Annotated in this window: 41 protein-coding genes and 1 tRNA gene; 30 read left to right on the top strand and 12 right to left on the bottom strand. The window is 73.7% G+C overall.

The annotated features are described in order from the left end of the window. Positions 1 to 77: 77 nt before the first annotated feature. Positions 78 to 305 carry a DUF3107 domain-containing protein gene (locus ACZ6NC_RS37590; RefSeq protein WP_465738383.1) on the bottom strand — a complete coding sequence of 76 codons (228 nt, stop codon included), beginning with the start codon at positions 303 to 305 and terminating at the stop codon, positions 78 to 80. Positions 306 to 436: 131 nt separating this feature from the next. Continuing rightward, positions 437 to 1,099 (bottom strand): TetR/AcrR family transcriptional regulator, encoded by a 663-nt coding sequence (locus ACZ6NC_RS37585; RefSeq protein ID WP_396320713.1) that lies wholly within the window; start codon positions 1,097 to 1,099, stop codon positions 437 to 439. Between the two features lie 222 nt (positions 1,100 to 1,321). Between ACZ6NC_RS37585 and ACZ6NC_RS37580 the strand changes: the two genes are divergently transcribed. The 5 genes from ACZ6NC_RS37580 to moeZ all read left to right on the top strand — a co-directional run bounded on the left by ACZ6NC_RS37580 (position 1,322) and on the right by moeZ (position 7,988). After that, positions 1,322 to 2,251, top strand: a complete 930-nt coding sequence (locus tag ACZ6NC_RS37580; RefSeq protein WP_465738382.1) for an alpha/beta fold hydrolase — start codon at positions 1,322 to 1,324, stop codon at positions 2,249 to 2,251. A gap of 436 nt (positions 2,252 to 2,687) precedes the next feature. Next, positions 2,688 to 4,265: a DUF3492 domain-containing protein gene (locus ACZ6NC_RS37575; RefSeq protein WP_465738381.1), complete on the top strand. Its 1,578-nt coding sequence runs from the start codon at positions 2,688 to 2,690 to the stop codon at positions 4,263 to 4,265. Between the two features lie 116 nt (positions 4,266 to 4,381). After that, complete coding sequence (locus ACZ6NC_RS37570) at positions 4,382 to 5,461, top strand: hypothetical protein (RefSeq protein WP_465738380.1); 1,080 nt, start codon at positions 4,382 to 4,384, stop codon at positions 5,459 to 5,461. 84 nt (positions 5,462 to 5,545) lie between these two features. After that, entirely contained in the window at positions 5,546 to 6,547 is a 1,002-nt protein-coding gene (locus ACZ6NC_RS37565; RefSeq protein WP_465738379.1) for an NAD-dependent epimerase/dehydratase family protein, read from the top strand. A 262-nt stretch (positions 6,548 to 6,809) separates the two neighbouring features. Further along, positions 6,810 to 7,988 carry an adenylyltransferase/sulfurtransferase MoeZ gene (gene moeZ, locus ACZ6NC_RS37560; RefSeq protein ID WP_465738378.1) on the top strand — a complete coding sequence of 393 codons (1,179 nt, stop codon included), beginning with the start codon at positions 6,810 to 6,812 and terminating at the stop codon, positions 7,986 to 7,988. A gap of 76 nt (positions 7,989 to 8,064) precedes the next feature. Here moeZ and ACZ6NC_RS37555 read toward each other — a convergent pair whose 3' ends face one another. Further along, positions 8,065 to 10,821, bottom strand: a complete 2,757-nt coding sequence (locus ACZ6NC_RS37555; protein WP_465738377.1) for a flippase-like domain-containing protein — start codon at positions 10,819 to 10,821, stop codon at positions 8,065 to 8,067. Positions 10,822 to 10,955: 134 nt separating this feature from the next. Here ACZ6NC_RS37555 and ACZ6NC_RS37550 point away from each other — a divergent pair, with 134 nt between their 5' ends. The 4 genes from ACZ6NC_RS37550 (at position 10,956) to ACZ6NC_RS37535 (ending at position 19,498) form a co-directional block, all read left to right on the top strand. Next, entirely contained in the window at positions 10,956 to 11,312 is a 357-nt protein-coding gene (locus ACZ6NC_RS37550; RefSeq protein WP_465738376.1) for an MGMT family protein, read from the top strand. 112 nt (positions 11,313 to 11,424) lie between these two features. Beyond that, complete coding sequence (locus tag ACZ6NC_RS37545; RefSeq protein WP_465738375.1) at positions 11,425 to 14,799, top strand: ATP-dependent helicase; 3,375 nt, start codon at positions 11,425 to 11,427, stop codon at positions 14,797 to 14,799. Between the two features lie 74 nt (positions 14,800 to 14,873). Beyond that, positions 14,874 to 18,095: a UvrD-helicase domain-containing protein gene (locus tag ACZ6NC_RS37540; RefSeq protein ID WP_465738374.1), complete on the top strand. Its 3,222-nt coding sequence runs from the start codon at positions 14,874 to 14,876 to the stop codon at positions 18,093 to 18,095. Positions 18,096 to 18,286: 191 nt separating this feature from the next. Next, the gene (locus tag ACZ6NC_RS37535; RefSeq protein ID WP_465738373.1) at positions 18,287 to 19,498 is read left to right on the top strand and encodes a PP2C family protein-serine/threonine phosphatase; all 1,212 of its coding nucleotides are present in this window, start codon (positions 18,287 to 18,289) and stop codon (positions 19,496 to 19,498) included. 12 nt (positions 19,499 to 19,510) lie between these two features. On the opposite strand, the gene ACZ6NC_RS37530 is transcribed toward ACZ6NC_RS37535, so the two are convergent. Then, positions 19,511 to 20,482, bottom strand: a complete 972-nt coding sequence (locus tag ACZ6NC_RS37530) for an endonuclease/exonuclease/phosphatase family protein (protein ID WP_465738372.1) — start codon at positions 20,480 to 20,482, stop codon at positions 19,511 to 19,513. 78 nt (positions 20,483 to 20,560) lie between these two features. On the opposite strand from ACZ6NC_RS37530, the gene ACZ6NC_RS37525 reads away from it, so the two are divergent. The 6 genes from ACZ6NC_RS37525 (at position 20,561) to ACZ6NC_RS37500 (ending at position 28,651) form a co-directional block, all read left to right on the top strand. Further along, on the top strand, positions 20,561 to 21,214 hold the full coding sequence (locus tag ACZ6NC_RS37525; protein ID WP_465738371.1) for a PadR family transcriptional regulator: 654 nt from the start codon (positions 20,561 to 20,563) through the stop codon (positions 21,212 to 21,214). A gap of 74 nt (positions 21,215 to 21,288) precedes the next feature. After that, positions 21,289 to 22,062 (top strand): ABC transporter ATP-binding protein, encoded by a 774-nt coding sequence (locus ACZ6NC_RS37520; RefSeq protein WP_465738370.1) that lies wholly within the window; start codon positions 21,289 to 21,291, stop codon positions 22,060 to 22,062. Further along, positions 22,059 to 24,944, top strand: coding sequence for an FtsX-like permease family protein (locus ACZ6NC_RS37515; protein ID WP_465738369.1), 2,886 nt, complete (start codon positions 22,059 to 22,061; stop codon positions 24,942 to 24,944). The genes ACZ6NC_RS37520 and ACZ6NC_RS37515 overlap by 4 nt, the downstream gene beginning before the upstream one ends. Before the next feature lie 133 nt (positions 24,945 to 25,077). After that, a complete protein-coding gene (locus ACZ6NC_RS37510) occupies positions 25,078 to 26,490 on the top strand; it encodes a dipeptidase (RefSeq protein ID WP_465738368.1) in 1,413 nt (470 codons plus the stop codon). A 69-nt stretch (positions 26,491 to 26,559) separates the two neighbouring features. Beyond that, positions 26,560 to 27,501: an NAD(+) diphosphatase gene (gene nudC, locus ACZ6NC_RS37505; RefSeq protein WP_465738367.1), complete on the top strand. Its 942-nt coding sequence runs from the start codon at positions 26,560 to 26,562 to the stop codon at positions 27,499 to 27,501. A gap of 289 nt (positions 27,502 to 27,790) precedes the next feature. Then, positions 27,791 to 28,651 (top strand): GntR family transcriptional regulator, encoded by an 861-nt coding sequence (locus ACZ6NC_RS37500; RefSeq protein ID WP_465738366.1) that lies wholly within the window; start codon positions 27,791 to 27,793, stop codon positions 28,649 to 28,651. 64 nt (positions 28,652 to 28,715) lie between these two features. Here ACZ6NC_RS37500 and ACZ6NC_RS37495 read toward each other — a convergent pair whose 3' ends face one another. Continuing rightward, positions 28,716 to 28,973: a mycoredoxin gene (locus tag ACZ6NC_RS37495; protein WP_465738365.1), complete on the bottom strand. Its 258-nt coding sequence runs from the start codon at positions 28,971 to 28,973 to the stop codon at positions 28,716 to 28,718. Between the two features lie 191 nt (positions 28,974 to 29,164). Between ACZ6NC_RS37495 and ACZ6NC_RS37490 the strand changes: the two genes are divergently transcribed. The 4 genes from ACZ6NC_RS37490 (at position 29,165) to ACZ6NC_RS37475 (ending at position 33,115) form a co-directional block, all read left to right on the top strand. Then, positions 29,165 to 31,411: an ATP-dependent DNA helicase UvrD2 gene (locus ACZ6NC_RS37490; protein WP_465738364.1), complete on the top strand. Its 2,247-nt coding sequence runs from the start codon at positions 29,165 to 29,167 to the stop codon at positions 31,409 to 31,411. Between the two features lie 293 nt (positions 31,412 to 31,704). Beyond that, on the top strand, positions 31,705 to 32,184 hold the full coding sequence (locus ACZ6NC_RS37485) for a hypothetical protein (RefSeq protein ID WP_465738363.1): 480 nt from the start codon (positions 31,705 to 31,707) through the stop codon (positions 32,182 to 32,184). Between the two features lie 167 nt (positions 32,185 to 32,351). Beyond that, the gene (locus tag ACZ6NC_RS37480; RefSeq protein WP_465738362.1) at positions 32,352 to 32,720 is read left to right on the top strand and encodes a WhiB family transcriptional regulator; all 369 of its coding nucleotides are present in this window, start codon (positions 32,352 to 32,354) and stop codon (positions 32,718 to 32,720) included. Further along, positions 32,717 to 33,115: a hypothetical protein gene (locus ACZ6NC_RS37475; protein ID WP_465738361.1), complete on the top strand. Its 399-nt coding sequence runs from the start codon at positions 32,717 to 32,719 to the stop codon at positions 33,113 to 33,115. The genes ACZ6NC_RS37480 and ACZ6NC_RS37475 overlap by 4 nt, the downstream gene beginning before the upstream one ends. 85 nt (positions 33,116 to 33,200) lie before the next feature. Here ACZ6NC_RS37475 and ACZ6NC_RS37470 read toward each other — a convergent pair whose 3' ends face one another. Further along, positions 33,201 to 34,607 (bottom strand): ABC1 kinase family protein, encoded by a 1,407-nt coding sequence (locus tag ACZ6NC_RS37470; protein WP_465738359.1) that lies wholly within the window; start codon positions 34,605 to 34,607, stop codon positions 33,201 to 33,203. A 391-nt stretch (positions 34,608 to 34,998) separates the two neighbouring features. Here ACZ6NC_RS37470 and ACZ6NC_RS37465 point away from each other — a divergent pair, with 391 nt between their 5' ends. After that, a complete protein-coding gene (locus ACZ6NC_RS37465) occupies positions 34,999 to 35,595 on the top strand; it encodes a dihydrofolate reductase family protein (protein ID WP_465738358.1) in 597 nt (198 codons plus the stop codon). 133 nt (positions 35,596 to 35,728) lie between these two features. On the opposite strand, the gene ACZ6NC_RS37460 is transcribed toward ACZ6NC_RS37465, so the two are convergent. Further along, positions 35,729 to 36,124, bottom strand: coding sequence for a MerR family transcriptional regulator (locus ACZ6NC_RS37460; protein WP_465738357.1), 396 nt, complete (start codon positions 36,122 to 36,124; stop codon positions 35,729 to 35,731). A 94-nt stretch (positions 36,125 to 36,218) separates the two neighbouring features. On the opposite strand from ACZ6NC_RS37460, the gene ACZ6NC_RS37455 reads away from it, so the two are divergent. Next, positions 36,219 to 36,959 carry an SDR family NAD(P)-dependent oxidoreductase gene (locus tag ACZ6NC_RS37455; RefSeq protein ID WP_465738356.1) on the top strand — a complete coding sequence of 247 codons (741 nt, stop codon included), beginning with the start codon at positions 36,219 to 36,221 and terminating at the stop codon, positions 36,957 to 36,959. An 84-nt stretch (positions 36,960 to 37,043) separates the two neighbouring features. Here ACZ6NC_RS37455 and ACZ6NC_RS37450 read toward each other — a convergent pair whose 3' ends face one another. Further along, complete coding sequence (locus ACZ6NC_RS37450; protein ID WP_465738355.1) at positions 37,044 to 38,132, bottom strand: ThiF family adenylyltransferase; 1,089 nt, start codon at positions 38,130 to 38,132, stop codon at positions 37,044 to 37,046. A gap of 412 nt (positions 38,133 to 38,544) precedes the next feature. On the opposite strand from ACZ6NC_RS37450, the gene ACZ6NC_RS37445 reads away from it, so the two are divergent. Then, positions 38,545 to 39,138 (top strand): M48 metallopeptidase family protein, encoded by a 594-nt coding sequence (locus ACZ6NC_RS37445; RefSeq protein WP_465738354.1) that lies wholly within the window; start codon positions 38,545 to 38,547, stop codon positions 39,136 to 39,138. Positions 39,139 to 39,324: 186 nt separating this feature from the next. On the opposite strand, the gene ACZ6NC_RS37440 is transcribed toward ACZ6NC_RS37445, so the two are convergent. Both ACZ6NC_RS37440 and ACZ6NC_RS37435 read right to left on the bottom strand, forming a co-directional pair. Next, complete coding sequence (locus tag ACZ6NC_RS37440) at positions 39,325 to 39,912, bottom strand: NUDIX hydrolase (RefSeq protein WP_465738353.1); 588 nt, start codon at positions 39,910 to 39,912, stop codon at positions 39,325 to 39,327. Continuing rightward, positions 39,909 to 41,504, bottom strand: coding sequence for a zinc-dependent metalloprotease (locus tag ACZ6NC_RS37435; RefSeq protein WP_465738352.1), 1,596 nt, complete (start codon positions 41,502 to 41,504; stop codon positions 39,909 to 39,911). Before ACZ6NC_RS37435 ends, ACZ6NC_RS37440 begins: the two co-directional genes overlap by 4 nt. A gap of 209 nt (positions 41,505 to 41,713) precedes the next feature. On the opposite strand from ACZ6NC_RS37435, the gene ACZ6NC_RS37430 reads away from it, so the two are divergent. From ACZ6NC_RS37430 to ACZ6NC_RS37415, 4 genes are all read left to right on the top strand, one after another. Beyond that, positions 41,714 to 42,862 (top strand): NAD-dependent epimerase/dehydratase family protein, encoded by a 1,149-nt coding sequence (locus tag ACZ6NC_RS37430; RefSeq protein WP_465738351.1) that lies wholly within the window; start codon positions 41,714 to 41,716, stop codon positions 42,860 to 42,862. 192 nt (positions 42,863 to 43,054) lie between these two features. After that, positions 43,055 to 43,495, top strand: coding sequence for a molybdenum cofactor biosynthesis protein MoaE (locus ACZ6NC_RS37425; RefSeq protein WP_465738350.1), 441 nt, complete (start codon positions 43,055 to 43,057; stop codon positions 43,493 to 43,495). A 186-nt stretch (positions 43,496 to 43,681) separates the two neighbouring features. Then, the gene (locus tag ACZ6NC_RS37420; protein ID WP_465738349.1) at positions 43,682 to 43,870 is read left to right on the top strand and encodes a hypothetical protein; all 189 of its coding nucleotides are present in this window, start codon (positions 43,682 to 43,684) and stop codon (positions 43,868 to 43,870) included. 42 nt (positions 43,871 to 43,912) lie between these two features. Further along, positions 43,913 to 44,995, top strand: a complete 1,083-nt coding sequence (locus ACZ6NC_RS37415) for a YlbL family protein (RefSeq protein ID WP_465738348.1) — start codon at positions 43,913 to 43,915, stop codon at positions 44,993 to 44,995. Positions 44,996 to 45,035: 40 nt separating this feature from the next. Here ACZ6NC_RS37415 and ACZ6NC_RS37410 read toward each other — a convergent pair whose 3' ends face one another. Then, complete coding sequence (locus ACZ6NC_RS37410) at positions 45,036 to 45,599, bottom strand: PPA1309 family protein (protein ID WP_465738347.1); 564 nt, start codon at positions 45,597 to 45,599, stop codon at positions 45,036 to 45,038. Between the two features lie 211 nt (positions 45,600 to 45,810). Here ACZ6NC_RS37410 and ACZ6NC_RS37405 point away from each other — a divergent pair, with 211 nt between their 5' ends. The 3 genes from ACZ6NC_RS37405 to ACZ6NC_RS37395 all read left to right on the top strand — a co-directional run bounded on the left by ACZ6NC_RS37405 (position 45,811) and on the right by ACZ6NC_RS37395 (position 51,262). After that, positions 45,811 to 48,789 (top strand): UPF0182 family membrane protein, encoded by a 2,979-nt coding sequence (locus tag ACZ6NC_RS37405; RefSeq protein WP_465738346.1) that lies wholly within the window; start codon positions 45,811 to 45,813, stop codon positions 48,787 to 48,789. A 56-nt stretch (positions 48,790 to 48,845) separates the two neighbouring features. After that, positions 48,846 to 48,919 (top strand) — tRNA-Met (locus ACZ6NC_RS37400). A 357-nt stretch (positions 48,920 to 49,276) separates the two neighbouring features. Further along, positions 49,277 to 51,262 (top strand): tetratricopeptide repeat protein, encoded by a 1,986-nt coding sequence (locus tag ACZ6NC_RS37395; protein ID WP_465738345.1) that lies wholly within the window; start codon positions 49,277 to 49,279, stop codon positions 51,260 to 51,262. Positions 51,263 to 51,299: 37 nt separating this feature from the next. Here ACZ6NC_RS37395 and ACZ6NC_RS37390 read toward each other — a convergent pair whose 3' ends face one another. Beyond that, entirely contained in the window at positions 51,300 to 51,719 is a 420-nt protein-coding gene (locus ACZ6NC_RS37390) for a Fur family transcriptional regulator (protein WP_465738344.1), read from the bottom strand. Positions 51,720 to 51,825: 106 nt separating this feature from the next. Between ACZ6NC_RS37390 and ACZ6NC_RS37385 the strand changes: the two genes are divergently transcribed. Beyond that, a complete protein-coding gene (locus tag ACZ6NC_RS37385) occupies positions 51,826 to 53,304 on the top strand; it encodes a catalase (RefSeq protein WP_465738343.1) in 1,479 nt (492 codons plus the stop codon). The last annotated feature ends 89 nt before the right edge of the window (positions 53,305 to 53,393 follow it).

Genomic DNA, 53,393 nt, shown 5'->3' with positions numbered 1-53,393 from the left:
CCCCCCCCACCCCCCCCCCACCCCCCCCCCCCCCCCCCCCCCCCCTCCCCCCCCCCCCCCCCCCCCCCCGGTACAGCTCAGAGCGTGCCGAACCCGACCTTGCGGGCGGCCGGCTCGCCGATCTCCACGTACGCCAGGCGCTCGGCCGGGACGATGACGCGGCGGCCGTGCTCGTCGGTCAGCGCGAAGAGCTTCGAGGTGCCCTCCAGCGCCTTGGCGATCGCGCTCTCGACCTCATCGGCAGTCTGCGAGCTCTCGATCACGATCTCGCGCGGCGCGTTCTGCACGCCGATCTTGACCTCCACGGCTTCCGTCCCTCCGGGGTTGCAGCCATCCACGCGCGGTTCCGGACCGCCTGGGACAGGCGATCGCGGCGACCGCGCCGTACGGCTTCACCATAGAGCACCGGATCAAGGCCGAGGCGAAGGTCGGTGGATCACTGCTCGGCGGCGGAGCCCTCGGCCTGCTCGGAGCCGGGGTGCATCGGGAAGCCCTTCAGGCCGCGCCAGGCCAGGCTGGCGACCAGCCGCACGGCCTCGTCGCGCGGGATCTCCAGCCCCTGGGAGAGCCAGTAGCGGGCGGTGATCTGGGCCAGGCCGCAGACGCCGGCGGCGAGCAGCTTGGACTCGGCCTCGGGGAGGTCGGTGTCCTCCTGGATGACCTTGCTGACCAGCGTCGCGCTGGCCTCCGAGGCCCGCTCGACGCGCTCGCGCACGGCCGGCTCGTTGGTCAGGTCCGACTCGAAGACCAGCCGGAAGGCGCCGGACTCGCTGGAGACGTAGTTGAAGTACGCCTCCATCGTCGCGGCGACCCGCAGCTTGTTGTCGGTGGTCGTCGACAGGGCGTCGCGGGTCGACTCGACCAGGGCGTCGCAGTGCTTGTCCAGCAGCGCCAGGTACAGCTCCAGCTTTCCGGGGAAGTGCTGGTACAGCACCGGCTTGCTGACCCCGGCGCGATCGGCGATGTCGTCCATGGCGGCCGCGTGGTAACCCTGCGCGACGAACACCTCCTGGGCGGCACCGAGCAGTTGTTCACGGCGGGCGCTTCGCGGCAGGCGGGCACCGCGCGGGCGCTCCTGCGCCTCCTGGATGGCCGTCACGGCGCTCCTCACTTCACGGGTTGTTCGGGGCTGGCAAGATGACCGATTCTACTTTTCGGTAACCGCGTTCGCGCTTGGCGAGCGTAAGAAAAGCACCGAGCCCCCTTGTCAGGAGCCCACAATACGGCGCTGACCATGGGCAACGGCAGTGGTGTGACAAGAGCTGAGACGATCGGTCCCGCCCGGGGCCCTGCCGCCGGTGGCTCATTACCATCGTCCACCATGAGCAGCGCTGAGCAGCAGATACGCACAGAGGCGGGGGAGCCCGCACCGTTCCGTACGGTCGAGGTGCCCGGTGTGGCGCTGGCGGTCCACCGGCCTGCCGCGGACGCGGCCACGGCCGACGGGCGGGAACCGGCCCTCTTCGTGCACGGGCTCGGCGGCTCGGCCGGCAACTGGACGGCGCTGATGGCCCGGCTCTCCGGCCTGGTCGACGGCGAGGCCGTGGACCTGCCCGGCTTCGGCCACTCCGCGCCGCCCGCCGACGGCAACCTCACCGTCTCCGGGCACGTCCGCGCGGTGATCGGCTACCTGGAGGCGGCCGGGCGCGGCCCGGTGCACCTCTTCGGCAACTCGCTCGGCGGCGCCGTCTCCGTCCGGCTCGCCGCGCTCCGGCCGGACCTGGTGCGCAGCCTCACCCTGATCTCGCCGGCGCTGCCCGAGCTGCCGCCGCAGCGCACCGCCTGGCCGACCGGCCTGCTCGCGGTGCCCGGCGTCCCCGCGCTGCTGCGCCGGCTGCCGGCGAACGGGCGGAGCGCCGAGGACGCGACCGAGGGGCTGCTGCGGCTGATCTACGGCGACCCGCAGGGCCTGTCGCCGGCCACCCGGGCCGAGGCGGTGGCGGAGTACCGGCGGCGCAGCGAGGTGCCGCACGCGATGGAGGCGCTCATCGGCTCGGCGCGCGGGATCGTCTCCGCCTACACCGAGCGCGGGGACCAGGCGCTCTGGCGGCAGGCCGGGCAGGTGAAGGCGCCCACGCTGCTGGTGTACGGCCTGCGGGACAAGCTGGTCTCCTACCGCTCGGCGCGGCGGGCCTGCGACGCCTTCGCGGACGCCCGGCTGCTGGTGCTGCCGGAGTCCGGGCACGTGGCGATGATGGAGCACCCGGAGCAGGTGGCCCGGGCGGTGCGGGAGCTGCTCGCGCGGGCCTGACGGCCGGCGCGGAAGGCGGCGTGGGACGGACACGGGAAAAGGGCGGGGAAGCAGGGCGGCGTAGCAGGGCGCGGGCGAGGGCGCGGACCGGGCACATCGGTCCGCGCCACGGTCCGGCGCGCGGTAACGCCCCGGCAGGGGGCAAGGTCACGCCGGTTCACTCGTTCAGGTGGCAGCCAGGCATGTGACCGATGGATCGCCGGAGGCCGGTCCTACCTTTCTGCTGTCGGACCGAACACATGTGGGGGAGTCGCGGCCGCCGGAGCATCCGGAAGGCGGCCGCAAGCAGGGGTACCGGCGTGCGGCTCCGCGGTCCTCATGCCCATTCGAGTAGCAAGCCCTTGTCCTCGCCGCCCTGCCAAGGGGGGCGACCCCTTGCAAGGGGTAGCAAAGGAGGTCTCCCGTGCGCGTTGCCCTGCTCACCGAAGGTGTCCGCATGAGTCCGGAGCGTGTCACCCGTGACTGGTTCGACCGGCTGGTCGAAGGCCTGCCGGAGCACGACTTCGAGTTGTACGCGCTGGCGGGCTCGGGGGTCGGGGCCAGCTCCCGGGGCCGCTGGCTCGGGGTGCACGAACTGGCCCTCTGGGGTCGTCGGCCGGGCGGGCGGATGCCGGGGGCACTGCGCAGACGGCAGTACGGGCGGGCATACGAGGCGCTGGTCCGGGCGCTGGTCATGCCGGGGGAGCGGGCCGCGTTCGGCGCCGGGCTCTACCGGCTGGCGGCGCTCGCCCGGGAGGACGGCGCGCTGCCCGCGTTTCTCGCCTCGGCACAGGCCCGGCACACGCTGGAGCGGATATGGCGCTCCCCGGGCGCCGACACCTCGGCCGGGGAGCCGCTGGTCTGCGACGTGCTGGTCGCGGCGGACCTGCTGGAGCAGTGCCTGCGTCCGCTCTCCGCGCCCTGGTACGGCGCCGGACCGGGCGGCCTCGGCGGTGCCGATCTCTGCCACGTGGTCGGCGGCGGTCCGGCCGCGCTGCCCGCGCTGGTGGCCAAGCAGTTGCACGGGGTGCCGCTCGTCGTCACCGAGCACGGCCTGCACCTGCGTGAGCAGTACCTCGGCTACCGCGAGGCGCCGTACCGGTGGCCGGTCCGGGCGCTGCTGCTCTCCTTCTTCCGGGCGCTCACCGAGGAGACGTACCGGCAGGCCGCGATACTGACCCCCGGCAGCGCCCACGACCAGCAGTGGCAGTGGCGCTGCGGGGCCGACCCGGTGCGGACCAGGGTGGTCCACGAGGGCACTCCGGCGGTTTCCCGGGCGGCGGCCGGCCCGGAGCCGTCCGCGCCGACCCTGGTCTGGGCGGGCGCGCTGGAACCGGGCCGGGACACCGAGCTGATGCTGCACGCCTTCGCGCGGGTCCGGGCCGAGCTGCCCGCGGCGCGGCTGGTGGTCCACGGCGAGGAGGCCGTCCGCGGCTACCGGGCGCACTGCGAGGCGGTGGCCGGGCGGCTGGGGGTGGCCGGAGCGGTGGAGTTCGCCGGGCGGCCGGAGTCGACCGCGCGGGCCTGGGAGGGCGCCACGGTGGTGGTGTTCTCGGCGCTCTCCCAACGCAGCCCCCGGCTGCTGGCCGACGCGATGCTGAGCGGCCGGGCGGTGGTCTCGACCGACGTCGGGGTCGCCCGGGAGGTGGTCGGGCCGACCGGGCTGCTCGTCCCGCCGCGTGACCCGCAGGCGCTGGCCGGCGCCTGCCTGGCGCTGCTGCGTGACGAGGAGCGGCGGGCGCGGCTCGGGCTGGCCGGGCGGCTGCGGGCGCAGGAACGCTTCGCCGTCGAGCCGGTGATCGGGGCGTTCCGGGAGATCTACCTGGAGCTGGTCTCCCAGTGGCCGGCCTTCCCGGCCGCGGCCGGCGGTGGGGTGGGCGTGCAGCCGCGCCCGTTCGCCCGGCCCGCCGAGTACTGGCTGGCGGACCGCCGGGGCGAGGGCCCGGGCGCGGAGGGCGCAGAAGGCGCGGAGACGGGCGGGGACGGTCCGGATGCGGCGGCCGACCGGCCGGGCGCCCTCGCGGAGGCGGTCTGATGGCGGGCGGCGGCCCGGCGGCCGGGGTGTCCGGGGCCACCGGGATGTCCGGAGCTTCCGTGGCGCCCGGGGGGCCCGCGGCGCCGGGGCTCTCCGGTGATCCGGTCCGGGAGGTGATGGCGGAGCACCGGGAGCTCTGCGAGCAGGCCGTCGACCCGCTGGACCTCGCCGTCCGGCTGGAGGAGGCCGGTCTGGGCCAGGAGGCGGCCGCGCGCTGCCGGCACGCGGACCTGTTCGGGCTCGCCGAGGAGCTGTACGCCCGGGTGCCGCGCCGCGCGCCCGCGGCCTCGGCGGCCGACGAGGCGGGCGAGGGCCGGCCGCAGCCGCGGCCGCGGCGGCGCGGCGCGGCGTTGCGGACGTCGGTGCTGGCGGCACTACCGGTCGCCGCGGCCGCCGCACTCGGTGGCCGGTGGCCGGCGCTGCTCCCGGCGGCCGTCCCGCTCGCGCTCCTGCAGGCGGGATCGGCGGCGTCGGCGCCGGCATCCGCGGCGCCCGGCCCGTCCACCGCCGGCGATCCCGGACTCGGCCCGTCCACCGCCCCCTGGCCGGGCGCACCGCACCCGGCCAGGGGGCGGCGGTGGCGGCCGGACGCCCTGGGCCACGGGGCCGGGGTGGCCGGGCTGCTGCTGCTCCCGCTCGCCGGGGCGACCGGCGGTGCCGGGGACGGCCGGGTGACGGCCGCGCTGGTGCTGGCGGCGGCGCTGTCGGCCGGGTCGGCCGAGTGGGCCGCGCGCTGGTTCCGGCACATCGGCCGCGGTCATCTGCGGACGGCGGGCACGCTCGCCGAGTTCCGCGCCAGGATGCGGCCGGTGCTGCCGGTGGCCGTGGTCCTGCACCTGGCCGTGCTGGCGGTGCTCAGCTTCGCCGCGCTCGCCGTGCTGACCGCCGTCGCCCCGCGCCCCGGGCCGGGCCACGGCGGCGGGCTGCTGCACCTGGCGGCCGAGCGCGCCGATCCCGTCCAGTGGGCGGCGCAGGGCGTGCTGGGCCTGCTGCTGGTGCTGCCCGCGCTGCTGGCGCGCTGCGGCCGCGGCGGCGTTGCCGCGCTGGGCGCGCTCGCCGGGTCGGCGGCCGCCGCCGTCCCGCTCGCGCTGGGCCGGTCCGCGCCGGCGGCCGGGCTGCTCGGCGGCGGGGCCGTCGCGCTGGCGCTGGTGGCGTACGCGTGGCCGGTGCTCGGCCGGGCCGGTGCGCACCGCTGACTCTTCCTGCTCGTCAACACTCTGTCCGTCAACACTCTGTCCGCCAGGTCGTCCCCGACCTCGCTTCGTGGAAGGACACCCCCGATGAGGGTGCTGCTGCTGGGCGCCGACGGCTTCATCGGCCGCCGGGTCACCGATCGTCTGCTCGTGGACCAGGAGTTGCAGGTGACGGTGCTCGGTCGGCGCGACTCGGCCGACATCCGCTTCGACCTGACCGCCGGCAGCCCGGGCGCGCTGGCCCGGTTCCTGGACGCGGTCGCGCCCCAGGTGGTGATCAACTGCGCGGGCGCCACCTACGGCAGCTCCCGCACCCTGATCCGGGCCAACACGCTGGCCGTCGCCACCGTCTGCGAGGCGATCCGGCGCAGCCGCGAGCCGGCCCGGCTGGTGCACGTCGGGTCGGCGGCCGAGTACGGGCCGGTGCCGGGCGGGGTGCCGGTGTCGGAGAGTGCCGAGCCGCGCCCGGTCGGCCCGTACGGCGTGTCCAAGCTCGCCGGGACGGAGCTGGTGCTGGCCTCGGGGCTGGACGCGGCGGTGCTGCGGGTGTTCGACGTGGTGGGCCCGGGGGCGCCGACGGCCTCGCTGTTCGGGCGGCTCGCCGAGGGGCTGCGGCGTGCCCTGGAGCGGGACGAGCCGCAGGTGCGGATGCCGGACCTGTCCGGATACCGGGATTTCGTGGACGTCCGGGACGTCGCCCGGGCGATCCAGGCGGCGGCGGTCTCGGCGGCCACCGGGGTGATCAACATCGGCAGCGGGCACGCCGTCCGGGCCCGGGAGGCGGCCCAGCTGCTGGTGCGGGCGTCCGGGTTCGAGGGGGCGATCGTGGAGGAGAACCGGCAGGTCCTGCTGCCCGCGCAGGTGGGCGGGCCGGTCGAGCACGCCGTCCCGCACCTGGGCCAGCACCACCTGCCGGGGCACCGCTCGCCGGAGCCGCGGCCGGCCGAGGGGCGGGGCCCGTCGGGCGAGCCGGTGCCGTGGCGGCAGGCGGACGTGCGGACCGCCCGGGACCGTCTCGGCTGGCGGACACAGGTACCGCTGGAGGAGTCGCTGGGGGACGTCTGGCTGGAGACGGCCTGCCGGGTCTGAGCCCCGGCGGCCGTCGCCGCCCGGCTCGGCCGGGGGCGCGACGGCCCAGTGGTGGCGGGCCGCAGCGCCTCTGACCGGCCCGGGAACGGCGCGACCGGCCGGTCCCAGCATCCGACGCAGCCCGTCTCGCCAGTCGGACGGGCTGTCTCGGAATACCGGGGCGGCATGACACTGTTGGCGTAGCAGAGCCACCTCGGTGGCGGAGCAACAAGCCACAAGAGGTTGGCCCTGGCCACCTGAACTGACGACCATCGGAGTCCCCGTGTCGCTGCCACCCCTGGTCGAGCCGGCCGCCGAGCTCACCGTTGACGAGGTTCGCAGGTACTCCCGCCACCTGATCATCCCCGACGTGGGCATGGCCGGGCAGAAGCGGCTGAAGAACGCCAAGGTGCTCTGTGTCGGCGCCGGCGGCCTCGGCTCGCCCGCGCTGATGTACCTGGCCGCGGCGGGCGTCGGCACGCTCGGCATCGTCGAGTTCGACGTGGTGGACGAGTCCAACCTGCAGCGTCAGATCATCCACGGCCAGTCCGACATCGGCCGCTCCAAGGGCGAGTCGGCGCGGGACTCCGTCAAGGAGATCAACCCCTACGTCAACGTGATCCTCCACGAGGAGCGCCTCGACAACGACAACGTGATGGAGATCTTCTCCGGCTACGACCTGATCGTGGACGGCACCGACAACTTCGCCACCCGCTACCTGGTGAACGACGCCGCGGTGCTGCTCGGCAAGCCGTACGTGTGGGGCTCGATCTACCGCTTCGACGGCCAGGCCAGCGTCTTCTGGGCCGAGCACGGCCCCTGCTACCGCTGCCTTTACCCGGAGGCCCCGCCGGCGGGCATGGTCCCGTCCTGCGCCGAGGGCGGCGTGCTGGGCGTGCTCTGCGCGTCCATCGGTTCGATCCAGGTCACCGAGGCGATCAAGCTGCTGGCCGGCGTCGGCGAGCCGCTGGTCGGCCGGCTGATGATCTACGACGCCCTGGAGATGAACTACCGCCAGGTGAAGGTCCGCAAGGACCCGAACTGCGCGCTCTGCGGCGAGAACCCGACGGTCACCGAGCTGATCGACTACGAGGCCTTCTGCGGCGTCGTGTCGGAGGAGGCGCAGGCCGCCGCCGCCGGCTCGACGATCACCTCGAAGCAGCTCAAGCAGTGGCAGGACGACAAGGAGGACATCTTCCTGATCGACGTCCGCGAGCCCGGCGAGTACGAGATCGTCAACATCCCCGGCGCGGTGCTGATCCCGAAGAACGAGTTCCTGATGGGCGACGCCCTGGAGTCGCTGCCGCAGGACAAGAAGATCGTGCTGCACTGCAAGTCGGGCGTGCGCTCGGCCGAGGTGCTGGCCGTGGTGAAGTCGGCCGGCTTCGCCAACGCCGTCCACCTGGGCGGCGGCGTGCTCGGCTGGGTCAACCAGATCGAGCCGCACAAGCCGGTGTACTGAGGACCGAGCCGGTCCGCCAAGGCCTGGTACGCAGGAAGGGCCCGCTTCGGCGGGCCCTTCCTCGCGTTTCCGGCGGCTAGAGCGCGCCCTTGCGCTGGAGCACGTTGTAGGAGATCCAGCCGGGCAGCACCGGCAGCCAGAAGGTGAGCGCCCGGTAGAGGAAGACCGCCGGGGTGGCGACCGCCGGGGGCACGTCGGCGACGGTGAGCGCACCGATCAGGGCGACCTCGACCGGGCCGATGCCGCCGGGGGTGGGGATTGCGGAACCGGCCGCGTTGGCGGTCAGGAAGACCACCGCGACCGCCGAGAAGCTGATCGAGCCGCCGAAGGCCTGCACGGAGGCGTCCAGGCAGGCGGTGAACGAGAGGGTCAGCAGCAGGATGCCGCCGAAGCCGGTGACCAGCTTGCTGGGCGTCTGCATCAGGTCGAGCATCCGCGGCACCACGCCGAAGAACAGCGAGCGCAGCCGGTTCAGCACGAACCGCCGCAGCGGGGCGACGGCTGCGACCACCAGGGCGAGCACGGCGGCGGTCAGCACGCCGATGATCACCGCGCGGGAGGCGGAGAGGTCCCCGTTGGTCTGGCTGCCGGTGATCAGGCCGAAGCTGAACAGCAGCAGCAGGTGCCCGGTCAGGCCGGCCAGCTGGGAGGCGCCCACCGAGGCGACCGCCTGCCCGGAGCGGATGCCGGCCTTCTGCAGGTAGCGGGTGTTCAGCGCGATGCCGCCGATCGCGGCCGGTGCGACCAGCTTGACGAAGGACCCGGCCAGCTGGGCGGCGACGGTGCGCCGGAACGGCAGCTTCTCCGGGACGAAGCCGGTCAGGCTCATCGACGCGGCGACGTAGCTGAAGGCGGCCGCGGCGAGGGCCACCGCCGCCCAGGCCCAGTCCATCTGGGAGAGCTTGAGCTGGGCCGGCTTGATGGTGGTCAGCGCCAGGTAGGCGGCGAAGGTGAGCGCGATGACCATGATCAGGGTCTTCGGCTTCAGCCGCTCCAGCTTGGCCGTCTCGGTCGGCGCCTCGGGTGCGATCTGGAGGATCTGGCCGCGGATCCGGCTGAGCAGGTCCTCGCCGGCCGTCGCGATGTCCTCCTCGGCCTGCTGCTGGGTGCGCTCGCCGGCGGCGACCTGCTCCAGCGCCCGGGCCCGGGCGGCGGTCTTGCGTTCCTTGGTGAGCTTCCTCAGGTCGACGCGGGTGGAGCGGCTCATCCCGACCGGCTGGAGCAGCGGCAGCGCCTGGGCGACCCGGTCGGCGCCGAGCACGGCGTTGGGGGTGGCCACCGCCCGCTCCGGGCCGATCCGCAGCGCGAACGTGGTGAGCAGCTGGGCGACGTCGATGCGCAGGGTCAGGTCGGTGGCGGCGATGTCGCCGCCGGAGAGGTTGACCAGGCAGGCCGTCTTCTCGTCGACGACCAGCAGCGACTCGCCGGTGAGCCGGCGGTGCGCGATCCGGCGCTCGTGCAGGGCGGCGACGGACTCCCAGAGCGAGGCCATCACCTGGTCGGTGACCTCGTCGTCGGCGAGGTCGTCCAGGGGGCGGCCCTCGACGTTCTCGTACACCAGGATCGCGGCGTCCGGGCCCAGCTCGGAGGTGGCGACCAGCTGCGGGGCGCGGGCGCCCGAGGCGGCGGCCGCGTAGGCGATCAGCGCCTCCTGCTCCAGCGCCTGGCGCAGCGACTGCGGGCTGCGGCGGACGGCCACCGAGCGCAGCCGCAGCCGTCTCCAGGCCCGGTAGAAGAAGCCGGAGGCCTGCTGTTCGCGGTCGATGATGTGGACGTCCAGCGGCGGGCCGCTCTGCTGGGCGACGAAGTAGCGGCGGGTGCCGCCGGGCGCGTCCGCGGCGCGGTGGGCGCTGGCCGGGGTGAAGCCGACCTTGCGCAGGCCGATCATCAGGTGCTGGCCGGTGGGCCGGATGTTCGGCGAGCCGATCGCGTACAGCGTGCCGTAGGCGACGGACCAGCCGATCAGGACGGTGAGCAGCAGCGAGAGCGGGGTGGTGTAGCCGCCGAGCAGCTCGGTGATCCCGCTGAAGACCACCACCACCCAGAGGGCGACCCGCCAGCGCGGCCGGCTCGACATGCCGACCGCGGTCATATAGGCGATCACCGGTGCCAGGTAGCCGTGCACCGGGTCGGTGAGGGTGCCGTTGCTGTCCATCGGGAGCCGGGTGAGGGCGTCCCGGATGTGCTCGGAGGCGCCCTCGGCGACCCACCAGTCGATGCCCAGGGAGACGCCGTAGGCGAGCACCGAGGCGAGCACGCCGTCGGCGACCCGCAGGCCGTCGCGTTTGATCAGCCGCTCGACCGCGAAGGCGAGCGGGACGGCGAGCACCGCGACGCTGGAGACGAGGCCGGTGATGGTGGAGAGCACCGGGGAGAAGCGGGGCGCGTTGGAGGCGATGTCCAGCTCGATGCCGGTGGTGGTCGAGGTCGCCACACCGGCCAGGACGAACACGGCGACTATGCCGAAGACGCCGGCCAGGAAGCGGATCAGGTCGGACGGGCGGTGCGCGCGGGCGGCGAGCAGCGGCTCGTCGACGTCCAGGTGCGGGGTGTCGTCGGGGGCCTCGGCGGCCTCGGCCGCTTCGTGCTCGCCGAGCGGCGTGGGCTGCTGGGCTGGGACGCCGGTCGGCGTAGGCTCGGCCGCGGGGGCCGGAGCGTGCTCGGGCGCCTCGGCCTCGGCGTCGGTCGGCTGCGGGGTCTTGATCGTCCGGTCCTTGATCAGGGAGACTTCCGGGGACGGCTCGGCGGCGGGCGCACCGCCGGGGCCTGCGGGCATGGCGTCGGAGGACTCGTCGGAGTCCTCGTCCACGCCCACGTCGGCCATCCCGGTCATCTGGTCTTGTCCTCGTATCACCACTCACCGCCCCGAAGATGGTGGCATGCCGCGGCGCCCCGTGCGGGACAGGGGGCGGATCGGGCGCGGCGGATCGTTCGCACGGGTCCTCGCGTCCGCTCCTATAAGGAAGGATGCCGCAGGTGACGGACGCTGACGACGATGGCGACCGGGGCGCACTGCCGCCCTTCGCCGAACTGGTGCTCGACCTGACCGAGCGGATTCCACCCGGCAGGGTGATGACCTACGGGGACGTTGCCGAGTACCTCGGCCAGGGCGGCCCCCGGCAGGTCGGGCGGGTGATGGCCCTCTACGGCGGCGCCGTGCCGTGGTGGCGGGTGATCCGCGCGGACGGCCGGTTCCTGCCCGGCCACGAGCACCGCGCCCTCGCCCACTACGGCGAGGAGGGCACCCCGCTGCGCGAGCTCGCGGACCCGCCCCGGGTCGACCTCAAGCGGGCCCGCTGGGACGGCGGGCCCGCGGCGGATTGAGCCGAACCGGGTGCGCGGGCGGGAATGACGGGGCAGGATCGTAGGCTCGTTGTGGACGGGCCCCGCGCGGGGCCCGCCTTTCCGTGGCCGCAGCACAACCCCCAGGACATTCGTGAGCTCCCCCTACCGTCTGGTGCGCAGCCCTCTCGCACAGCCCGCCCCGCCCGTGCTGGACGAGTACCAGCGCGCCGTGGTGGAGCACGCGGGCGGCCCGCTGCTGGTGCTCGCCGGGCCGGGGACGGGCAAGACCACGACGCTGGTGGAGGCCGTCGCCCGGCGGATCGAGCGCGGCACCGACCCCGAGCGGATCCTGGTGCTGACCTTCAGCCGCAAGGCCGCGATGGAGCTGCGCGACCGGATGTCCGCCCGGCTCGGCGCCGCCTCCGCGCCCCCGGCGGGCGCCGCGCAGGCGGCTGCGCTTCGGTCACCGCAGGCGGCTGCACTTCGGTCACCGCAGGCGACCACGTTCCACTCGTTCAGCTACGCCCTGCTCCGCGCCCACCAGGACCCGCGGGACTACGCCGAGCCGCTGCGGCTGCTCTCCGGCCCCGAGCAGGACGTCATGGTCCGCGAGCTGCTGGCCGGCGGCGCCGAGGACGCCCGGCTCGGCAGCGGTCGCATCTCCTGGCCGCTCGACCTGCGGGCCTGCCTGACCACCCGCGGCTTCGCCGACGAGGTCCGCGCCGTGCTCGCCCGCAGCCGAGAGCTGGGCCTGGGCGAGGCCGAGTTGGAGCGCTTCGCCGAGGGCGTCCAGCGCCCCGACTGGGCCGCCGCCGCCCACTTCCTCGCCGACTACCTGGACGTGCTCGACCTGCGAGGTGTCCTCGACTACGCGGAGCTGGTGCACCGCGCCGTCCTGCTCGCCGAGCGCCCCGAGGTCGGCGAGGAGCTGCGGCAGCGGTACGACGTGGTCTTCGTCGACGAGTACCAGGACACCGACCCGTCCCAGGTCCGGCTGCTGCGCCGGCTGGCCGGCGAAGGACGCGAGCTGATCGCGGTCGGCGACCCGGACCAGTCGATCTACGCGTTCCGCGGCGCCGACATCAACGGCATCCTGGAGTTCCCGCAGACCTTCCGGCAGGCCGACGGCGGGGCCGCCGAGGTCAGGGTGCTGAGGGTCTCCCGCCGCTCCGGCGCCGTCCTGCTCGCCGCCTCCCGGGAGCTGGCCCGGCGGATGCCGATGGGCCGGCTGCCCGCCGAGAAACTCGCCCAGCACCGCGCACTGCTGCCCTCCCGCGAGGGCGGCCGGGTCGAGGTCTACACCTACCCCACGCCCGGCACCGAGCTGGACTCGATCGCCGACCTGCTGCGCCGCGCCCACCTGGAGGACGGCGTGCCGTGGGGCGAGATGGCCGTCCTGGTCCGGGCCGGCGCCCGGTCCATCCCGGGCGTGCGGCGGGCGCTCGGCGCGGCCGGCGTCCCGCTGGAGATCGACGGCGACGACCTGCCGCTGCGCGAGGAGCCGGCCGTCGCCCAGCTGCTGCTCGCGCTGCGGGTCTGCGCCGAGCAGGCCCACCGCGACAGGCACACCCCCGACGTGCCGGACCCGCTCACCACCGAGCTGGCCCACACCCTGCTCACCGGCCCGCTCGGCGGCATGGACGGCTCCGACCTGCGCCGCCTCGGCCGCGCCCTGCGCGAGGAGGAACGGGCCGCGCTGCGCGCCGACGGCCGGCCCGCCGCCGTACCGCGCCCGGCCGGCGAGCTGATCCGCGAGGCCCTCGCCGAACCCGAGCGGCTGATCGCCCTCGACCCCGCCTACGCCCGGCGCGCCCGCGACCTCGGCACTCTGCTGCGCAAGGTCCGCGAGCGCCTCGCCGGCGGCTGCACCGCCGAGGACGCGCTCTGGGAGCTCTGGGACGGCAGCCGCCGCTGGCGCGAACGCCTGGAGCGGGCCGCGCTGCGCGGCGGCGCCGCCGGCCGCAACGCCGACCGGGACCTCGACGCGCTCTGCGCCCTGTTCGAGACCGCCGCCCGCGCCGAGGAGCAGGTCACCGGCCACCGCAGCGCCCTCGACCTGCTGGCCGAGCTGGAGGCCCAGGACATCGCCGCCGACACCCTCACCGTGCGGGCCGTCCGCCCGGAGGCCGTCCGGCTGATGACCGCACACCGCTCCAAGGGCCTGGAATGGCGCCTGGTCGTCGTCGCCGGCGTCCAGGAGGGCCTCTGGCCGGACCTCCGCCGCCGCGGCTCGCTGCTGGAGGCCGACCGGATCGGCCGCGACGGGCTCGCCGAACCGCTCTCCCTGGCCGCGTTGCTCGGCGAGGAGCGCCGGCTCTTCTACGTCGCCGCCACCCGGGCCAAGGAGCGGCTGATCGTCACGGCGGTCAAGGCGCCCGCCGACGACGGCGACGAGCCCTCCCGCTTCCTGCGCGAGCTCTACCGCGAGGACATCGACCCGCGCACCGGCAAGGTGTTGCGGCGCACCCCGCCGGCCACCGTCGAGGACGTCACCCACCGGCCGCGCCGCCCGCTCTCCGTCCCCGCGCTGGTCGCCGAGCTGCGCGCGGTCACCGTCGACCCGGCCCGCGCGCCCGAGCTGCGCCGCGCCGCCGCCGAACGGCTCGCCACCCTGGCCCTGGCCACCGACGAGGACGGCCTGCCGCTGGTGCCGGCCGCCCACCCGGACCGCTGGTGGGGCCTGGACGACGCCACGGCCGCCCCCGACCCTTTGCGCAGCGCCGACCTGCCGGTCCGGCTCTCCGGCAGCGGCCTGGAACAGCTGGAGAACTGCTCGCTGCAGTGGTTCCTGGACAAGGAGGTCAAGGCGCGCGGCTCCTCCTCGGCCGCCCAGGGCTTCGGCAACGTGGTGCACGCCCTCGCCGACGAGGTCGGCTCCGGCCGCAGCCCCGCCGACCTCGCCGTCCTGATGGAGCGGCTGGACACCGTCTGGGACGCGCTGGCCTTCGACGCGCCGTGGAAGTCCCAGCAGGAGAAGACCGAGGCGCGGGCCGCCCTGGAGCGGTTCCTGCACTGGCACGTGCTCCAGCGCGGCCGCGACGTGGTCGCCACCGAGCACGGCTTCGACGTCACCCTGGACGCCGGCGGCGTCGCGGTGCGGATCCGCGGCTCGATGGACCGGGTCGAGAAGGACGAGGCCGGGCGCGCCTACGTGGTCGACTTCAAGACCGGCAAGGAGGCGCCGACCGACAAGTCGCTGCCCGAGCACAAGCAGCTCGCCGTCTACCAGCTCGCCGTCCGCGCGGGCGCGCTCAACGAGCTGCCCGGCTTCGACGGCCGCGCACCCGAGTCCGGCGGCGCCGAGCTGGTCCAGCTGCGCAAGCCCGACAAGGGCGCCCCGGATGCGCCCAAGGTGCAGCGGCAGGACCCTCCGGAGGGCGAGCCGTGGATCGAGAACCTGCTGGCCGACGCGGCCGGGCGGGTGCTCGCCGAGCGGTTCGTGCCGCAGACCGGCGGTGGCTGCGACCGCTGCTCGTTCCGCCGCAGCTGCTCGGCCCAGCGGGACGGCGCCCAGCTCGTGGAGTAGCCCGTCGGGCCGAGTAGCGAGGGTCACCCCGGCCGGGCGCCCGCCCTGTCGGTGCCCCCCGTTAACGTTGCGGGGTGACCGCCGTGCTCAACCACCCCGACCAGCTCAAGGAGCTGCTCGGCATCCCCTTCAACCGGGAGCAGATGGCGGCCATCGGCGCCCCGCTGGAGCCGGCCGTGATCGTGGCCGGCGCCGGCTCCGGCAAGACCACCGTGATGGCCGCCCGGGTGGTCTGGCTGGTCGGCTCCGGCGCCGTCCGGCCGGAGGAGGTGCTCGGTCTCACCTTCACCAACAAGGCCGCCGGGGAGCTCGCCGAACGCGTCCGCGCGGCGCTGCGTCTCGGCGAAGGCCGGGGGAGGGGCGCCGAACCGGAAGAGGAGCCGCTCGGCGAGCCGGAGATCTCCACCTACCACGCCTTCGCCGGCCGACTGCTCAAGGAGCACGGCCTGCGGATCGGCATCGAGCCGGACGTCCGGCTGCTCGCCGACGCCACCCGGTTCCAGCTCGCCGCCAAGGTGCTGCGCACCGCCCGCGGGCCCTTCCCGGCCCTCACCGGCACCTTCGCCAACCTGGTCGCCGACCTGATCGCGCTGGACGGCGAACTCGCCGAGCACCTGGTCGAGCCGGACACCCTGCGCGGCTTCGACGAGGAGCTGCTCGACACCCTCGCCACGGCCAGGCTCACCAACGACGACCTGCGGGCCGTCCCGGGCGCCGCCCGGGCCCGGCTGGAACTGCTCCGCCTGGTCGAGGACTACCGGCGCCGCAAGGCCGCCGCCGGGCTGATGGACTTCGGCGACCAGATAGCCGCCGCCGCCCGGCTCGCGCAGCAGCGCCCCGAGGTCGGCGAGCTGCTGCGCGGCCAGTTCCGGGTCGTCCTGCTGGACGAGTACCAGGACACCTCCGTCGCCCAGCGGCTGATGCTGGCCGGTCTCTTCGGTGCCGGCCCGGACGGGCGGGCCACCGGCCACCCGGTCACCGCCGTCGGCGACCCCTGCCAGGCGATCTACGGCTGGCGCGGCGCCTCGGTGGCCAACCTGGACGAGTTCCCCCGGCACTTCCCGAAGGCCGACGGCTCCGAGGCGGCCCGCTACTCGCTCAGCGAGAACCGCCGCAGCGGCGGGCGGCTGCTCGCCTTCGCCAACGAGCTGGCCGCGCCGCTGCGTGCCATGCACGAGGGCGTCGAGGCGCTGCGCCCGGCCCCCGGCGCCGAGCAGGACGGCTACGTCCGTGCCGCACTGCTGCCCACCCACGCCGAGGAGATCGACTGGCTGGCCGACTCGATCGCCCACCTCGTCCGCACCGGCACCGCGCCAGGCCGGATCGCCGTGCTCTGCCGGGGTGGCGCGGCCTTCCCCGACATCCACGCGGCGCTGGTCGCCCGCGAGGTGCCGGTCGAGGTGGTCGGCCTCGGCGGGCTGCTCCAACTGCCCGAGGTGGCCGACCTGGTGGCGGTCTGCGAGGTGCTCCAGGATCCGACCGCCAACGCCGCGCTGGTCCGGCTGCTGATCGGCCCGCGCTGGCGGATCGGCCCGCGCGACCTGGCCCTGCTCGGCCGGCGCGCCGCCGATCTGGTCCGCACCGCCCGGCCCGAGGGCGTCGAGGCGCTGGCCGCCGCCGTCGCCGAGACCGACCCGACCGAGGTGGTCTCGCTGGCCGACGCGCTGGAGACCTTCCTCGACCCTGACCAGCCCGACGAGCTGGCGTTCTCCGCGGAGGCCCGGCTGCGCTTCGCCCGGCTCGCCCGGGAGCTGCGCGAGCTGCGCCGATCGCTCGCCGACCCGCTGATGGACGTGCTGCACCGGGTGCTCGCCGCCACCGGCCTGGAGGTCGAACTCGCCGCCTCCCCGCAGGCGTTGGCCGCCCGCCGCCGGGAGACCCTGCATGCCTTCCTGGACGTCGCGGCCGGTTTCTCCGACCTCGACGGCGACCCGGGCCTGCCGGCCTTCCTCGGCTTCCTGCGCGCGGCCCAGGAGTACGAGCGCGGCCTGGACAGCAGCCTGCCCGGCGGCGAGGACACCGTGAAGGTGCTCACCGCGCACAAGTCCAAGGGCCTGGAGTGGGACGTCGTCGCCGTCCCCGGCCTGGTGAAGGGCGCATTCCCGTCGTCCACCGCGCGCGAGCGCTGGACCAGCACCAAGCGTGTGCTCCCGCACGCCCTGCGCGGCGACGCGGCCACCCTGCCCGATGTGCGCGGCGGCTGGAACGCCAAGTCGATGACCGCCTTCAAGCAGGCGCTGGCCGAGCACTCCGGCATCGAGGAGCTGCGCCTGGGCTACGTCGCCTTCACCCGGCCGCGCTCCTTGCTGCTGGCCTCCGGGCACTGGTGGGGGCCCAGCCAGAAGACCCCGCGCGGCCCGTCCGCCTTCCTGGAGCAGCTGCGCGAGCACTGCGAGCGGCCCGGCGTCGGCGAGGTCGAGCACTGGGCGGAGCAGCCGTCCAAGGGCGCCGAGAACCCGGCGCTGGCCGCGCCGGTCGAGCGGCCCTGGCCGCTGCCGCTGGACCCTGCCGCGCAGCACGCCCGTCGCCGGGTGGCCGAGGTGGTGTACCGGCGCCTGGCCGGGCAGCCCGCCCCCGAGCCGGAGCCGATGGCCGCCGAGGACCGCCGCCAGGTCGAGTCCTGGGATCGCGATCTCACCGCGCTGGTGGGCGAGTTGGAGCGGTCCCGGCGCAGCGTGCGGGAGGTTCCGCTGCCTGCCGCGCTCTCCGCCACCCAGCTGTTGCGGCTCGCCGCGGACCCGGACGGCTTCGCGCACGACCTGGCCCGCCCGATGCCGCGCCCGCCGCAGCCCGCCGCCCGCCGGGGCACCCGCTTCCACGCCTGGGTGCAGTCCCGGATCGAACCGCTGCTGCTGATCGAGCCGGGCGCGCTGCCCGGAGCGGACGACGACGGCATCGAGGACGAGCAGGACCTGGAGCGGCTCAAGGAGGCGTTCCTGCGTACTCCGTACGCGAACCGGGAACCGTATCGGGTCGAGGCGCCGTTCCAGTTGGTGCTGGCGGGCCGGGTGGTGCGCGGCCGGATCGACGCGGTCTACCGCGAGGGTGACGGCCGGTCAGAATCCGGCTGCGCGTCACGCTATGAAGTGGTGGACTGGAAGACGCACCGCGAGGAGACCGCCGACCCGCTCCAGCTCGCGGTCTACCGGGTGGCCTGGGCCGAACAGTTGGGCGTCCCGGTGGAGCAGGTCACGGCGTCGTTCCTGTACATCCGCAGCGGTCGGATCGAACAACCCGCAGGACTTCCCGGCCGAAAAGAGTTGGAACGGCTCCTGATCGGGAACAGTGAAGAATGAGTCACGGAGAGCATTCAAGTCATCACGGCAACGGGCGAAACCTGCGCGTAGTGCACGTTTCGTGCCTATTGTGGGGTCGGTAACCGGTCAACCCCCGTGCTCCGGCCGCCAGCGAGGCCCGCATTCCCTAACCCTCAGTCATCACCGCAGGTGCCCACGGGCATCGGCGTCTTCTGCTGGAGAGACCGAAGTTGAGCGCGACCGGATGGATCAGAGAGCGGTTCGCCGGGTCGACCCCGGGGGCCGCTCCGGGCGCGACCGGCACCTGGCCGAGGACGGCGCTGTCGCTGCCGTTCATCGGCATGGCGCTGGTCGTCGTCCTCGACTACTTCACTGACGCTGCGGTGACCGTCGAACCGGCCCTCACCGCCGTCCCCGCGCTGGCCGCCGTGGTCAGCCGCCGAACCTGGTACCCGCTCGCGATCGGCCTCTGCACCGAGGCCGCCGCCTTCCTGATGGCCTTCCACAACGACGTGCTCGGCGAGTCCGTGCACAGCGCCACCGTCTTCGCGATCGTGCTGGTCGCCGCGATCGGCTGGGTCAGCGCCACCCTGCGGCTGCGCCAGGAGAAGGCGCTCGCCGACGCCCAGCTGGTCGCCTCGATCGCCCGCCGGGTGCTGCTGCGGCCCGTCCCCGACCGGGTCGGCACCGTGCGGGCCGCCGTCCACTACGAGGCCGCCGCCGCGCACGCCCGGATCGGCGGCGACCTCTACGAGGTGGTGAACACCCGGCACGGCGTCCGGGCCGTGGTCGGTGACGTCCGCGGCAAGGGGCTGGGCGCGGTGGAGACGGCCGCCGCCGTGCTCGGCGCGTTCCGTGAGGCCGCCCACCAGGAGCCCGCGCTGGAGCGGGTGGCCGGTTGGCTCGCCGTCAGCCTCGACCGGGCCCTGCACGAGAACGACCACCCCGGAGTGGAGGAGGAGTTCGTCACCCTGGTGCTGATCGGGGTCCGGCCCGACGGCACCGCCGAGATCGTCAACTGCGGGCACCCCTCGCCGCTGCTGCTGCGCGGCGGCGAGCCGGTCCGGCCGCTGGAGCTCGCCGAGACGGTGCCGCCGCTCGGCGTCCTCGACCCGGCCGACGTCCGGCCGCCGGTGTACCGGATCCCGCTGCAGCACGGGGACCGCGTGCTGCTCTTCACCGACGGCGTCATCGAGGCCCGCAACCGGGCCGGCGCCTTCTACCCGCTCGCCGAACGGCTGCCGCACTGCGCGGACGGCCGCCCGGTGGACGTCCTCCAGCGCCTGCACGAGGACGTGGTCCGCCACGTCGGCCGCCAGCTCGGCGACGACGCGGCCATGCTGCTGCTCCAGTACGACCCTCCCCCGGCCTTCGACCGGGGGGACCCCAACGCGGCCGCGCCCCAGCTGCCGCACCAGAACGGCCTGCTGACCAGGCGCTGAGGAAGCTAAGCCCTACAGCGACACCTGCACCACCAGCGGGCGGTGGTCCGAGACCACCGTCCGCGGGGCGGCCGCCGGGCCGACGGCGGTCCGCGGCACGCCCACCGCCAGCACGTGGTCGAACTGCACGGCCGGCCGGTGCGAGGGGTAGGTGGGGGTGCGCGCCAGGTCGTGCCAGCCCTGGAGCCGCGCCCGCGGCTCCCGCACCCGCCGCCGGCGCGGCTCCACCAGGGCCGGCCGGGCCCGCCGGGCCGCCCGCAGCTCGCGGACCCGCGCCCGTGGCGCCGTCCGGTCCAGCGCGGTCGCCCCGCCGAGCACCGTCCGGGGCACCGCCCCGATCAGGTTGAAGTCCCCCAGGACCAGGTACGGCTGCGGCAGGTCGGCGATCCACCGCCGGATCCCGGCCAGCTGCGCCATGTTCCAGCCCGGCACGAACGACAGGTGTGCCGCCACCACCGTGAACGGCCCGCGCTCGCCCTCCAGCACCGCCGCCAGCGCGGCCCGCGGCTCGTCCGGGACGGGCGTCAGTCCGCGCCGCCCGGCCACCCGCAGCGGCAGCCCGAACGGCGCCGGGGCGAACCGGCGGGCCCGCCAGTGCCGCACCGGCAGCCGGGTGAGCAGCGCGGTGCCGTACGCGGGCGGGGCGTCGTCGCCGAGCTCGCCCGGCCCGTACACCTGGATCCCGGCGGGCTCCGACGGCTCCCGCACCCAGCCGGCCACCGGCGCCGGCCGGCCGTGCAGCGCGGCCGCGAACCGCCAGTCCGCGGCGCCCATCGCCTTGGCGGCGACCGCCGTCTGGTCGGTGGCGCCGGAGCGCGGTTGGTAGCGGTCCACCTCCTGGAGCGCCAGGACGTCGGCGTCCAGCGCGGCCACCGCCTCGGCCAACGGCCCGCCGGCGTCGGCCGGGTAGGGCCGCGGGGCGCCGTCCGGGGCGAGCGGCTGACCGTGCAACAGATTGAAGGTGGCGATGCGCAACTGGCTCACACCGCACGACGGTACCCGCTCGCCGGGGGAGGGGGCGCCGCTTGAGCGGACTGGGCATACCGGGTATACATACTCGGTATGTCGATCCGCCACGGTCTGCTCGCCCTGCTCGACCAGGGCCCCCGCTACGGCTACCAGCTGAGAACCGAGTTCGAGGCGCGCACGGGCGCCACCTGGCCGCTCAACGTCGGCCAGGTCTACACCACGCTGTCCCGGCTGGAGCGTGACGGCCTGGTCGAGCCCGCCGGGGAGGACGACGAGGGCCACCAGTTCTACGCCGTCACCGACGCCGGCCGCGCCGAACTGCGGGCCTGGTTCGACACCCCGGTGCCCCGGACCAGCCCGCCGCGCGACGAACTGGCGATCAAGCTGGCCATGGCGGTGACCGTCCCCGGAGTGAACGTGCCCGCCGTCGTCCAGGGCCAGCGCCGCCACAGCGTCAAGGCGCTCCAGGACTACACCCGGCTCAAGGGCCGGGCGCTGGCCGGCGAGACCCGCCCCGGCGGCACCGGCCAGCCGGCCGGCCCCGGCGCCGACCTCGCCTGGCTGCTCGTCCTCGAACAGCTCATCTTCCAGACCGAGGCCGAGATCCGCTGGCTCGACCACTGCGAGACCAGGCTCGCCCAGCAGGCCGAGATCGAGCAGGCCAGGGCCGCCGAGGCCCGCAAGGCAGAGCCCGAGCCCCGGTCCGGGCCCACCGCCCGGATCGGGCGCCGCCGCTCCAAGGCCTGAACCCCGTCCCGACCTCACGAACCACCCGGCCCCGGCGGTCAACCCGCCCCGGGCCCACAACAGCAGGGGGAAGTGTGTCCCACACCGATCCGACCAGGAGCGCCACCCAACCGGTGCTGCACCTGGACCACGTCACCCGGGTCCACGGCCAGGGCGCGGCCGAGGTGCAGGCGCTGCGCGGAGTCGACCTGAAGGTCCACCCCGGCGAGTTCGTCGCCGTCATGGGCCCGTCCGGCTCCGGAAAGTCCACCCTGCTGACCCTCGCGGGCGGTCTGGACAGCCCGACCGAGGGCCAGGTCCTGGTCGAGGGCGTCGCCCTCGGCGGCCTCAACCGCAAGAGGCTCGCCGAGGTCCGCCGCCGCTCGGTCGGCTACGTCTTCCAGGACTACAACCTGATCCCGGCGCTCACCGCCGCCGAGAACATCTCGCTGCCCCGCGAGCTCGACGGCCTCTCCGGCCGCGCCGCCCGCCGCGAGGCGATCGCCGCCCTGGAGGAGCTCGGCATCCCCGAGCTCGCCGACCGCTTCCCCGACGACATGTCCGGCGGCCAGCAGCAGCGCGTCGCCATCGCCCGCGCCCTGATCGGCGACCGCCGCCTCGTCCTCGCCGACGAGCCCACCGGCGCCCTCGACTCCACCACCGGCGAGGCCGTCCTCGCCGTCCTGCGCGCCCGCTGCGACGCCGGCGCCGCCGCCATGATGGTCACCCACGAACCCCGCCACGCCGCCTGGGCCGACCGCGTCGTCTTCCTGCGCGACGGCCGCATGGTCGACGAGAGCGTCAGTCAGGACGCGGGCAGCCTGCTCGTCTCCGCGGCCACCAACGCGATGGGCCCGGTGACGGAGTGAGGCTCAGCGCCTGGCGGGTCGCCCTGCGTATCGCCCGCCGTGACGCCCTGCGTGCCAAGGGCCGCAGCGCCCTCGTCGTCGCCATGGTCGCGCTGCCCGTCCTCGGTGTCACCGGCGCCGACGTGGTCTTCCGCAGCGCCGAACTCGACCCCGGCGAGCGGATCGTCCGCACCATGGGCCAGTCCGACGCCGAGATCCGGATGATCGAACGCGGCTCGGTCATCCTGCAGGCACCGGACCCGGACGACTCCTTCAAGCACACGAGCGCCGAGGACGCCAAGAAGCAGGGGGACGGCCAGCCCAAGTTCACGCCCGAGCAGCGCCGCAGCCTCGACACCGAGCCCGCCGAACTCGTCAAGCAGCTGCTCCCGGCCGGCGCCACGCTCGTCCCGGTGCGCCAGGGCCCGTACACCTCCACCAGCACCGCCGAGGGCCTGCTCAGCGTGCAGACCGTCGAGGCCGACCTCAACGACCCGGTCTGGAAGGGCCGGATCAACGTGGTCGAGGGCCGTGCCCCGAGCGCCGGCCACGAGGCCGCCGTCACCCGGGACTTCCTCGACCGCTCCGGCCTCAAGCTCGGCGACCGCACCTCCCCGCGCGGCCTGGAGGCCACCCCCTTCACCATCACCGCTGTCGCCGAGTACCCCGGCGAGCTGAAGGCCACCGGGCTGATAGCCCGCCCCGGCACGCTGGTCGACCAGCTGATGAAGCTGCCCGGCGCCGGCAAGGGCATGGGCCGGTCCGACCTGGGGGAGGAGAGCCGCTGGATGGTCAAGCTCCCGGCCGGGGCCGCGATCGACTGGCCCAAGGTGACGGAGCTCAACAAGTACGGCTTCACCGTCGCCTCCCGCAGCGTCCTGCTCGACCCGCCGGCCCGCTCCGAGGTGCCGCTCTACGCCCACGAGGACCAGGAGAGCGGCGGCACCCGGTACTTCGACAAGACCTCCGTCGTCATCCTCGCCACCGTCGTCGGCATGGCGCTGCTGGAGATCGTGCTCCTCGCGGGCCCCGCCTTCGCCGTCGGGGCGCGGCGCTCCCGGCGCCAGCTCGGACTGCTGGCCGCCGGCGGCGGTGACCGCGCGAACGTCCGCGCGGTCGTCCTCGGCGGCGGCATCGTCCTCGGCGTCACCGGCGCCGCCGTCGGCCTGGCCGTCGGCATCGGCCTGGTCGCGGTGCTCCGCACCCGGGCCGAGGAGTACTCGGGGACGCGGTTCGGGCACTTCGACCTCCAGCCGGTCGACCTGCTCGGCGTCCTCGCCATCGGCCTGGTCACCGGCCTGCTCGCGGCCGTCGTACCCGCCGTCCAGGCCTCCCGGCAGGACGTCGTCGCCGCGCTCACCGGCCGCGACTCGCTCAAGCCGCCGAGCCGCAAGCTCGCCCTGCTCGGCCTGCTGATGCTGGCCGGCGGCGCCGCGCTCGCGCTGCTCGGCGCGACCAGCGGCTTCGGCAACCGCAGCCTGGCCGTGCTCGGCGGCTCGGTGATCGCCGAACTCGGCATGGTCGCCCTGACGCCCTACCTGGTCGGCCTGTTCGGCCGGCTCGGCCGCTGGCTGCCGCTCGGCCCGCGCCTCGCCCTGCGCGACTCGGTCCGTCACCGCGGGCGCACCGCCCCCGCCGTGGCCGCCGTGATGGCCGCCGTCGCCGGCTCCGTCGCCGTCGGCATCTACACCGCGAGCAGCGACGAGCAGAACCGACGGGAGTACATCGCCGCCGGCCCGGCCGGCGCGGTCACGCTGAGCAGCGGCTGGGGCTCGGCCTCCGACGGCAAGCTGCTGCCCCAGCTGCGCGGCGCCGTCGAGACCAGCATCCCCGACCTCGGCCCCCGCGCCGACGTGCAGAGGATCGACCTCCCGGGCGACTGCGACAGCATGCGCACCAGCTGCGGCTACGTCAGCACCGAGATGCCGAAGGAACTGCGCTGCCCGCTGAACGAGAAGGGCAGCGACTCCATCCCCTTCGAGGAGGCCGTCCGGCTCCGCAAGGAGGACGCGCGCTGCAAGGAGGACCGCTCCTACTGGGTCAACCCGTTCAGCGCCGCGATCGCGGGGGACGCCGTCCTGCTGCGCAACCTGTACGGGGTGACCGACCCGGCCGTCGGCCAGGCGCTGGCCGCGGGCAAGGCGGTCGTGTTCGACCCCCGGTACGTCAAGGACGGCAAGCTCATCGTGCGCGTGACCGAGCCGATGGACCAGGCCGCCATGAAGTCGGGGGAGAACCACGAGGCGCCCAGCCACGAGATCGGCGTCGACGCCGTGCTGGCCACCGCGGTGGCCCCGGCCGGCGGCCAGGCCGTGATGAGTCCGGACACCGCCCGCCGGCTCGGGCTGAGCACCAGGGACGCCGGCTCGGTCTGGCTGCCGGCCGGGGCACCGTCCGACAGCGCCGAGCAGAAGGCGGCCGGTGCGATCGACAAGCTCGCCGACGGCACCCGGTTCAACGTCGAGCGCGGCTACCAGTCCAACGGCGACCTGGTCAGCCTCGGCCTGACCGGCTTCGCCGCCCTGGTCGCGCTCGGCGCGGCCGGCATCGCCACCGGCCTCGCCGCCGCCGACTCGCAGCGCGACCTGACCACCCTCGCGGCGGTCGGCGCGGCGCCGCGGATCCGCCGCACCCTCTCCGGGTTCCAGTGCGGGGTGATCGCGGCGATGGGCGCCGTGCTCGGCGTCGCCGCCGGGGTCGTGCCGGCGGTGGCCCTGCGCAAGGTGGAGGGCGTGGCGGTCTCCTACCCGGGGATGCCCGCCGATGAGCTGGCCGACCGGAGCGTCATCGTCTTCCCGTGGCTCAACGTCGGGGTCACGGTGGTCGTCCTGCCGCTGCTCGCGGTGGGGCTGGCAACCGTGCTCACCCGCTCGCGGATCTCACTGCTGCGCCGCTCCGGCTGACGCACCGCTCCGCCTCCGTCACCTCCGGCCGCCCTCGTGCGCGGCCGGAGGTGACGGAGGTTACAGGCCCGTCGTTGACCGGTGGCCGGACGACCGGGGCGGGCACCCGCATGGGCGAACTAAAGTCGTCCGTATGACGAGAACCCCGGACAGCGTCGTCCGCTCCTTCATCGACCAGCACCAGGCCGCCTTCCTGGCCGACCTCTCCGACTGGCTCGGCATCCCCTCGGTCTCCGCCGACCCCGGCCGGGCCGGCGACGTCCGCCGCTCCGCCGAGTGGCTGGCCGCGAAGCTGAGCGAGACCGGCTTCCCGGTGGCGGAGGTCTGGGAGACGGACGGCCTGCCGGCGGTGTTCGCCGAGTGGCCGTCCGGGGACTCGTCCGCGCCGACCGTGCTGGTGTACGGGCACCACGACGTGCAGCCCGCCGCGAAGGAGGACGGCTGGGCCACCGAGCCGTTCGAGCCGACCGTGGTCGGCAAGCAGCTGTTCGCCCGTGGTGCCGCCGACGACAAGGGCCAGGTGTTCTTCCACACCCTCGGTGTCCGCGCCCACCTGGCCGCCACCGGGCGGACGGCGCCGGCCGTCAACCTCAAGCTGCTGATCGAGGGTGAGGAGGAGTCCGGCTCGCCGCACTTCGCCGACCTGGTCCGCCGGGAGGCCGGGCGGCTGGCCGCCGACGTGGTGATCATCTCGGACACGGGCATGTGGTCGGAGACCACGCCGACCGTCTGCACCGGCATGCGCGGCCTGGCCGACGCCCAGATCGACCTGTACGGCCCGGACACCGACATCCACTCCGGCTCCTTCGGCGGCGCCGTCCCCAACCCGGCGGCGGTCGCGGCCGAGCTGGCCGCCGGGCTGCACGACGCCGACCGCCGGGTGGCGGTCCCGGGCTTCTACGACGGTGTGATCGAGCTGACCGAGCGCGAGCGCGAGCTCTTCGCCGAGCTGCCCTTCGACGAGGCGCAGTGGCTGGAGGTCGCCAAGTCGTACGGCACCCTGGGTGAGGCCGGCTACTCCACCCTGGAGCGGATCTGGGCCCGGCCGACCGCCGAGGTCAACGGCATCTGGGGCGGCTACACCGGCCCCGGCGGCAAGACCATCGTGCCGTCCTCCGCGCACCTCAAGCTCTCCTTCCGGCTGGTCGCCGGCCAGGAGGTGGAGAAGGTCCGGGAGGCAGTCCGGGAGTGGGTGGCCGCGCGGGTGCCCGAGGGCATCCGGTACGAGCTGGTGTTCCCGGGTGCGACCCGGCCCTGCCTGACCCCGCTGGACCACCCGGCGCTGCAGTCCACCGTCCGGGCGATGGGGCGGGCGTTCGAGCAGAAGATCCTGTTCACCCGTGAGGGCGGTTCCGGCCCGGCCGCCGACCTGCAGGACGTGCTCGGCGCGCCGGTGCTCTTCCTCGGCATCTCGGTGCCCTCGGACGGCTGGCACTCGGTCAACGAGAAGGTCGAGCTGGATCTCCTGGCCAAGGGTGTGGAGACGGCCGCCTACCTCTGGGCCGACCTGGCCGAGAACTGGCGGCCGGGCGGCGAAGGTGCCTGAGGGCGCCGCCGCCCGTCCCGGCGGGCAGACCACCGATCCAGACGACTCATCACGTGGGGATGGAACGAAGTGAGCACCGTGCCTGAGACCGAACGCCCGAGCAACCTGGCACTGGCCCGGGCCGGGGTGGACCGGGCAGCCCAGCACCGGTTCGACGAGCCCTGGCTGGCGGCCGCCTGGAGCCACCCGACCACCCAGGTGCTGCCGATCGCCGGCGGCGAGGCGTTCGTGGTGGACACCGGGAGCGGCACCGAGCTGGTCCTGCTGCCCTCCTTCGAGGCGCCGCAGACCGGGGACCGCTACTTCCTCGGCACCGACGAGGACGGCGTCTCGTACTTCGCGCTGGCCGGCGAGAGCCTGCCCGGCCGACTGGACGGCGACGCCCGTCCGGCCGGGCTGCGCGAGGTCGGAGCGCTGCTCTCCGACCGGGACGCCGGGCTGCTGGTGCATGCCGTCGCGCTGGAGCACTGGCACCGGCTGCACAGCTTCTGCTCGCGTTGCGGGCACCCGACGGAGAAGGCCGGGGCGGGCCACGTCCGGCGTTGCACCTCCTGTGCGGCCGAGCACTACCCGCGCACCGACCCGGCGGTGATCATGATGATCACCGACGAGCAGGACCGCTGCCTGCTCGGGCGCCAGGCGCTCTGGCCCGAGGGGCGCTGGTCGACCCTGGCCGGCTTCGTCGAGCCGGGGGAGTCGATCGAGCAGGCGGTGGTCCGCGAGGTCTTCGAGGAGGCCGGCGTGAAGGTCGCCGAGGTGTCCTACGTGGCCAGCCAGCCGTGGCCGTTCCCGTCCAGCCTGATGCTCGGCTTCATGGGCAAGGCCCAGCCGGACGGCACGGCGATCACGGTGGACGGCGAGGAGCTGGCGGAGGCCCGCTGGTTCTCCCGGGAGGAGCTGCAGGCCGGCATGGCGGCGGGCGAGATCCTGCCGCCGTCCGGGATTTCGATCGCCCGTCACCTGGTCGAACTCTGGTACGGCGGTCCGCTGCCGTCGGCGGCGCGCTGGTAATTCTGCCGAATGGGGGCGTGCGGCATATTGCCGTGCGCCCCCATTTCTCTTTCGTGCCCTCTTTCGCCTCGGCTTCCCGGTGGCCTTCATCGGCTGAACGGGTGATCAATACCGATTTCCCGCAGGTCGGGCGCTCTGATGTTCGTATCCGGAGGGGCCCTGTCCGGGCGCTCCTCCACCGCCCGGGCCGGGTCCACCGCCGGCCGCCCGGGGGCGGCCGAGACCGATGCGCGCCGACATTGACCGAATCGGCTGAAACGGTGTCACCGCCCTCGCTACATTCACTCGGGTGACAATCCCACGGGGCACCGCCCAATCCCCCAAATACCAGCGCCTCGCCGCCGATCTGCGCCGCCGGATCGCCGAGGGCGAGTTCACCGCCCAGGCCGCGCTGCCGGTCGAGAGCGAACTGGAGCGCCAGTACGGAGTCGCCCGCAACACCGTCCGGCTGGCCGTCGACGTCCTGGTCAACGAGGGCCGGCTGGTCCGTCTCCAGGGCAAGGGCACCTACCTGCGGGAGCACCCCGTCCTGGACCACCGCGCCTACGGCCCCACCCCGCCGACCGCGCCGCGCGAGCACCGGGCCGGGCCGCGGGACTGCCTGGCCGTACCCACCACCGTCTACCTCGGCGAGGCCGCCGAGGCCGGCCGGGAGCTCACCGTCGACTTCGAGATGATGATCGTCCGGGCCCGGGTCGACATCGCCGAGCGGCTCGGACTGCGGCCCGGCGAGGCCATCGTGGTCCGCCGCCAGCTGCGGCTGCTCGACCGCGAGCCGTACTCGATCGAGGAGAGCCACTACCGGGCCGGGCTCGCCGCCGGCACCCCGCTGATGGAGCCCGACCAGATCGACGGCGGCGACGAGGCGGTGCTCGCCGCGCTCGGCCGCACCGAGGTCGGCGCCGTCGACCACCTGGTGGCCCGGATGCCCGGCCCCGAGGAGGCGCAGTGGTTCCAGGGCGGCCCCGGGGTGCCGCTGATGGTCCAGACCCGGGTGACGTACGACCGGCGCGGGCCGGTCCGGGTCATCGAGACCCGCTACTCGGCCGACCGCAGCCGGCTGGTCTACGGCGTGGGCGACCTCGCCGCCCGCGCGCTGCTGCCCGCCCCCGCGGCGCCCGTCGACCCGGCCCGGGCCGACGCGCCGTGACGCGCCGGCCCGGGCCTCGGCACGGGGCCCGGGCGTACGCCGGGAGCCGGGCGGCAGCCTCGGGTCAGGCCACCAGGGCCTTCTTGACCTGCATCAGGCTCGGGTTGGTCATCACGACCTGCTCGCCGCCGCCCTCCGGCTTCACCAGCACCGTCGGCACCGTCTGGTTGCCGTTGTTGACCGACTCGACGAAGGACGCCGACGCCGGGTCCTCCTCGATGTTGATCTCGGTGTAGCCGATGCCCTCACGGTCCAGCTGGCTCTTGAGTCGGTTGCAGTAGCCGCACCAGGTCGTGCTGTACATCGTGACGCTGCCGGACATCGAGGGGGCTCCTTCGGGAAAGGGGGCGTGCGGTCTCAGGAGAGAACGCCCGCAGTGCATCGGTCATTCCGCGGCCGCCCGGCGTGAGAGCGACCTCGCGCGCCCGGCCGCGCAGCGATCATCCTGCGATCACACCGCACCTGTGGACAACTCCGCCCGGGTTGTCGCACCGGGCTGAGAAGATGGAACGCATGCAGGAAGACCTCTTGAGCGGCAGCCCGTACGACAGCTACCCGGCGGGCCACCCGACCGCGTCGGGCCCCGACGCGGTGCTCGCCGGGCTCGACCCCGAGCAGCGGGCCGTCGCCACCGCCCTGCACGGGCCCGTCTGCGTCCTCGCCGGCGCCGGCACGGGCAAGACGCGCGCCATCACCCACCGGATCGCCTACGGCGTGCGCAGCGGCGTCTACCAGCCCGCCCAGGTCCTCGCCGTCACCTTCACCGCCCGCGCCGCCGGCGAGATGCGCGGCCGGCTGCGCGAGCTCGGTGCCGAGGGCGTCCAGGCCCGCACCTTCCACTCCGCCGCACTGCGCCAGCTCCAGTACTTCTGGCCGCGCGCCGTCGGCGGGCCGGTGCCGCAGCTGGTGGAGCGCAAGGTCCAGCTGGTCGCCGAGTCCGCCGGCCGCTGCGGCCTGCGGGTCCAGCGCACCGAGCTGCGCGACCTCACCGCCGAGATCGAGTGGGCCAAGGTCACCCAGATCGGCCCCGACGACTACCCCGCCGCGGTCCAGAAGTCCGGCCGCGAGGCCCCGCGGGACCCTGCCGAGACCGCCCAGGTCTACCGCGTCTACGAGGAGACCAAGAGCCGCCGCGGCGTCATCGACTTCGAGGACGTCCTGCTGCTGACCGCCGCCATCCTGGAGGACCGGCCGGACATCGCCGACCAGGTCCGCGCCCAGTACCGGCACTTCACCGTCGACGAGTACCAGGACGTCTCGCCGCTCCAGCAGCGGCTGCTCGACCGGTGGACGGGCCCCGGCGGCGGCGCCAGCCTCTGCGTGGTCGGCGACGCCAGCCAGACCATCTACTCGTTCACCGGCGCCACCCCCGACTACCTGCTGAACTTCCGCAGCCGCCACCCCGAGGCGACGGTCGTCAAGCTGGTCCGCGACTACCGCTCCACCCCGCAGGTCGTCCACCTCGCCAACGGGCTGCTCGCCCAGGCCCGCGGCGAGGCCGCCCGGCACCGGCTCGAACTGATCTCCCAGCGCGAGGCCGGCCCCGAGCCGGTCTACGCCGAGTACGAGGACGAGCCGACCGAGGCCGAGACCACCGCCCGCCGGATCCAGGAGCTGCTCGCGGCCGGCGTGCGGGCCAGCGAGGTCGCCGTGCTGTTCCGCACCAACGGCCAGTCCGAGGTCTACGAGCAGGCGCTCGCCGACGTCGGCGTCTCCTACCAGCTCAAGGGCGCCGAGCGGTTCTTCGAGCGGCCCGAGGTGCGCGACGCCGGGGTGCTGCTGCGCGGCGCCGCCCGGGCCGGCTCCGACCCGCTCACCGACGGTGCCCCCGGCCTCGCCGCGCAGGTCCGCGCGGTGCTCGCCACCCGCGGCTTCACCCCCGAGCCGCCGGCCGGCTCCGGCGCGGTGCGCGAGCGCTGGGAGTCGCTGGCCGCGCTGGTCCGGCTCGCCGAGGAGTTCGAGCGCACCCGCACCGCTGCCGGGGAGAGCGCCGACCTCGCCGCGTACGTCGCCGAGCTGGACGCCCGGGCCGCCGCCCAGCACGCCCCCGCCGTCGAGGGCGTCACGCTGGCCTCGCTGCACGCCGCCAAGGGCCTGGAGTGGGACGCCGTCTTCCTGGTCGGCCTCACCGAGGGCACCATGCCGATCATCTACGCCAAGACCGACGAGCAGGTCGAGGAGGAGCGCCGGCTGCTGTACGTCGGCGTCACCCGTGCCCGCAAGCACCTCTCGCTCTCCTGGGCGCTCTCCCGCTCCCCGGGCGGCCGGGCCAGCCGCAAGCCCACCCGCTTCCTGGACGGGCTGCGGCCGGGCTCCGGCGCACCGGGCGCGCGCGCCGGGAGCCGCGGCGGGCGCGGCGGCGTCGAGCCGGGCGAGCGCTCGGCCGGGCGGCGGGTCCGCGGGCCGGTCAAGTGCCGGGTCTGCGAGCGGGTGCTCACCGAGGCGGTGGAGCGCAAGCTGCGCCGCTGCGAGAGCTGCCCGTCCTCGATGGACGAGGCGCTGTACGAGCGGCTGCGCGAGTGGCGGGCCGGGCAGGCCAAGAAGCAGGGTGCGCCGGCCTACGTCGTCTTCACCGACGCGACGCTCATGGCGATCGCCGAGGACGTCCCCTCGACCCGGCAGGAGCTGGCGGTGATCTCGGGGGTCGGCGCGATGAAGCTGGACAAGTACGGGGCCGCCGTGCTGTCGTTGTGTGCGGGGGAGGAGCCCGAGGAGGATCCGGTCGACGTCGAGGACGGCGATCCGGGCGAACCGGCCTGAGCCGGTCCGGGGCGGTGGGAGCAGGCGCTTCGAGGCGCTTCGGAACTCGTCGGGGAACTCGCCGGAAAAATAGTTTGCGCGCTGTACCGGGAGCGCAATAGCCTGCCGGAGCGGTCAAGGGGACGCGAACGCACGGGGTGACGCCTGTGCCGTGTTCTCCTGCGCCCAAAGCGTGCACCGCACCATTCAGCTCCATCTGCACCACGCTTCACCTGCACCACCGAGACAGACATCCGAACAGTTCGGAGCCCGGGAGACCAGGCTCCGCGAGACGCCGAGAGGAGGCGAAGACAGTGGAAACCATCATGATCACCAAACTGACTGGCCAGACCGTCGCCGCTGCCTCCCTGCGTGCCGCCCGCCTGCGGGCCCTCGCCGAACTGGGCGGAGCCGGTCTGGGTCTCGACGCCACCGGTGTCTCCGTCGTCCCCGCTTCCCTCGGCTCCGCTGTCAGTGGTCTTGGACACACTGATCTCTGCGGCACGGGCCTCAGGGGCGGTATCGACGGCACCTCTGTCGAGACCGGTCTGTCCCGTGACTGGGCGTCGGTCAGCACGTCGCGCTCCCTGCGTGATGAGCGACCGACCCAGGCACCGAAGGCGGCCGTAGCCGCTGCCATTCATGGCGGCTATGCGCAGGTCATCGGTGCCGGAAACGCCCAGAAGCAGAACGAGCAGCAGATCGACAAGCAGGCCATGGCCGCCTTTACCGGCGCCACGGCCATCCGGATGCGGGCCTTCCGCGGGCCTGAACCCTGGAGAGAACGAACCTGAGTCAGCCTCAGGTCGGCACTCCAGGGCCGCGGAACCCGTCACACCGGGATCCGCGGCCCTTCTGTTTTGTCCGGTACGCAAGACCACCCAGGCCCCCCGGGGCCTCCGGCCCAGCCCCACCAGTCAGCTGAGCCGGACCCACTGAGAAGACGAGGAAGACGCCCACAGTGTCCACGGTCATCACGCCGCCCATCCCGTCCGTACCGCCGACAGACCAGACCACCAAGGCCGACCAGGCCGACCCCCCGGAGGTATCCCTGATGCAGTTCACCTCGATCGACCAGGCTGAGGCGCTCGGTCTTCCCATCCCGTGCCGCGCCTTCGACCCCGAGGTCTTCTTCGCCGAGACGCCCGCCGACGTCGAGTACGCGAAGTCCCTCTGCGGCACCTGCCCGGTCAAGGAGGCCTGTCTGGCCGGCGCGCTGGAGCGCCGCGAGCCGTGGGGCGTCTGGGGTGGCGAGCTCTTCGTCCAGGGCGTCGTCGTGGCCCGCAAGCGGCCGCGTGGCCGTCCGCGCAAGACCGAGGTCGCAGCGTGAACCCCGCGCTCGGAGCCAAGGCCGTCCGCCGGGGAGAGCAGCCCCCGCTGGACAGCGTCCTTCGCCGCTCCGTGCGAACCGCCGCCGCCAAGGCTGACGCAGCCCGCACCGTCCACTTCCCAACGTCGCACCACGAGCAGGACCACCACATGACCGCCGCCGCCATCGACCCGACCGTCCGCGCCGAGCAGACCAACGAACTTCAGATCCAGAACAGGACCCTCGAAATGCAACTTCTCCACGAATCCCTGGCCCGGGCGCATATGCAAGAGCGCCTCCAGGAGGCCGAGCACGAACGCCTCGTCTCCCGGGTCGCCAAGGCCCAGCGGCTCAAGCAGAAGGCCGAGCGGGCCTCGCTGCGGGCCCGCAAGGCCATCGCCGTCGCACTGATGTAGGCGCCGGCGCAGTACCGCTTCACCCCCGTCGTGCCGCAGGCCGCCCCCCGAACCGGGGAGCGGCCTGCGGCCGTTGGGGCCCGACTCAGCCCTTCTTCGCCGTCGCGGTCTTCTCGGCCGTTCCGCGCTTCTTCGGCGACACGGGCTGCACCTGCCCGGCGGGCTGCTCCGCGAACTCCGGGAGCCACCGCAGCATCTCCGCCCGGAACGGCGCCTTGGCGCCCAGCTGGCAGAGCACCCCGATGGTGCTCAGCGTGACCCGGTGGATCAGCAGGTACGCCGGGGGCAGGTTGAGCTGCTTGCCCAGGTTGTAGGCGGGCGAGCGCGGATCGGCGATCCGGGCCGCCTGCGCCCGCATCCAGGCCCGGGTGAAGTGGAAGGTGTCCACCGCGGCCGGCTCGATGATCGGCACCAGGTAGTCCAGCACCGCGGCCGGGTCCAGCTCGATCGAGGGCTTGACGAAGCCCTCCTCGCGCAGCATCTCCAGCACGCCCGCCGCGTCACCGGCCAGCGCCATCCGCAGCGAGGCCCCGATCGGCGCGGGCAGCCCGCCCGGCAGCCGGTCGACGGTGCCGAAGTCCAGCACGCCGAGCCGCCAGCCGGACGCCGGCCCGTCGTCCTTCAGCAGCCGGAAGTTGCCCGGGTGCGGGTCGGCGTGGAGCAGGCCGGTCCGCGACGGGCCCGCGAACAGGAACCGGGCCAGCAGCTTCCCGGCCCGGTCGCGCTCCTCCTGGGTGCCGTCCGCGATCACCTCGGCCAGCGGGGTGCCGTCCATCCACTCGGTGACCAGCACCTGGTCGGCCTGTGCCACCACGCCGGGCACCGCGATGTCCGGATCGCCCGCGAACTCCTCGGCGTGCCTGCGCTGGGCCTGCGCCTCCAGCTCGTAGTCCAGCTCCTCCGAGACGCGCTCGCGCAGCTCGATGATCAGTGGCTTGATGTCCAGGCCGGGGACGAGCGGGCCGAGCAGCCAGGCCACCCGGCTCAGCTGGGAGAGGTCCGCCAGCAGCGCGTCGCCCGCGCCCGGGTACTGGACCTTGACCGCCACCTCGCGGCCATCGTGCCAGACCGCCCGGTGCACCTGGCCGATCGACGCGGCGGCGGCCGGCCGGTCGTCGAACTCCCGGAACAGCTCGCGCCAGTTCTCGCCGAGCCGCTGGGCGAGCGCCGTGTGCACCTTGGCCGCGGGCATCGGGGGAGCGGCGTCCTGCAGCTTGGTCAGCGCGGCCCGGTACGGCCCGGCGACCTCCTCCGGCAGTGCGGCCTCGAAGACGGACAGCACCTGCCCGAACTTCATCGCCCCGCCCTTGAGCTCGCCCAGGACCTTGAACAGCTGGTCCGCGGTGGCCTGCTGGAGCTCGGCCGTCACCACCTCGGCCGAGCGCCCCCCGATCCGCTTGCCCAGCCCGAGCGTGGCCCGGCCGGCGATCCCCAGCGGCAGGGCGGCGAGTCGTGCCGTGCGGGTCACTGCCTTGCGCGGAAGATCGCTCACCCGGGTCTCCAATTCACACGCCGTCGGCACCCCGCCGTCGGGGGCCGGCCGTCACTACGCCATTGTGCCCGTTCGTCACCCCGGCCCCGGCCGCATTTCCTGACCCGTTCGGCGCGGCCCGCCCGGCCGGGCCGGCGCCGGCGTCGACGCCGTCAACGGCGCCCTCATCGGAGCGCCCGCCATCGGCCGGGGCCGGTGTGCTCTCCGGCATCGGCGGGTCCTCCTGGTCGGTGTGCCCGGGGGCTTTGACCGTTCCCGCGGCGGCAATCCGCCCAACACCCCGCCGTGTGATGCAGGTCACGAAAAAGAAGTCCGGTGGGAGCGATGATTTCCGGGCGGCGCGACGGTCTCTATTGCCGTAAACCCGAAGCGAGAGAGAAGCGAGCCCCCCATGCGCATCGTGATCAGTGAGTTCATCAGCCTCGACGGCGTCGTGCAGGCACCCGGCGGCCCGCAGGAGGACACCGACGGCGGCTTCGCCCACGGCGGTTGGACGCACCCGTTCTTCGACCCGGAGGTGATGGGTGGTGCCATCGGCGAGGCGATGGCCAGCACCGAGGCCCTGCTGTTCGGCCGCCGCACCTGGCAGACGATGGCCGCGGCGTGGCCCGAGCGCGCCGGCGACCCGTTCGCCGACCAGATGAACGCCATCCGCAAGTACGTGGTGACCGGGACGCTCGCCGACTCCGAGCTGACCTGGAACAACACCACCCGCATCGCCGGCGACGAGGCCGTCGACCGCATCCGCGAGCTGCGCGCGGCCGACGGTGGCGACCTGTCGGTCATGGGCAGCCCCACCCTTGTGCGCGCCCTGCTGGGCGAGGGCCTGTTCGACGAGTTCCGCCTCATGATCATGCCGGTCGTCCTCGGCGGCGGGAAGACGATCTTCCCGGCCGACGGCACGCTCCGCACCCTTGAGCTGGTCTCCACCGTCACCAGCAAGACCGGCGTCAACATCTGCACCTACCGTCCGGTCGCGAAGTCCTAGCCGGGGGCCGGTGATCAGTCCCCGGGGGTGGCGACAGGGCGTGGCGCGGCCGGCAGCCGCCCCGCTGTCGTGAGCGACCGCCACCCCCGTGGGGCGCTACTCCCTGTCGGTCCGTTACTCCCGGTGGGGGCGCTCAGTGTTGACGCGCGAGTGAGGCCGGGCCGGTGGTAGTGCTCTCCGACGCCGTATCGATCACTTCGTCCAGGACATCGCGGGAGCGGACCAGATCGGTGATCATGCGGTTGATGCGATCGCGCTCCGCGGTGAGTTCGTCGACCAGCTCCGGGGTCGCGATCTCGTTCGGACGGCCGTCCGCATCCCTCATGCAGGGCAGTAGTTGGGCGATCTTTCTGCTGTTCAGGCCTGCGGCATAGAGCGTCTGGATGCGTACGACGCGGTCGACCGCCCAGTCGCCGTAGTCACGGTGGCCGCCGGGGGTGCGCTCCGCGCGCAGCAGTCCCTGTGTCTCGTAGTAGCGCAGCGAACGCTCACTCACCCCGCTGGCCCGGGCCAGCTCACCGATCCGCATCCCTCACCCCGCATGACGACGACTTGAACCTGACGCTGGTGTCAACTTCTACCATGCCGGCATGACGAGCACACCGGCTACGGAGGAAGCAACGATGAGCGACCTGACCGGCAAGGTAGCGCTGGTGACCGGGGGCAGCCGCGGGATCGGCGCGGCGATATCGAAGCGGTTGGCCGACGCGGGGGCGGCGGTCGCGCTGACCTACGTCCAGGCGGCGGACCAGGCGCGCGAGGTCGCCAAGCAGATCGAGGCGGATGGCGGCAGGGCCACGGTCATCCAGGCCGACCTGGCCCAACCGGACGCCGCGGCACAGGCGGTGGAGCGGACGGTGCGGGAGCTGGGCCGCATCGACATCCTGGTGAACAACGCGGGCTTCCTCACCTACGGCCCGCTCGCCGAGGTGTCCGCCGCGGAACTGGACCGGGTGCTCGCCGTGGACGTCCGGTCGGTGTTCCTGGCCGCCCAGGCCGCCGCCCGGCACATGGGCGACGGCGGACGGATCATCAGCATCGGGTCGTGCTTCAACGGCCGCGTTCCCGGCTCGAACTTCGTCCTGCAGGCGATGGCCAAGTCCGCGCTCATCGGGCTGACCAAGGGACTTGCCCGGGAGCTGGGGCCGCTCGGGATCACCGCCACCATCGTGGACCCGGGCCCGATCGACACCGACATGAACCCGGCCGACGGCGAGAGCGCCGCCTTCCAGCGCTCCCTCACCGCTCTGGGACGCTACGGCGAGGCCGAGGACGTCGCCGCCGCGGTGGCCTACCTGGCGGGGCGCGGCGGCCGCTACGTCACCGGCACCGCCCTCGCGGTGGACGGCGGGTACACCACCTGAGGGAGGGTCCACCACCTGACGCCGGTCCACCACCTGACGACGAGCCGCCCAACTGACCTACTCGACCGGCCGGTTGGCTCAGCCTCACCCCGGTGGCAGCGGCTGCCAGAGACAGCCGCAGTCCGGGTGCCCCTTCAGCCGCAGACGGCGGGTCATCCCGTCCGCGGCGGAGACCTCGCACCAGCCGTCCACGCTCGGCGGCCGGATGCCGTCGAGGTGGAGCTGGACGTGGAGGGCGGCGAGGCCGGCGACGGTGGTGGCCAGGGCGGTGTCGCCGGCCGGGGTGCGGGCCCGGCCGGGGCCGTCGTCCGCGAGCTGGGCGAGCACCCGGGGCCAGGCGGCGTCCTCGTCCTCCCGGGCCAGCACCAGGCAGTGGCCGCAGGCCGAGGCGCCTGGGAGCACCAGTGGGCCGACCACGCCGATCTCCTCGACCACTCCGACATACAGGTGGGGGATCCCGGCGCGCAGCAGCTCCCTGGCCGCGTACGTGCCGCCGGCGAAGGCGCCGCTGCCGTCCCGGGGCGCCAGCACCACCAGGTCGGGCGGCCGCCGCTCCTGGCTGCGACGCGCGTTCGGCACGAGCCGTCGGCCGGACGCCCGGTGGACGGCCTCACCGGCGGCGGTGGTGCGCAGCCGCCCGACGTCGGAGGGCGGCAGCCCGGCGGGGGAGCAGTCGCCGGGGCTGACCCGGCCGTTGTCCGTGACCCTGACCGTGCCCGTGCCGCCCGCCGCGAGGACGGCGGCGATCGCGGCCCCGACCCGGCCGGCGCCGCGGACCTCGATCCGCCGGTCGGCCCGCCGGGCCAGGACGGCGGGCCCGGCGCCGGGGCCGGAGTGGACGAGGGAGAGCGAGGCGAGGTCGGGCCCGAGCAGCTCGCGCAGCGGCTGCGGGAAGCCGGCCAGGGCGGCGCCGGTGGCGTCGGCGTCGTCGAGCAGCCCGGTCTGTTCCAGCGTGTCGAGCAGCGTCTCGGCGGGCTCGCGCCCGAGGCCGACCCGCTCGCCGGCCTCCAGCAGCGAGGGCCGGTCGCGCGTCCCGTCGAGCAGCCCGAGGAAGTCGCAGAGGGGCTTGTCCGCATGTTCGAGTACCCCGGCGAAGCGCTGGACGGTACCGAACTGCAAGGTCTCGGAGTCCCGCCAGCTGCGGGAGAGAGCGGGCTTCAGCAGAAGGCGCACGGCAGATATCCCTTCCGATCGTTTCCGGACGGCTGACGGCAGCATGCCGGATCGGCCGGACATCGTGCGGCGCGTTGTCCACAGGCACGGCCTCATGATCGGATGATCTGTTCGCACGCCCTGTGGATAACTTGTCGTCCGGCCCCGGGTCGGATTCCGGACACCCTCCGTCGGCCTTTCGTTCCCGATCACTCCACGAAAGATTTCGGCCATGGCAGCGGACTTCTGTCAGTGCTACCGGGTAACGTCGTGTGCCATGGCAGCCGAACGGGACTCCCATCCCCCGGCGTCGCGTCGGCGTGCCCGTGCAGCGTCCGGGTCGCAGGTCGCGACGCCGAGCACGCGCGGGCGCCCGGATCAGCGGCCGACGTCCTCGGAACCACCACAGCCCCCTCCGCGTGCGCAGAACCCCGTGGAGAGCCATGGCGAGAAGCCACACCTCGACCGCTCCCGGGTCGAGGTCCGCCGTAGCGCCCGCCGCAGCCGGACCGTCTCCGCGTACCGCGAGGGCGACCGCACCATCGTGCTGATCCCGGCCCGGATGTCGCATGCGGAGGAGCAGCGCTGGGTCGCCCAGATGCTGGAGAAGCTGGCCGCCCAGGAGAGCCGGCGGGTGCTGGGTGACGACGCGCTGGCGGCGCGGGCGCGCGAGCTGTCCGCCGCCTATCTCGGCGACCGCGCCCGGCCCGCCCAGGTCCGCTGGGTCACCAACCAGAACTCGCGCTGGGGCTCCTGCACCCCCAGCGAGCGGACGATCCGGCTCTCGCACCGCCTCCAGGGCATGCCGGAGTACGTCGTCGACTACGTGCTTCTGCACGAGCTGGCCCATCTGCTGGTGCCGGACCACGGCCCCTCGTTCTGGGCGCTGCTGGAGGCCTACCCGCGGACGGAGCGGGCCCGCGGCTATCTGGAGGGCGTGGTCTCGGCGGCCCGGCTGCCGCACATCCCCGGTGCCCGGCACGCGGGCGGCCCGCCGGAGCCCGACCCGGCCGGCTCCTGCGGCTGACACCCGCAGGGCGCGGCGCCGCGAGGAACACGCGGCCACGGAACGCGGCCACGAAACGCGGCGACGGAACGCGGCGACGGAAACGCGGGACGAGAACGCGGGACGAGAACGCGGCGACGAAAACAGCAACGAGAAGGGGCGCGGACCGCCAGGTCCGCGCCCCTTCGTCATGCCTTCACACCAATCTCAGGAGGTCAGCTCCCGCGCCCGCGCGACCAGGTCGCGCACCGAGTGGTCGGTCAGCTCGGGCAGGTGGTCGTAGTCGAACCAGCGCAGGTCCAGCGACTCCTCGCTGATCAGCTCCTGTGCTCCCGGCGGGGCCACCGCGATGTACTGGACGTCCAGGTGGGTGTTCTCCGGGCGGTCCTTGCCGGTGCAGCGGACCTGGTGCCGGTCGAGCTTGGCGGGCACCGGCAGACCGTCGACGGTCAGCAGGGTGAGGTCCGGGATGCCGGACTCCTCGGTGGCCTCGCGCAGCGCGGCGGCGGCGAGGTCCCGGTCACCGGGCTCGCAGTGGCCGCCCATCTGCAGCCACATGCCGACCTTGGGGTGCAGGGTCAGCAGCACCCGCCCGGCGGCCGGGTCGACCACCGCCGCGCTGGCGGTGATGTGGGCGGGCAGGCAGGACCGGAACAGGCCTTCGGGCTCTTCGGCCAGGTGGTTCAGGTAGTCACGGCGCAACTGCTCCTGGTGCGGGTCGGCGGGCAGCCAGCGGCTCAGGGTGCGGACGGCGTCCGCGTGCAGGGCGGACGCGCCCGTCTCGGTGAGCGTCATACGGTGGGCTCGCCCTTCCCGTCCTCGTCGTCGTTCTTCCGGTCCGGGCCGGGCTTCTCCAGGTCCGGCTTCGAACCGCCGGCGGTACCGGCGGCCCCGCCCGCGGCCGCCTCGCCGAGCAGCTTGTCGATCGCGTCGAAGTCGATGCCGCCCTCCAGGTCACCGGCCGTGTCCCGGTGCACGAAGGCGTCCGGGTCGTCCAGGTCGGCGGCGGTGGGGAGCATGTCGGGGTGCTGCCAGAGGTCGTCGCGGCCCTCGATGCCGCGGGCGTCGGCGAGCAGCGCCCAGAGCCGGGCGGCGTCACGCAGCCGGCGCGGACGCAGCTCCAGGCCGACCAGCGTGGCGAAGGTCTGCTCGGCGGGCCCGCCGGCCGCGCGGCGGCGGCGGACGGTCTCGCGCAGCGCGCCGGCCTGCGGCAGGTGCGGCTCGGCGGCGGCGTGCACGACGGCGTCGACCCAGCCCTCGACCAGCGCGAGCGCCGTCTCCAGGCGGGCGAGCGCGGCCTTCTGCTCGGGGGTGTCCTCGGGCTGGAGCATGCCGCCGGCCAGCGCCTCCTGGAGCGCCTCGGGGTTGCTCGGGTCGAGCTGGCCGACCAGCTCCTCCATCCGGGAGGTGTCGACCTTGATGCCGCGCGCATAGGCCTCGACGGCGCCGAACAGGTGGGCGCGCAGCCACGGCACGTGGGCGAAGAGGCGCTGGTGGGCGGCCTCGCGCAGGGCGAGGTAGAGCCGGACCTCGTCGGCGGGCACGTTCAGGCCCTCGCCGAACTCGGCGATGTTCTGGGGCAGCAGGGCGGCCTTGCCGGCCGGGGCGAGCGGCAGGCCGACGTCGGTGGAGCCGACCACCTCGGCGGCGAGCGCGCCGAGCGCCTGGCCGATCTGGGTGCCGAACATGGCGCCGCCCATCGAGCGCATCATGCCCATCAGCGGGCCGGCCATGGCCTGCATCTCCTCGGGCAGGACGCCGCCCATGGCGTTGCCGACCCGCTCGGCGACCGGGTCGACCAGGTCCTTCCAGACCGGGAGGGTGGCCTCGATCCACTCGGCCCGGCTCCAGGCGACGGCGGTGCCGGCACCGGACGGGAACTCGGTGGCGCCGTCCAGCCAGAGGTCGGCGAGCCGCACGGCCTCGGCGACGGCCGAGTGCTCGGCGGCGCCGACCGACCGGTCCTTGGACTTGCCCTCGGCGGGCTCGGCGACCACGGTCTGGCGGGCGATGTCCTTGGCGAGGTCCCAGTTCACCGGGCCGCCCTCGAAGGAGAGCATCTGCCCGAGCTGCTGGAAGGCGGCGCCGAGGTCGTTGGGGTCGAGCCCGCCGAACATCGCGGCGAACGGGTTGTCGGCGCCACCGGGCGCGCCGGGCGCGCCGGGGACACCGGGGCCGCCGGGCATTCCCATCCCGAACAGCGCGCCGAACGGGTTCCCGGCGAAGCCGAAGGACTGCGGGCCGCTCTGCTGAGGTCCGTCCGGCCGGCCGCCCTGGTCCTTCTTCGCCTGCTCGTCGCCGGGCTCGCCCTTGGCGTCCTCGGGTTTGGCCTTGCCGTCCTCGGGCTCCTCTGGCGGAACGCCGAATCCGAAGGGAAGGTCGCTCACGGGGTCCTCGATCCGGTCGGCCGTCATGCGGGTGGTGGCGGGAAATTCTGCACGCCCGGGGCGGTCGGCGGAGTGGGGGACTCGCGGCCGGTGGGCGGCTCCCGCGCGGCTGATCCGCGCCGGGTGCACCGCCGGGCCTTCGCCTCGGGCAGGATGGACGTACGTGACACACGTACGTACGCACATAAGCTAACCGTGGAGGATGGCCGGTGAGTTCCCCGCCTTCGGACGTTCGCTCTGGGCTGACCGGAGGAGAGGACGCCCCGGACATCACGGCGTCGCCGCCTCCAGCCTACGGCGGCAAGCCGCTGACCGTGGCCGTGACGGGCGCCGCCGGCGTCCTCGGTGAGCGGGTCGCGGCCCGCCTGGTTGCCTCGCCGGGGGTGAAGAAAGTCCTCGCGGTCGACGACCGCCGGGGCGAGGTGCCGGGCGTGCAGTGGCGCGTCCTGGACGTCCGCGACCCGGCGGTGGCCGAGCGGCTCGCCGGGGTGGACGTGGTCGTCCACCTGGCGATGGACCTCGGCATGGAGTCCGACCCGCGCGCCCGCAGTGCCTACAACGTGCGCGGCGCGCAGACCGTGCTGACCGCGGCCGCGGCGGCCGGAGTGCACCGGGTGGTGCTCTGCACCTCGGCGATGGTCTACGGCGCGCTGGCCGACAACGAGGTGCCGCTGGCCGAGGACTCGGAGCTGCGGGCCACCGAGGAGGCCTCGCTGGTCGGGGACCTGCTGGAGATCGAGCGCCTGGCCCGGCGGGCCCCGCGCGCCCACCCGGGGCTCCAGGTGACGGTGCTGCGTCCGGCCGTGGTGGTCGGGCCGGGCGTCGACACCGTGCTGACCCGGCACTTCGAGGCGCCCCGGCTGCTGGTGGTGGCCGGTTCCCGGCCGTGCTGGCAGTTCTGCCACGTGGACGACCTGGCGGCGGCGCTGGAGTACGCGGCGCTGGGCCTGGTCGAGGGCGAGGTGACGGTCGGCTGCGACGGCTGGCTGGAGCAGGAGGACGTGGAGCGGCTGTCGGGCATCCGGCGGATGGAGCTGCCGGCCTCGCTGGCGCTGGGCACCGCGGCCCGGCTGCACCGCCTCGGCCTGACCCCGGCCCCGGCGGGGGACCTCGCGTACACCATGTACCCGTGGGTGGTCTCCGGCAGCCGGCTGCACGAGGCGGGCTGGCGGCCGGCCCACACCAACGAGCAGGTGCTGGCCGAGCTGCTGGCGCAGGTCTCCGGCAAGCACGCGGTGGCCGGGCGGCGGCTGGGCGGCAAGGAGGCCGCCACCAGCCTGGGTGCGGCCGGCGCGACGGTGGCGCTGGTCGGTACGGCGGCGCTGGTCCGCCGGGCGCGCAAGCGGCGCCGCTTCTGAGAGCGCCGGGGCGGCGGAGGCCCCGGAACGCCTGGGGCGGCTGAAGTTCGAGAACGCCCGGGGCGGCTGAGGCCGGACAGCGCCCGGGGCATCCGGGTCTGCCGCACGCCACTTTCTCGCGATGCGAAATTTCGCAATCGTGATACGGAAGCCCCTTGCCCGAAACCACCCGGGATGGGGAATCATGGGGTCATGTCCGAGAACCACGACCCCATCCGCCTGCTCGCCATCCGCGACACCCCGCTCTCGCTCGACGAGGTGTACGAGGCGGTCGGCGACGACGCGGCCGGCGGTACGACCGTCTTCGTCGGGACGGTCCGTGACCACGACGGCGGCAAGTCGGTCGCCGCGCTGGAGTACAGCTGCCACCCCACGGCCGAGGCGGAGATGCGCCGGATCGCCGAGAAGATCGTCGCGGACTTCCCGGTCCGGGCGCTCGCGGCGGTCCACCGGATCGGCCGGCTGGAGATCACCGACAAGGCCGTGATCGTCGCCGTCTCCTGTGCCCACCGCGGCGAGGCGTTCGCCGCCGCCCGCCGGCTGATCGACGACCTCAAGCACGAGGTGCCGATCTGGAAGCACCAGGTCTTCGCCGACGGCGAGGAGGAGTGGGTCGGCGCCGGCAGCTGCTGACTGACCTGCTACAACACTGCTGACACGCAGGCGCGCCGTGCCCTCACTCGAACGGGTGTGGGCCGGTACGCCGAATACTCCCTGGCAGTGAGCCGATCGGCTGTCCCGTAACCCGGACGGCGCCGCCCGCGTTGTCCGCCGGGGTGGTTAATCTGCTCATAGGCACGACGAGCTGGGAGTACTGACATGGCTGCGCTCGCCTGGTTGATCATTCCGGTTGTCGCCGCCCTGCTCGCCACGGTGTGGGCGGGCTGGGCCCAGCGGGCCCCGAGGGCCACGGGGGATCCCGCCTCACTCGCCGAGCACCGGCGCTTCATGGCCGCGATGGAACGCACCACCGCCGACGCCGGCCAGGGCGAGGGCTCCGGCCGGTAGCCCGGCGGGCGCCGCGTCAGCGGCGTCCCGTACTGTCGATGCATGCCACGCCGCTCTGCGACGATGCTCGCCGCCACCCTGCTGCTCATAGCGCTGCTCTGCGCGTCGGTGCTGATGAAGGTGCCGTACACCGAGATGAGCCCGGGCCCGACGTACAACACACTCGGCGTGCAGGAGAAGACGGGCACGCCGGTGATCACGGTCACCGGCCACGAGTCGTACCCGGTCAGCGGGCACCTCAACATGACGACCGTCCAGGTCACCGGGGCCCGGTACGAGCCGAGCCTGGTCAACGCGGTGATCGGCTGGCTCCGGGACGACGTCCTGGTGGTGCCGCACGACAACGTCTACCCCCAGGGGCAGAGCGACGCGGAGGCCAAGAAGCAGAACGCCGAGGAGTTCGCCCTCTCCGAGGACCACGCGCGGACGGCGGCGCTCACCCAGCTCGGCATCCCGATCGGCAGCGAGCTGATCGTCCAGTCGGTCACCGCCGGTGCCCCGGCGGAGGGCAGGCTGCACGCCGGTGACCGGATCATCGCGGTCGACGGCACCCCGGTCGGCGACGCGGACGGCGTCGCCAAGGCGGTCACCAAGCACCAGCCGGGCGAGTCGGCGGTCTTCACCGTGGTGCCGATGGTCAAGGACGGCGGCAAGGCCGACCCGGCGGCGGCCCGGACCGACATCACCGTGCCGACCGTGAAGTCCCCGGACACCGGCGGTGCGATGGTCGGCATCCGCCCCGGGATCCGGCACACCTACCCGTTCCAGATCGACATCGGCCTGCAGGACGTCGGCGGGCCGAGCGCCGGGCTGATGTTCTCGCTCGGCATCATCGACAAGCTGACGCCCGAGGACCTCACCGGCGGCAAGTTCGTCGCGGGCACCGGCACCATCGACGACAGCGGCAAGGTCGGCCCGATCGGCGGGATATCGATGAAGCTGATCGCCGCCCGGGACGCCGGTGCCGAGTACTTCTTCACCCCGGCCGCCAACTGCGCGGAGGCGGGCAAGAACACCCCGTCCGGGCTGACCCTGGTCAAGGCCGAGACGCTGGACGGCGCGATGAAGTCGCTGGAGCAGATCCGCTCCGGGCAGACCTCCGCGCTGCCGTCCTGCGCCAAGTAGCGGCCGCCCCGCATCGAGCGGGGGCAGGTCGGAGGAGCGGCTAGGAGAAGGTCGCCAGCAGGGCCTCGGTCAGGCCCGGGACCAGGTCGGGGCCGGTCAGCACCTCGCGCGCGACGTCCTTGGAGCGCAGCCGCAGCGCGATCTCCTTCTTGCCGTCGCGCAGCACGGCGGCGGTGATCCGGACCTCCTCACGCTTCGGGTGGTTGGCCACCCACTCGGCGAGCTGGGCGTCGGAGGCGTTGCGCGGGCGGGACTGCTCGGAGCCCGGCGGCAGCATCAGCCGCTCGACCACCAGGGCGCAGCCGGCGACGGCGTCGGGCCAGGCGATGGTGCCGAGGAACTTGTCCAGCTCCATGCCGGCCGGCAGTTCGTCCTGCTCGACCGGGGTGAGACCGGGCTGCTCGCTGTCGGCGAGGCCGAGCTGTTCGGCGATCCGGGGGTCGGCCTTGCGCAGCGCGGCGCTGTCCACCAGGGCGAACAGCCGGGCCGGGAGGTCCCAGCCGAGGGTGGCGGCGTACTCGTCGATCTCCAGGGCAGCCCGGGTCAGCGGGGTCGCGGCCGGGAGCTTGGAGACGTCGTCGGGGGAATTGGTGGCATCGGACATGTCTCAATCCTCACACGCCGGGCGCCCCGGGCGGTGCCACCTGCGGCTCCGGGCGGTGATGCCGCCGTCGCGGGGGCCGCGGCCGGTGGCGGTGGGGGAACGTCGTCGTAACCGTCTGCTAACGGTGGGAACTCGGCTAAAGCCTGGTTAAGTTGCACTGACGACCGACCGATTCCAGACGACACAGCTGAGGTGCCCCGTGGTATTCCAGATGCCGGAACGCTCAGGGCCGGGATTCCGGCGCAGAGTAGGCCCGCCCTCCCGGCGCGCGCGGGTACTCCTGCTGACCCTGGGCGTACTCGCGGTGCTCTTCCTGCTGTTCGTCATGTTCGCCGGATTCTGGACGGACTGGCTCTGGTTCAGGTCGGTCCACTACTCCTCGGTGTTCACCACCCAGCTCTGGACGAAGATCGGCCTGTTCGCCGTCTTCGGTCTGCTGATGGCGGTGATCGTCGGCTTCAACGTCTGGCTGGCGCACCGGCTGAGGCCGCCGCTGTCGGCGATGTCGGTGGAGCAGCAGAGCCTGGACCGTTACCGGGCTGGGCTGGCGCCGTTCAAGCGCTGGGCGCTCATCGGGGTTTCGCTGGTGATCGGGCTGGTGGCGGGCGCCGCGGCGTCCGGCCAGTGGCGGACGTGGCTGCTCTGGACCAACGAGACGTCCTTCGGCGTCAAGGACGCGCAGTTCGGCATGGACGTCTCGTTCTACGCCTTCGAGCTGCCGTTCTACGAGTTCCTGCTCGGCTTCGCGTTCAGCGCGGTGATCGTCTCGCTGCTGACCTCGGTGCTGGTGCACTACCTGTACGGGGGCCTGCGGCTGCAGGGCCCGGGCCGCCGGGCCAGTGCCGGCGCGCAGGGCCACCTGGCAGTGCTGCTCGGTGTGTTCGTGCTGCTGAAGGCGGTGGCGTACTGGCTGGACCGGTACGCGCTGGCGGTGAAGACCGGCTCGTACAAGGGTGTCACCGGCTGGACCGGCCTGCGCTACGTGGACGCCAACGCGTTCCTGCCGGCCAAGACCATCCTGTTCTTCGTCGCGATCATCTGCGCGGTGCTGTTCTTCCTGACCCCGATCCGCCGCACCTGGGTCCCGGCCCTGATCGGCCTCGGGCTGATGGTGCTGTCGGCGGTGCTGATCGGCGGGGTGTACCCGGCGATCGTGCAGCAGTTCCAGGTCAAGCCGAACGAGCAGGCCAAGGAGACGCCGTACATCCAGAAGAACATCGACGCGACGCGGCAGGCGTACGGGATCGCGGACAGCGAGGTCACCACGTACGAGCCGGGGAACGCGACCAACGCGGACGCGTTGAAGCCGGACGCCCAGACCATCGCGGACATCCGGCTGCTGGACCCGAACGTGGTCGGCCCGACGTTCCAGCAGAACCAGGCGCTGCGGAAGTACTACGCCTTCCCCAAGTCGCTGGACGTCGACCGGTACGGCGCCCAGGACACCGTGCTGGGCGTGCGTGAGCTGGACCTCAACGGCATCCAGCGGAACTGGATCAACGACCACTTCAACTACACCCACGGCTACGGCCTGATCGCCGCCAAGGGCAACCAGGTCGACGCCAACGGCAACCCGGTCTACACCGAGTCCGCGCTGCCGACCAAGGGTGCGTTCGGCCCGTACGAGCAGCGCGTCTACTACGGCGAGAAGACCTCGACGTACTCGATCGTCGGCGGCGGGTACCAGGACATCGACTACACCGCGGAGGACGGCACCCCGGTGCACTTCTCCTACGACGGTGGCAGCGGTGTCTCGCTGGCCAACCCGCTCACCAGGGCCGCCTACGCGGTGAAGTTCGCCGAGCCGCAGATCCTCTACTCGGACGCGATCAAGGACGGCGCCAAGGTCATCTACGACCGCACCCCCAAGGAGCGGGTGGAGAAGGTCGCCCCCTGGCTGTCCATCGACGCCGACCCCTACCCGGTGGTGCAGGACAACAAGCTGGTCTGGGTGCTGGACGGCTACACCACCTCGGACGGCTACCCGTTCTCGTCCAAGACGACCCTGGGCGACGTCACCAAGGACTCGGTGACCAACCAGCGCGGCGAGCTGCTGACCGCCTCCAACAAGGTCAACTACATCCGCAACTCGGTCAAGGCCACCGTGGACGCGTACACCGGCGAGGTGACGCTCTACCAGTGGGACGAGAGCGACCCGGTGCTGAAGACCTGGATGAAGGCGTTCCCGGACACCGTCAAGGCGAAGGCCGACATCCCGGCCACGCTGATGCCGCACCTGCGGTACCCGCAGGACATGTTCAAGGTGCAGCGCGACCTGCTCGCCGAGTACCACATGACCGACGCCGGCGGCTTCTTCAACGGCACCGACATCTGGCAGGTGCCGGCGGACCCGACCACCAACACCAACGACGTCCAGCCGCCGTACTACCTGACGGTCCGGATGCCCGCGGCGCAGGCGGCGACCTTCTCGCTCACCACCAGCTTCGCGCCGAGCGGGCGTGACAACCTGGCTGCCTTCATGTCGGTCAGCGCCGACCCGGGCCCGGACTACGGGAAGATCCGGATCGCCAAGATGCCGACCGGCTCCGGGGCGCTCGGGCCGAAGCAGGTCCAGGCGAAGTTCAACTCGGATCCGACCGTCGCCAACCAGCTCACACTGCTGAAGACCGGCACCGACTCCGACGTCGAGTACGGCAACCTGCTGACCCTGCCGGTCGGCGGCGGCCTGCTCAACGTCGAGCCGGTGTACCTGATCGGCCGCAGTGCCAAGGTGCCGGTGCTGAAGAAGGTGCTGGCGACGTACGGGAACGAGAACGCCGTCGTGGCCGTGGAGGACAACCTGGAGAAGGCGCTGGCCAAGGTCCTCGGCGGCGCGGTGACCGGTGCGCCGGTCACGCCCACCGCCCCCGGCACCACGCCGACCACACCCACCACGCCCACGACGCCGACCACACCCACGACGCCCGCGCCGGGTACCGGTGTCCCGCCGGACCTGCAGAAGGCGATCGCGGACGTGGTGAAGGCGCAGAACGACGTCGACAACGCCCTCAAGGCCGGTGACCTGGCCGCCCTCGGCCAGGCGCAGAAGGCGGCGAGCGACGCGGCCAAGGCGCTGGCCGTGGCCCAGCAGAAGGCCGGCCTCGCCCCGGCGGCCACACCGTCGGCGGCGGCGACGCCGACGGGCTCGCCGGGTGCCACGCCGACGAGCGCGCCGAGCACCGGCCCCTGAGCTGCGGTAACCGATTTCTGTCCCACCCCGCGACCGTGCTACAGTTCAACTACCGACGCGGGGTGGAGCAGCTCGGTAGCTCGCTGGGCTCATAACCCAGAGGTCGCAGGTTCAAATCCTGTCCCCGCTACTCAGTAGCAACCAGAGGCCCGGAGGATCACCCTCCGGGCCTCTGGCGTTTTCGCCGGGGGTGTGTGGGTCCGCTCCGGTAGTATCGACCGTCGCCAACGAAGCCGGCATTGGGGTTTGTGGGGCCGAAGTGTCGGGAAATCGACAAAGCGTCGAAGCAATTTCGTCGGCTTCGGTTCCGCCTCGCCGAAATCGGCCGGGGCAGGTGTACGCGGGTTGCGAGTGATGCGACGATGGGACACATGGGGGACGCTGCACGGCTGCTGATCGGCCGTCGGATCCGGCGCGTCCCCTGGGGGTCTCCCCGGTCGAAGGCCGGGGGAAAATGCCGCGGCACTCTGGGGGAGCGGGAGTCGGCATGAGGCTGATCGGCAGGAACGGACCAGGAGCCAAGCCCGCTGCGGCCACCGAGGCGGACACCGACGCCTGGGCGGAGAGCCCCGAGAACCACCCCGGCGCACTGCCCGCCCAGCGCACCAGCGGCCTGACCGAGCGCCGGCCCTCCGGCGGCTACGGCCCCGACAGCCTGGTGCACGTCTCCGCCCGCCAGTTCGCCGCCGCCATCGGCCCGTACGGCGCCATGACCGAGGCCGCCGACGGGGAGGGCAGTCCCGAGCCGGTCGCTCCCTACGCGGCCGGATTCGACTCCGCCAGCTTCGAGACCGCGCTCGCCGCCCGCGAGCAGGCAGCCCTGGAGTCCAGGCACCGTCAGGCCGCCGACGAAGGCGACCCGGACGCCGCCGGCCGCCTCGGCACCCTGCTGCTGCGCCGCGGCGACCTGGAGGACGCCGAACCGTACCTGCGCAGCGCCGCCGCCGCCGGGCTGCGCGCCGCCGCCAACAACCTCGGCGTGCTGCTGCACCAGCAGGGCCACCGGGCCGAGGCCGCCCAGTGGTGGCGGCAGGCCGCGGTCGCCGGCAGCGCGCCCGCCGCGCACGCCCTCGGCCTCCAACTGCGCGACCAGGGCGAGGAGGAGGCCGCCGAGTACTGGCTGCACTTCGCCGCCGACCACGGCCACCCGCTCGGCGCCTACGCGCTGGGCGACCTGATGGAGCACCGGCGCGACGTGCGCGCCGAGCGCTGGTTCAAGGTCTCCGCCGACGCCGGGCACCGGGAGGCCGCCTACCGGCTGGCCCGGATGCGCGAGGCCGCCGGGGACAAGGAGACCGCCGAGGCCTGGTACCGCACCGCCGCCGCCCGCAGCCACGCCCGCGCCGCGCTGCGGCTCGGTGTGCTGCTCGAGGAGCGCGCCCGCACCGACCAGTCGCTGCTCGACGAGGCCGCCCGCTGGTACCGGCAGTCGGCGCAGAACGGCGAGCCGCGTGCCGCCTGCGCGCTGGGCTTCCTGCTGCGCGACTCCGGGGACGTCACCGCCGCCGCCGAGTGGTGGCAGGAGGCCGCCGAGGCCGGCGACGGCAACGCCGCCAACGCCCTCGGCGCGCTGTACGCCTCCCGTGGCGAGGCCGCCGAGGCCGAGCGCTGGTACCGCAGCGCGCTGGACGCCGGCGACCAGAACGGAGCCTTCAACCTCGGCCTGCTCTGCGCCGGTACCGGCCGCGACCAGCAGGCCGAGCAGTGGTACCGCCGCGCCGCGTACGCCGGGCACCGGGAGGCCTGCAACGCGCTGGCCGTGGTGCTGCTCCAGCGCAGTGACGAGTCCGGCGCCGAGCCGTGGTTCTCCAAGGCCGCCGAGGCCGGCAGCGTGGACGGCGCCTTCAATCTGGGCGTCCTGCACGCCGGGCGCGGCGAGCATCGGCAGGCGCAGGAGTGGTACGCGCGCGCCGCCGCCGAGGGGCATGGCGAGGCGGCGCTCCAACTGGCCGTGGTCCAGGAGCAGCGCGGCAATCTGGCGGGCGCGCTGGAACGCTACCGGCAGGCGGCGGCGGGCGGTTCGGCGGAGGGCGCGTTCCGGCTGGCCTCGGTGCTTGACCGGCGCGGCGACGCCGACGAGGAGGCCGAGCACTGGTACGCGGTCGCGGCCGACGCCGGTCACCGGCGGGCGCAGGTGCGGATGGGCGTGCGGGCCGCGGAGCGCGGGGCACTGGAGATCGCGGAGAGCTGGTACCGGCGGGCGGCCGAGGCGGGCAGCCGCAGTGCCGCCTTCAACCTTGGCCTGTTGCTGGCCCGTCAGGACAGCGAGGCCGAGGCGATGCTCTGGTACACCCGGGCCGCCGACGCGGGCCACGGCCGGGCCGCGCTGCGGCTGGCCCTGCTGGCGCTGCGCCGGGGCGAGCCGGTGCAGGCGGAGAACTGGTGCCGGCGGGCCGCGGACTACGGCCCCGCCGAGGTCGCGGAGCGCGCCGGGCGGCTGCTGGGCGCGCTGCACGCGGAGTTGAGCGCGTAACAGGCGGGGCACGACCGGCGGTGCCGGGGGCGGTGCGTCAGGGCCTGTTCGTACAGTCCGGACAGAGGCCCCGGTAGGTGATCTCGGCGCCGGAGAGGGTGAAGCCGAAGCGTTCGGCGGCGGGCAGGGCGGCCAGCGGGTCGCCCAGCGGGTGGACGTCGCGGATCGCGCCGCAGCCGGAGCAGACCAGGTGCTGGTGGGCGTGGTGCGCGTTGGGGTCGTAGCGCTTGGCCCGGCCGTCGGTGGCGACCTCCAGGATCTCGCCGAGGCCCACCAGCTCGCCGAGCGTGTTGTAGACCGTCGCGCGGCTGATCTCGGGCAGGCGCGTCACGGCGCGGGCGTGCACCTCGTCCGCCGTGAGGTGGACGTGTTCCCCATCGAGGACCTCGGCCACGACCCGGCGCTGCGAGGTCAGACGCCACCCACGTCCGCGAAGTCGTTCCAGCAGGTCACTCATGGGGACAGGGTAAGTGACACTCCGAGTCTGGTTCCAGTGTTGACTTAGACAAAGTCCAAGTTAGGATCGAGTCCGTCACGACCGGATCTCGCGGAGGCACCCTCTTATGACTACCCAGGACGAGCTGCGCCCCACCCTCACCACGGAGGCGGGTGCCCCCGTCGCCGACAACCAGAACACCGAGACCGCCGGTATCGGCGGTCCGGCGCTGATCCAGGACCAGCAGCTGTTCGAGAAGCTCGCGCACTTCAACCGCGAGCGCATCCCGGAGCGCGTGGTGCACGCCCGCGGCGCGGCGGCGTACGGCACCTTCACGGTGACGGCCGACGTCACCGCCTACACCCGGGCCGGCTTCCTCTCCGAGGTCGGCAAGCAGACCGAGACCTTCCTGCGGTTCTCCACCGTGGCCGGCAACCTCGGCTCCGCCGACGCCGTCCGCGACCCGCGCGGTTTCGCGCTGAAGTTCTACACCGAGGAGGGCAACTACGACCTCGTCGGCAACAACACCCCGGTGTTCTTCATCAAGGACGCCATCAAGTTCCCCGACTTCATCCACACCCAGAAGCGGGACCCGTACACCGGCTCGCAGGAGGCGGACAACGTCTGGGACTTCTGGGGCCTCTCGCCCGAGTCCACCCACCAGGTGACCTGGCTGTTCGGCGACCGCGGCATCCCGGCCACCTACCGCCACCTCAACGGCTACGGCTCGCACACCTACCAGTGGCAGAACGAGGCCGGCGAGCACTTCTGGGTCAAGTACCACTTCAAGACCGACCAGGGCATCAAGAACCTGACGGCCGAGGAGGCGGCGAAGCTGGCGGGCGAGGACCCGGACAGCCACCAGCGCGACCTGCGCGAGAGCATCGAGCGCGGCGAGTTCCCGAGCTGGACGGTTCAGGTCCAGATCATGCCGGCGGCGGACGCGGCCCAGTACCGCTTCAACCCGTTCGACCTGACCAAGGTCTGGCCGCATGCGGACTACCCGCCGATCGAGATCGGCAAGCTGGAGCTGAACCGCAACCCCGACAACGTCTTCGCCGAGGTCGAGCAGTCGATCTTCTCCCCGGCGCACTTCGTGCCCGGCATCGGCCCGTCCCCGGACAAGATGCTGCAGGGCCGCCTGTTCGCCTACGCGGACGCCCACCGCTACCGCGTCGGCATCAACGCCGACCACCTGCCGGTGAACCGCCCGCACGCCACCGAGGCGCGCAGCAACAGCCGCGACGGCTACCTGTACGACGGCCGCCACGGCCGTCAGAAGAACTACGAGCCCAACACCTTCGGCGGCCCGGTCCAGACCGGCCGTCCGCTCTGGGCCCCGACCGCCGTCACCGGCGCCACCGGCACCCACGAGGCGCCCTCGCACAGCGAGGACAACGACTTCGTGCAGGCCGGCAACCTGTACCGGCTGTTCTCCGAGGACGAGAAGCAGCGGCTGATCACCAACCTGGCCGGCTTCATAGCCAAGGTCTCGGCCGACCGCGACGACATCGTCGAGCGGGCCGTCGAGAACTTCCGCAAGGCCGACGCCGACTACGGCCGGCGGCTCGACGCCGCGGTGCGGGAGCTGCGCAAGCAGCGGTAGCGGCACCCCGATGAGCAGCGGGGGGGGGGGGGGGGGGGGGGGGGGGGGGGGGGGGGGGGGGGGGGGGGGGGGGGGGGGGGTAAAGGGCG

It is taken from the genome of Kitasatospora sp. NPDC041988 (assembly GCF_055588525.1).
Note: the sequence above shows the minus strand (reverse complement) of the source record. Positions and strands in the feature narration are given on the sequence as shown.

Bases quoted from the DNA above. Each gene is read 5' to 3' on its own strand.
- ACZ6NC_RS37415 (WP_465738348.1), top strand. From the start codon at position 43,913: ATGCCACGCCGCTCTGCGACGATGCTCGCCGCCACCCTGCTGCTCATA.
- ACZ6NC_RS37385 (WP_465738343.1), top strand. From the start codon at position 51,826: ATGACTACCCAGGACGAGCTGCGCCCCACCCTCACCACGGAGGCGGGT.
- ACZ6NC_RS37390 (WP_465738344.1), bottom strand. From the start codon at position 51,719: ATGAGTGACCTGCTGGAACGACTTCGCGGACGTGGGTGGCGTCTGACC.
- ACZ6NC_RS37440 (WP_465738353.1), bottom strand. From the start codon at position 39,912: ATGACGCTCACCGAGACGGGCGCGTCCGCCCTGCACGCGGACGCCGTC.
- ACZ6NC_RS37410 (WP_465738347.1), bottom strand. From the start codon at position 45,599: ATGTCCGATGCCACCAATTCCCCCGACGACGTCTCCAAGCTCCCGGCC.
- ACZ6NC_RS37525 (WP_465738371.1), top strand. From the start codon at position 20,561: ATGTCGATCCGCCACGGTCTGCTCGCCCTGCTCGACCAGGGCCCCCGC.
- ACZ6NC_RS37460 (WP_465738357.1), bottom strand. From the start codon at position 36,124: ATGCGGATCGGTGAGCTGGCCCGGGCCAGCGGGGTGAGTGAGCGTTCG.
- ACZ6NC_RS37570 (WP_465738380.1), top strand. From the start codon at position 4,382: ATGGCGGAGCACCGGGAGCTCTGCGAGCAGGCCGTCGACCCGCTGGAC.
- ACZ6NC_RS37580 (WP_465738382.1), top strand. From the start codon at position 1,322: ATGAGCAGCGCTGAGCAGCAGATACGCACAGAGGCGGGGGAGCCCGCA.
- ACZ6NC_RS37575 (WP_465738381.1), top strand. From the start codon at position 2,688: ATGAGTCCGGAGCGTGTCACCCGTGACTGGTTCGACCGGCTGGTCGAA.
- ACZ6NC_RS37395 (WP_465738345.1), top strand. From the start codon at position 49,277: ATGAGGCTGATCGGCAGGAACGGACCAGGAGCCAAGCCCGCTGCGGCC.
- ACZ6NC_RS37550 (WP_465738376.1), top strand. From the start codon at position 10,956: ATGCCGCAGGTGACGGACGCTGACGACGATGGCGACCGGGGCGCACTG.
- ACZ6NC_RS37495 (WP_465738365.1), bottom strand. From the start codon at position 28,973: ATGTCCGGCAGCGTCACGATGTACAGCACGACCTGGTGCGGCTACTGC.
- ACZ6NC_RS37405 (WP_465738346.1), top strand. From the start codon at position 45,811: ATGCCGGAACGCTCAGGGCCGGGATTCCGGCGCAGAGTAGGCCCGCCC.
- ACZ6NC_RS37565 (WP_465738379.1), top strand. From the start codon at position 5,546: ATGAGGGTGCTGCTGCTGGGCGCCGACGGCTTCATCGGCCGCCGGGTC.
- ACZ6NC_RS37455 (WP_465738356.1), top strand. From the start codon at position 36,219: ATGAGCGACCTGACCGGCAAGGTAGCGCTGGTGACCGGGGGCAGCCGC.
- ACZ6NC_RS37425 (WP_465738350.1), top strand. From the start codon at position 43,055: ATGTCCGAGAACCACGACCCCATCCGCCTGCTCGCCATCCGCGACACC.
- ACZ6NC_RS37420 (WP_465738349.1), top strand. From the start codon at position 43,682: ATGGCTGCGCTCGCCTGGTTGATCATTCCGGTTGTCGCCGCCCTGCTC.
- ACZ6NC_RS37490 (WP_465738364.1), top strand. From the start codon at position 29,165: ATGCAGGAAGACCTCTTGAGCGGCAGCCCGTACGACAGCTACCCGGCG.
- ACZ6NC_RS37465 (WP_465738358.1), top strand. From the start codon at position 34,999: ATGCGCATCGTGATCAGTGAGTTCATCAGCCTCGACGGCGTCGTGCAG.
- ACZ6NC_RS37510 (WP_465738368.1), top strand. From the start codon at position 25,078: ATGACGAGAACCCCGGACAGCGTCGTCCGCTCCTTCATCGACCAGCAC.
- ACZ6NC_RS37555 (WP_465738377.1), bottom strand. From the start codon at position 10,821: ATGACCGGGATGGCCGACGTGGGCGTGGACGAGGACTCCGACGAGTCC.